Annotated in this window: 53 protein-coding genes (2 of these 53 only partly in view); 27 read left to right on the top strand and 26 right to left on the bottom strand. The window is 64.8% G+C overall.

The genetic code is table 11. From position 1 onward, the window contains the following. Positions 1-59, bottom strand: partial view of a Csu type fimbrial protein gene (locus AC1D1F_RS04210; RefSeq protein WP_477678593.1) — the beginning only. It extends 394 nt beyond the left edge of the window; only the first 59 of its 453 coding nucleotides appear in the window; it begins with the start codon at positions 57-59; its stop codon lies off the left edge, out of view. A 273-nt stretch (positions 60-332) separates the two neighbouring features. On the opposite strand from AC1D1F_RS04210, the gene htpG reads away from it, so the two are divergent. Continuing rightward, a complete protein-coding gene (gene htpG, locus AC1D1F_RS04215; protein ID WP_477696092.1) occupies positions 333-2213 on the top strand; it encodes a molecular chaperone HtpG in 1881 nt (626 codons plus the stop codon). Between the two features lie 57 nt (positions 2214-2270). Here htpG and AC1D1F_RS04220 read toward each other — a convergent pair whose 3' ends face one another. From AC1D1F_RS04220 to AC1D1F_RS04255, 8 genes are all read right to left on the bottom strand, one after another. Further along, a complete protein-coding gene (locus AC1D1F_RS04220; protein WP_477678798.1) occupies positions 2271-2984 on the bottom strand; it encodes a molybdate ABC transporter substrate-binding protein in 714 nt (237 codons plus the stop codon). Between the two features lie 10 nt (positions 2985-2994). Further along, positions 2995-3972: a tripartite tricarboxylate transporter substrate binding protein gene (locus AC1D1F_RS04225; RefSeq protein ID WP_477696091.1), complete on the bottom strand. Its 978-nt coding sequence runs from the start codon at positions 3970-3972 to the stop codon at positions 2995-2997. A gap of 24 nt (positions 3973-3996) precedes the next feature. Further along, complete coding sequence (locus tag AC1D1F_RS04230) at positions 3997-4974, bottom strand: tripartite tricarboxylate transporter substrate binding protein (RefSeq protein ID WP_477678796.1); 978 nt, start codon at positions 4972-4974, stop codon at positions 3997-3999. A 121-nt stretch (positions 4975-5095) separates the two neighbouring features. Next, on the bottom strand, positions 5096-6157 hold the full coding sequence (locus AC1D1F_RS04235; RefSeq protein ID WP_477678795.1) for a serine/threonine protein kinase: 1062 nt from the start codon (positions 6155-6157) through the stop codon (positions 5096-5098). Between the two features lie 75 nt (positions 6158-6232). Then, positions 6233-7342, bottom strand: a complete 1110-nt coding sequence (locus tag AC1D1F_RS04240) for a DUF2855 family protein (protein WP_477696090.1) — start codon at positions 7340-7342, stop codon at positions 6233-6235. An 86-nt stretch (positions 7343-7428) separates the two neighbouring features. Beyond that, the gene (locus AC1D1F_RS04245) at positions 7429-7845 is read right to left on the bottom strand and encodes an organic hydroperoxide resistance protein (RefSeq protein WP_007865659.1); all 417 of its coding nucleotides are present in this window, start codon (positions 7843-7845) and stop codon (positions 7429-7431) included. A gap of 63 nt (positions 7846-7908) precedes the next feature. Beyond that, positions 7909-8358: a MarR family winged helix-turn-helix transcriptional regulator gene (locus AC1D1F_RS04250; RefSeq protein ID WP_436156866.1), complete on the bottom strand. Its 450-nt coding sequence runs from the start codon at positions 8356-8358 to the stop codon at positions 7909-7911. 192 nt (positions 8359-8550) lie between these two features. Further along, positions 8551-8967 carry an RNA recognition motif domain-containing protein gene (locus AC1D1F_RS04255; RefSeq protein ID WP_477653769.1) on the bottom strand — a complete coding sequence of 139 codons (417 nt, stop codon included), beginning with the start codon at positions 8965-8967 and terminating at the stop codon, positions 8551-8553. A gap of 289 nt (positions 8968-9256) precedes the next feature. On the opposite strand from AC1D1F_RS04255, the gene AC1D1F_RS04260 reads away from it, so the two are divergent. Beyond that, the gene (locus tag AC1D1F_RS04260; RefSeq protein WP_477678563.1) at positions 9257-10189 is read left to right on the top strand and encodes a class I SAM-dependent methyltransferase; all 933 of its coding nucleotides are present in this window, start codon (positions 9257-9259) and stop codon (positions 10187-10189) included. Here AC1D1F_RS04260 and pcaQ read toward each other — a convergent pair. After that, positions 10186-11127, bottom strand: a complete 942-nt coding sequence (gene pcaQ / locus AC1D1F_RS04265; protein ID WP_477678564.1) for a pca operon transcription factor PcaQ — start codon at positions 11125-11127, stop codon at positions 10186-10188. The two genes, AC1D1F_RS04260 and pcaQ, sit on opposite strands and share 4 nt — an antisense overlap. A 164-nt stretch (positions 11128-11291) precedes the next feature. On the opposite strand from pcaQ, the gene pcaH reads away from it, so the two are divergent. From pcaH to AC1D1F_RS04280, 3 genes are all read left to right on the top strand, one after another. Next, complete coding sequence (pcaH, locus tag AC1D1F_RS04270; RefSeq protein WP_477696089.1) at positions 11292-12005, top strand: protocatechuate 3,4-dioxygenase subunit beta; 714 nt, start codon at positions 11292-11294, stop codon at positions 12003-12005. 19 nt (positions 12006-12024) lie between these two features. Further along, entirely contained in the window at positions 12025-12612 is a 588-nt protein-coding gene (gene pcaG, locus AC1D1F_RS04275) for a protocatechuate 3,4-dioxygenase subunit alpha (RefSeq protein WP_477678566.1), read from the top strand. Between the two features lie 90 nt (positions 12613-12702). After that, complete coding sequence (locus tag AC1D1F_RS04280) at positions 12703-13035, top strand: hypothetical protein (protein ID WP_477678567.1); 333 nt, start codon at positions 12703-12705, stop codon at positions 13033-13035. Between the two features lie 115 nt (positions 13036-13150). Here AC1D1F_RS04280 and AC1D1F_RS04285 read toward each other — a convergent pair whose 3' ends face one another. Beyond that, positions 13151-13966 carry a siderophore-interacting protein gene (locus AC1D1F_RS04285; RefSeq protein WP_477678568.1) on the bottom strand — a complete coding sequence of 272 codons (816 nt, stop codon included), beginning with the start codon at positions 13964-13966 and terminating at the stop codon, positions 13151-13153. 194 nt (positions 13967-14160) lie between these two features. On the opposite strand from AC1D1F_RS04285, the gene purT reads away from it, so the two are divergent. Then, the gene (gene purT, locus AC1D1F_RS04290; RefSeq protein ID WP_477678569.1) at positions 14161-15366 is read left to right on the top strand and encodes a formate-dependent phosphoribosylglycinamide formyltransferase; all 1206 of its coding nucleotides are present in this window, start codon (positions 14161-14163) and stop codon (positions 15364-15366) included. Positions 15367-15413: 47 nt separating this feature from the next. Then, on the top strand, positions 15414-16514 hold the full coding sequence (locus AC1D1F_RS04295; protein ID WP_477678570.1) for a mechanosensitive ion channel family protein: 1101 nt from the start codon (positions 15414-15416) through the stop codon (positions 16512-16514). A gap of 11 nt (positions 16515-16525) precedes the next feature. Here the strand turns inward: AC1D1F_RS04295 and ddpX are convergent, their stop codons facing one another. Continuing rightward, positions 16526-17098 carry a D-alanyl-D-alanine dipeptidase gene (gene ddpX / locus AC1D1F_RS04300; RefSeq protein WP_477678571.1) on the bottom strand — a complete coding sequence of 191 codons (573 nt, stop codon included), beginning with the start codon at positions 17096-17098 and terminating at the stop codon, positions 16526-16528. Positions 17099-17186: 88 nt separating this feature from the next. Between ddpX and AC1D1F_RS04305 the strand changes: the two genes are divergently transcribed. Further along, a complete protein-coding gene (locus tag AC1D1F_RS04305; RefSeq protein ID WP_477696088.1) occupies positions 17187-18332 on the top strand; it encodes a hypothetical protein in 1146 nt (381 codons plus the stop codon). Positions 18333-18346: 14 nt separating this feature from the next. Here the strand turns inward: AC1D1F_RS04305 and AC1D1F_RS04310 are convergent, their stop codons facing one another. Beyond that, positions 18347-19846: an AMP nucleosidase gene (locus tag AC1D1F_RS04310; RefSeq protein WP_477675207.1), complete on the bottom strand. Its 1500-nt coding sequence runs from the start codon at positions 19844-19846 to the stop codon at positions 18347-18349. An 89-nt stretch (positions 19847-19935) separates the two neighbouring features. Between AC1D1F_RS04310 and AC1D1F_RS04315 the strand changes: the two genes are divergently transcribed. Further along, on the top strand, positions 19936-21297 hold the full coding sequence (locus AC1D1F_RS04315; protein WP_477675208.1) for a S1 family peptidase: 1362 nt from the start codon (positions 19936-19938) through the stop codon (positions 21295-21297). Then, on the top strand, positions 21294-22295 hold the full coding sequence (locus tag AC1D1F_RS04320) for an FHA domain-containing protein (RefSeq protein ID WP_477675209.1): 1002 nt from the start codon (positions 21294-21296) through the stop codon (positions 22293-22295). The genes AC1D1F_RS04315 and AC1D1F_RS04320 overlap by 4 nt, the downstream gene beginning before the upstream one ends. Here the strand turns inward: AC1D1F_RS04320 and gorA are convergent. Both gorA and AC1D1F_RS04330 read right to left on the bottom strand, forming a co-directional pair. Further along, entirely contained in the window at positions 22292-23662 is a 1371-nt protein-coding gene (gorA, locus tag AC1D1F_RS04325) for a glutathione-disulfide reductase (RefSeq protein WP_477675210.1), read from the bottom strand. The genes AC1D1F_RS04320 and gorA overlap by 4 nt on opposite strands. Before the next feature lie 72 nt (positions 23663-23734). Continuing rightward, complete coding sequence (locus AC1D1F_RS04330) at positions 23735-24625, bottom strand: LysR family transcriptional regulator (RefSeq protein ID WP_477675211.1); 891 nt, start codon at positions 24623-24625, stop codon at positions 23735-23737. Positions 24626-24763: 138 nt separating this feature from the next. On the opposite strand from AC1D1F_RS04330, the gene AC1D1F_RS04335 reads away from it, so the two are divergent. Together AC1D1F_RS04335 and AC1D1F_RS04340 are read left to right on the top strand one after the other, a co-directional pair. Beyond that, complete coding sequence (locus AC1D1F_RS04335; protein ID WP_477696087.1) at positions 24764-25417, top strand: glutathione S-transferase family protein; 654 nt, start codon at positions 24764-24766, stop codon at positions 25415-25417. Next, entirely contained in the window at positions 25414-26394 is a 981-nt protein-coding gene (locus tag AC1D1F_RS04340) for a pyridoxamine 5'-phosphate oxidase family protein (protein ID WP_477675213.1), read from the top strand. Before AC1D1F_RS04335 ends, AC1D1F_RS04340 begins: the two co-directional genes overlap by 4 nt. On the opposite strand, the gene AC1D1F_RS04345 is transcribed toward AC1D1F_RS04340, so the two are convergent. After that, positions 26391-27314, bottom strand: a complete 924-nt coding sequence (locus AC1D1F_RS04345) for a LysR substrate-binding domain-containing protein (protein ID WP_477675214.1) — start codon at positions 27312-27314, stop codon at positions 26391-26393. The two genes, AC1D1F_RS04340 and AC1D1F_RS04345, sit on opposite strands and share 4 nt — an antisense overlap. Before the next feature lie 152 nt (positions 27315-27466). Between AC1D1F_RS04345 and AC1D1F_RS04350 the strand changes: the two genes are divergently transcribed. Together AC1D1F_RS04350 and AC1D1F_RS04355 are read left to right on the top strand one after the other, a co-directional pair. After that, positions 27467-27721 carry a DUF2917 domain-containing protein gene (locus tag AC1D1F_RS04350; protein ID WP_477675215.1) on the top strand — a complete coding sequence of 85 codons (255 nt, stop codon included), beginning with the start codon at positions 27467-27469 and terminating at the stop codon, positions 27719-27721. Beyond that, positions 27715-28500, top strand: coding sequence for a crotonase/enoyl-CoA hydratase family protein (locus AC1D1F_RS04355; protein WP_477675216.1), 786 nt, complete (start codon positions 27715-27717; stop codon positions 28498-28500). Before AC1D1F_RS04350 ends, AC1D1F_RS04355 begins: the two co-directional genes overlap by 7 nt. A gap of 326 nt (positions 28501-28826) precedes the next feature. Here AC1D1F_RS04355 and AC1D1F_RS04360 read toward each other — a convergent pair whose 3' ends face one another. Then, positions 28827-29747 (bottom strand): LysR family transcriptional regulator, encoded by a 921-nt coding sequence (locus AC1D1F_RS04360; RefSeq protein ID WP_477675217.1) that lies wholly within the window; start codon positions 29745-29747, stop codon positions 28827-28829. Positions 29748-29969: 222 nt separating this feature from the next. Between AC1D1F_RS04360 and AC1D1F_RS04365 the strand changes: the two genes are divergently transcribed. From AC1D1F_RS04365 to AC1D1F_RS04395, 7 genes are all read left to right on the top strand, one after another. Then, entirely contained in the window at positions 29970-30977 is a 1008-nt protein-coding gene (locus tag AC1D1F_RS04365; RefSeq protein WP_477675218.1) for a porin, read from the top strand. A gap of 43 nt (positions 30978-31020) precedes the next feature. Beyond that, on the top strand, positions 31021-31992 hold the full coding sequence (locus AC1D1F_RS04370) for a Bug family tripartite tricarboxylate transporter substrate binding protein (RefSeq protein WP_477675219.1): 972 nt from the start codon (positions 31021-31023) through the stop codon (positions 31990-31992). Between the two features lie 15 nt (positions 31993-32007). Continuing rightward, positions 32008-33966: a CocE/NonD family hydrolase gene (locus AC1D1F_RS04375; protein WP_477696085.1), complete on the top strand. Its 1959-nt coding sequence runs from the start codon at positions 32008-32010 to the stop codon at positions 33964-33966. Between the two features lie 23 nt (positions 33967-33989). Continuing rightward, positions 33990-35420 carry an ATP-dependent RNA helicase DbpA gene (gene dbpA / locus AC1D1F_RS04380; protein ID WP_477675221.1) on the top strand — a complete coding sequence of 477 codons (1431 nt, stop codon included), beginning with the start codon at positions 33990-33992 and terminating at the stop codon, positions 35418-35420. A 340-nt stretch (positions 35421-35760) separates the two neighbouring features. Beyond that, a complete protein-coding gene (locus AC1D1F_RS04385; RefSeq protein WP_477675222.1) occupies positions 35761-36570 on the top strand; it encodes a tetratricopeptide repeat protein in 810 nt (269 codons plus the stop codon). Further along, the gene (locus AC1D1F_RS04390; protein ID WP_477675223.1) at positions 36567-37349 is read left to right on the top strand and encodes a tetratricopeptide repeat protein; all 783 of its coding nucleotides are present in this window, start codon (positions 36567-36569) and stop codon (positions 37347-37349) included. The genes AC1D1F_RS04385 and AC1D1F_RS04390 overlap by 4 nt, the downstream gene beginning before the upstream one ends. Then, a complete protein-coding gene (locus AC1D1F_RS04395) occupies positions 37339-40089 on the top strand; it encodes a calcium-binding protein (protein WP_477675224.1) in 2751 nt (916 codons plus the stop codon). The genes AC1D1F_RS04390 and AC1D1F_RS04395 overlap by 11 nt, the downstream gene beginning before the upstream one ends. Before the next feature lie 36 nt (positions 40090-40125). Here the strand turns inward: AC1D1F_RS04395 and AC1D1F_RS04400 are convergent, their stop codons facing one another. Then, the gene (locus AC1D1F_RS04400; RefSeq protein WP_477675225.1) at positions 40126-40773 is read right to left on the bottom strand and encodes a cysteine hydrolase family protein; all 648 of its coding nucleotides are present in this window, start codon (positions 40771-40773) and stop codon (positions 40126-40128) included. Between the two features lie 112 nt (positions 40774-40885). Between AC1D1F_RS04400 and AC1D1F_RS04405 the strand changes: the two genes are divergently transcribed. Next, positions 40886-41905 (top strand): GlxA family transcriptional regulator, encoded by a 1020-nt coding sequence (locus tag AC1D1F_RS04405; protein ID WP_477675226.1) that lies wholly within the window; start codon positions 40886-40888, stop codon positions 41903-41905. A 320-nt stretch (positions 41906-42225) separates the two neighbouring features. Further along, positions 42226-43092, top strand: a complete 867-nt coding sequence (locus AC1D1F_RS04410) for a transglutaminase-like domain-containing protein (RefSeq protein WP_477696082.1) — start codon at positions 42226-42228, stop codon at positions 43090-43092. Positions 43093-43167: 75 nt separating this feature from the next. Here the strand turns inward: AC1D1F_RS04410 and AC1D1F_RS04415 are convergent, their stop codons facing one another. The 6 genes from AC1D1F_RS04415 to AC1D1F_RS04440 form a co-directional block, all read right to left on the bottom strand. Beyond that, positions 43168-44136: a branched-chain amino acid ABC transporter permease gene (locus AC1D1F_RS04415; RefSeq protein WP_477675228.1), complete on the bottom strand. Its 969-nt coding sequence runs from the start codon at positions 44134-44136 to the stop codon at positions 43168-43170. A 143-nt stretch (positions 44137-44279) separates the two neighbouring features. Then, a complete protein-coding gene (locus tag AC1D1F_RS04420; RefSeq protein WP_477675229.1) occupies positions 44280-45164 on the bottom strand; it encodes a branched-chain amino acid ABC transporter permease in 885 nt (294 codons plus the stop codon). Between the two features lie 165 nt (positions 45165-45329). After that, positions 45330-46523 carry an ABC transporter substrate-binding protein gene (locus AC1D1F_RS04425; protein ID WP_477653741.1) on the bottom strand — a complete coding sequence of 398 codons (1194 nt, stop codon included), beginning with the start codon at positions 46521-46523 and terminating at the stop codon, positions 45330-45332. A 96-nt stretch (positions 46524-46619) separates the two neighbouring features. Beyond that, entirely contained in the window at positions 46620-47324 is a 705-nt protein-coding gene (locus AC1D1F_RS04430; RefSeq protein ID WP_477696081.1) for an ABC transporter ATP-binding protein, read from the bottom strand. Further along, the gene (locus AC1D1F_RS04435; RefSeq protein WP_477677623.1) at positions 47324-48097 is read right to left on the bottom strand and encodes an ABC transporter ATP-binding protein; all 774 of its coding nucleotides are present in this window, start codon (positions 48095-48097) and stop codon (positions 47324-47326) included. The genes AC1D1F_RS04430 and AC1D1F_RS04435 overlap by 1 nt, the downstream gene beginning before the upstream one ends. Before the next feature lie 419 nt (positions 48098-48516). Beyond that, positions 48517-50898: a DUF6600 domain-containing protein gene (locus AC1D1F_RS04440; RefSeq protein ID WP_477696080.1), complete on the bottom strand. Its 2382-nt coding sequence runs from the start codon at positions 50896-50898 to the stop codon at positions 48517-48519. Positions 50899-51111: 213 nt separating this feature from the next. Between AC1D1F_RS04440 and AC1D1F_RS04445 the strand changes: the two genes are divergently transcribed. After that, positions 51112-52194 (top strand): DUF6352 family protein, encoded by a 1083-nt coding sequence (locus AC1D1F_RS04445; RefSeq protein WP_477696079.1) that lies wholly within the window; start codon positions 51112-51114, stop codon positions 52192-52194. A 19-nt stretch (positions 52195-52213) separates the two neighbouring features. On the opposite strand, the gene AC1D1F_RS04450 is transcribed toward AC1D1F_RS04445, so the two are convergent. Continuing rightward, positions 52214-52525: a cupin domain-containing protein gene (locus AC1D1F_RS04450; RefSeq protein ID WP_074575890.1), complete on the bottom strand. Its 312-nt coding sequence runs from the start codon at positions 52523-52525 to the stop codon at positions 52214-52216. A 155-nt stretch (positions 52526-52680) separates the two neighbouring features. Between AC1D1F_RS04450 and AC1D1F_RS04455 the strand changes: the two genes are divergently transcribed. Beyond that, on the top strand, positions 52681-53514 hold the full coding sequence (locus tag AC1D1F_RS04455; protein ID WP_477677620.1) for an aldo/keto reductase: 834 nt from the start codon (positions 52681-52683) through the stop codon (positions 53512-53514). 18 nt (positions 53515-53532) lie between these two features. Here AC1D1F_RS04455 and AC1D1F_RS04460 read toward each other — a convergent pair whose 3' ends face one another. Next, positions 53533-54261 (bottom strand): hypothetical protein, encoded by a 729-nt coding sequence (locus AC1D1F_RS04460; RefSeq protein WP_477677619.1) that lies wholly within the window; start codon positions 54259-54261, stop codon positions 53533-53535. A gap of 219 nt (positions 54262-54480) precedes the next feature. On the opposite strand from AC1D1F_RS04460, the gene AC1D1F_RS04465 reads away from it, so the two are divergent. Both AC1D1F_RS04465 and AC1D1F_RS04470 read left to right on the top strand, forming a co-directional pair. Further along, positions 54481-55443, top strand: a complete 963-nt coding sequence (locus tag AC1D1F_RS04465) for a Bug family tripartite tricarboxylate transporter substrate binding protein (RefSeq protein WP_477677618.1) — start codon at positions 54481-54483, stop codon at positions 55441-55443. A gap of 141 nt (positions 55444-55584) precedes the next feature. Next, a protein-coding gene (locus tag AC1D1F_RS04470) for a GntR family transcriptional regulator (protein WP_477677617.1) crosses the window boundary here: on the top strand, positions 55585-55832 show its 5' end (the start). Its footprint extends 502 nt past the window's final position; 248 of the gene's 750 nt are visible here — the first part of the coding sequence; it begins with the start codon at positions 55585-55587; the stop codon falls past the right edge of the window.

Here is a 55832-nt window from a genome sequence, read left to right on the forward strand (position 1 = left end):
GCTGGCAGGGTGGCAATGGCGGCAAGACCGAGGGCGATTACTAGAATGAGCTTTTTCATGACTGTTCTCCGGTTGGTTGAACGAATAACGGGGGACGAAATTTGAAGGTGAATGGACTGTAACTAGATATTTCTCAAACAGGTTGATTTGTATCTGTAACAGCGCCCGTAATGGGGAATTTGTCACGTCAGATCATTGAAATGATTGAGTTTTTTTCTAAATGAATCCAAAAGTCTTATATGTGACAAAGGTAAATACTGCCCATGAAAACCACATTTCCCTCCCGCTCATGACGAAATCGTAACAAATTAGTAACAACTATGCCCAAGACCATGCAAAAACAAACCCTCTCTTTCCAGGCGGAGGTGGCCCAGCTGCTCAAGCTGGTCACGCACTCCCTGTACTCGAACCCCGAGATCTTTTTGCGCGAGCTGATTTCCAATGCTTCGGATGCCTGCGACAAGCTGCGCTTCGAGGCGCTCAACGATGCTTCGCTGCTGGAGAACGACGCCGAGCTCAAGGTGCGCGTGAGCTTCGACAAGGCCGCCGGCACGCTGACCATTACGGACAACGGCATAGGCCTGTCGCAGCAGGAAGCCATCGACAACCTCGGCACCATCGCCAAGAGCGGCACGCGCGACTTCATGGCCAAGCTTTCGGGCGACCAGAAGAACGACGCGCAGCTGATAGGCCAGTTCGGCGTGGGTTTTTATTCGGGCTTTATCGTGGCCGACAAGATCACAGTGGAAAGCCGGCGCGCGGGCCTGCCGGCGGGCCAGGGCGTGCGTTGGACCAGCGACGGCACCGGCGAGTTCGAGGTTAGCGAGATCGAGCGCGCGGAGCGCGGCACCAGCATCATCCTGCACCTCAAGGAGGATTCGCTCGACTACCTCAATGCCTGGAAGCTCAAGGGCATCATCAACAAATACTCCGACCACATTTCCCTGCCCATCCTGATGCCCAAAGAGGAGTGGAAAGAGGGTGAAAACGACCAGCCCGGCGAGATGGTGACGACCGGCGAATGGGAGACCGTCAACCAGGCCGCGGCCCTGTGGACGCGCGCCAAAAAGGACATCACCCAGGACCAGTACGACGAGTTCTACCGCCAGATCAGCTACGACAGCGAGGCGCCGCTGGCCACCACGCACAACCGCGTGGAAGGATCGACCGAGTACACGCAGCTGCTGTTCATCCCGTCCAAGGCGCCCATGGACATGTTCAACCGCGACAAGGCCGCGGGTGTGAAGCTTTACGTCAAGCGGGTCTTCATCATGGACGACGCCCAAGCCCTGATGCCGACCTACCTGCGTTTCGTCAAGGGCGTGGTGGACTCGTCCGACCTGCCGCTCAACGTCTCGCGCGAGTTGCTGCAGGAAAGCCGCGCCGTCAAGGCCATCCGCGAAGGCTGCACCAAGCGCGTGCTGGGCATGATCGAAGACATGGCCGCCAACGATGCGGAGAAGTTCAAGGCCTTTTACGCCGAGTTCGGCGCCGTGCTCAAGGAAGGCCTGGGCGAGGACTTCGCCAACCGTGACCGCCTGGCCAAGCTGCTGCGCTTCGCCTCATCGACGACCGACACGGTCAGCGTGGGTTTTGCCGACTACAAGGCCCGCATGAAGGAGGGCCAGGACGCGATCTACTACATCACCGCCGACACCCTGGCCGCCGCGAAGAACAGTCCGCAGCTGGAAATCTTCCGCAAGAAAGGCATCGAAGTGCTGCTGATGGCCGACCGTGTCGACGAGTGGGCGCTCAACTACCTGCACGAGTTCGACGGTACGCCGTTGCAGTCGGTGGCCAAGGGCGCGGTAGACCTGGGCAAGCTGCAGGACGAGGACGAGAAAAAGGCTGCCGAAGAGGCGCAAACCCAGTTCAAGCCCATCCTGGACAAGCTCAAGGAAGCGCTCAAGGACAAGGCCAAGGACGTGCGCGCCACCACGCGCCTGGTCGATTCCCCCGCCTGCCTGGTAGTGCAGGACGGCGACATGTCGACCCAGCTGGCCCGCATGCTCAAGCAGGCCGGCCAGGCCGTGCCCGAATCCAAGCCCATCCTCGAAGTCAATGCCCAGCACCCCCTGGTCAAAAAGCTCGAGAGCAGCGAACACTTCGACGACCTGGCGCACATCCTGTTCGACCAGGCCCTGCTCGCCGAAGGCGGCATGCCGGGCGACCCTGCGGCCTACGTGCGGCGGGTCAACGCGCTGCTGGTGTAAGACCGGTCTTTACACAGGCCCCTGCAAAGCCCGCCTCGTGCGGGCTTTTTCGCGGCCTCAGGCTTCGAAGCCGCAGGCCAGCCGCGTCGCGGCGTTGCCGGGACTGGCCAGCATGGCGATGAGTTCAGCGGCGGCTTGCGCGTTTTGCGAAGCGGTGCATACCGCCGCCGTGTAGATGGTTGCCAGTTCAAATGCCTTGGGCAGGGCGGCCACCAGTTCCACGCCGGGGGTGAACAGGATTTCGGTGACCTGGGTGCAGCCGAGCAAGCCGGGCTCGTCACATTCCGCCATGGCTTTCATGGCGGCTGCGCCGTTGGGATAGGACCGTAGCCGGGCGGCGAGTTCGGCGTCCAGCCCCAGTTCCTTGAGCACCCGCATGAAGTGGATGCCGGCCGTGGCCTTCACCGGGTCGGGAAAGTAGATGCCGCGCGCGGCCTGCAGTGCGGCCTTGAGGGCGGCGGCGCTGCCGACGTCCACCGCCGGCTCGCCGGTCTTCACGGCCACGCCGGTTTTGACGGCGCCCAGCGGGCGCGCGCTAGCCGCCTGCACATGCCCGCTCTCTGCCAGTTGCGAGATCAGCGCCTGGCTCAGGATGATCACGTCGCAGGGCTCGCCTGCCAGCAAGCCGTCCTTCATCAGGCCCACGGCCCCGAAGGTGCCGGCGATGTCGAAGTGGTGTTGCGCGCGGAAACCGTCCTGCAACTGTGTCACCAGCCCTTGGGCCGCGCCACCGCTGAGAAGGTGCAGTACGGGGAAGGAGGAATGTGCCATCGTGCAGCCTTCAGTCCACCGTGATGTGGGCGGCCTTGATCACGCCCGCCCATTTGGCGATGTCCTCGCGGGTGTATTTGTCAAAGGCCTCGGGGCTCATCACCATGGGCGTGGCGCCCTGTTTTCCCCAGAGCTGCTTGATCTCCGGCTGGCCGGTGATTTTCGACACGGCCTCGTTGAGCTTGTCGACGACAGCCTTGGGCGTGCCGCGCGGCGCCATCAGGCCCAGCCAGATGGTGGCCTCGTAGCCGGGCACGCCGGCTTCATGCAGCGTCGGCACATCGGGCAGCACCTCGGAGCGCTGCTTGCCGGTAGTGGCCAGCGCTTTCACCTTGCCGGCCTTGACCTGTTCGGCCATGGTGGTGACGGCATCGAACATCACGTCGACCTGGCCGCCGATGACGTCGGTGCGTGCGCCGCTGCTGCCGCGGTAAGGGATGTGCACCAGGTACACGCCAGCCATGCTCTTAAAGAGTTCGCCGGCCATGTGGTAGGGCGTGCCCGGGCCGGACGATGCGTAGTTGAGCTTGCCGGGCCGCGCTTTCGCGTCGGCGATCAGCGCCTTCAGCGTCGAATCGGGCAGCGCCGGCGTGGCCACCAGCACCAGGTCGGAATAGTTGATGGGCGCCACCGCCACAAAGTCGCGCATCAGCTGGAAGGGCTTGTTGGCGATCAGCGTTTCATTGACCGTGTGCGCGTTCGACATCAGCAGCAGGGTATAGCCGTCGGGCGCGGATTTCGCCGCCGCGTCGGTGCCGATCACCGAGCCCGCGCCGGGCCGGTTGTCCACCACAAACGATTGCCCCAGCGCGTCCTGCAGGCGCTGCGCCATGAAGCGCGCATAGACGTCGGCCGGACCGCCCGCGGCAAAGGGCACGATGATGCGCACCGGCTTGGCCGGATAGCTTTGCGCCTGTGCCGGCGTGAACACGGCTGTGGAGGCCAGGCCGAGTGCGAGAAGAAGGCCGCGAAAGAATGGCTTGCTCATGGACGACTCCCAGGATGAAAGAAGCTATTCGACCTTGCCGATTCGTTTGACCACATCGGCCATGCGCTTCGCGTCAGCCTGCACATACTTCTCAAAATCAGGACTGTCCTGGTACAGCACCGGGCTGCCGGCGCCCAGGATCACCTCCTTGACTTTGGCGTCCTGCGCGGCGGCTCTGGCCGCGGCGCGCAGGCGCTGGGCGATGGGTTCAGGCGTGGCTGCGGGGATGAAGAGGCCCGACCATTGCGCGTATTCGGCATTGAAGCCGGCGTTCCTGAGGCTGGGGACTTCGGGCATGGAGGGCAGCACGTCGCTGCCCCAGTGCGCCAGCACGCGCAGCTTGCCGGCCTTGACCTGCTGCAGCACGGTGGCAGGGCCTGAGGACACGGCGTCTATCTGCCCGCCCAGCAGCGCCACCACCGCCGGGCCGGCGCCGGTGAAGGGGATGTGCGTGAGCTTGATGCCGGCGTTCTGCGCCAGGATTTCCATGGGCACGTGCATGGTGCCGTAATTGCCCGAAGAGCCGTAGTTGATGGCGCCGGGGCGCTTTTTGGCATCGTCGACAAACTGCTGAACCGTCTTCCAGGGCGCGTCGGCGCGCACCGCCAGCACGGTCGGGTCGGCGGTGTAGCGCGCGATGGGGCGCAGGTCGCTGAGCGCGAACATCGGGGCACGGCCCAGCAGCGCGTCGGCTTCGGGGATCACCGTGAGCGAGGAGAGCGCCATGACGACGGTGTAGCCGTCGGGTCTGGCTTTGGCCGTGTAGCCCATGCCGATGCCGCCGCCCGCGCCGGCCTTGTTTTCGATCACGACCGGCTGGCCGAGGTCGCGAGACATGGCTTCGGCCACCGGCCTGGCCACCAGGTCGGCCAGGCCGCCGGGTGGGAAGGGCACGATCATGGTGATGGGTTTGGCCGGCCAGGCGGATAGGGTGGATTGGGCGGCGCACCAGCCGTGGGATGCCAACAGCAGGGCGGCCAGCAGAAGCGGGCGAAGTTTCATGCGATGTCTCCAGACTGCCGCCGTCAAGGTGCGGGGCTGCTGGACATGCTAGCGATGAGCGGTGTTTCCCGACTCATCGCAATCCCTATGTGTACGTAGTACCTATCCGATTTATCCGGCTTTACACGACCAGCGGCGTTTCCTGCATGGCTTCGGTCTGCTCTTCCAGCATGTCGACCTGGCCTTTCCAGTAGTCGCTGGACCCGAACCAGGGGAAATTGATCGGGAAGATGGGGTCGTGCCAGCGTTGCGCCAGCCAGGCGCTGTAGTGCACCAGGCGCAGGGTGCGCAGCGGCTCGATCAGCGCGAGTTCGCGGCGGTCGAATTCGCGGAACTCCTCGTAGCCGTCCACCAGCGCGCCCAGCTGCCGGGTGGACTGGGCCCGGTCGCCGGAAACCAGCATCCACAGGTCCTGCACGGCCGGGCCGCTGCGGGCGTCGTCGAGGTCGACAAAATGCGGCCCCGCCAGCGGCAGGCCTTCGGGCGTCCACAAGATGTTGCCGGGGTGGCAGTCGCCGTGCAGGCGCAGGGTGCGCACGTCGCCCACGCTTTCAAACACGGTTTGCGCCACCAGCATGGCTTCGTCAAAGGCCTTGCGCCAGCGCGACTCCATGTCCAGCGGGATGTAGCCGTGGGCGTCGGGGCCGCCGCCCAGCAGGATGTCGCGCGGGGCAAAACCGAAAGTCTGCAGGTTGAGTGCCGGGCGGTGGGCAAAGGGTTTGGCGCTGCCCACGGTGTGGATGCGCGCGAGGAAGCGGCCTATCCATTCCAGCACCTCGAGGTTGTCGAGTTCGGGCCGGCGCCCGCCGCGGCTGGGCGAGACGCTGAAGCTGAAACCGCCGAAGTGGTGCAGCGTTGCGCCGTCCAGCACCAGCGGGCCGACGACGGGAATTTCGGCGGCCATCAGCTCGGCGGCGAAGGCGTGCTCTTCGATGATCTGCGTGTCGCTCCAGCGGTCCGGCCGGTAGAACTTGGCGACCACCACGTCGCCCGCCAGGTCGGCATCACCCACCGGGCTTTCCAGGTGCACCTGGTAGACCCGGTTTTCGTAGCTGGACAGCGCCATCAGGCGGCCGTCGCCCAGCAGCCCCACGCTGGCCAGCGCGTCGAGCACGCGGTCAGGGGTCAGCGTCTCGTACGCATGCAGCGCGGCGCTGGCGGGGGCTTGGCTTTTGTCGGTCATGACCTGATTGTCGGCGCAGATGCCGGCCCCAGCCAGCGGGCCTTGTAAACGCCTGTGCGGGTGGGGTCGCGCCGTTCAGGGTTGCAGGATGTGGCCGGTGCGCGGATCGCCCTTGCCGGTGAGCACCTCGCGGTAGACCGCCTCCAGCGATGCCTGGCCGGTATGCCGTTGGGGAAGAAGCCAGGGCGGCCGTGCGCCGGTCACTTGCCTCGTGAAGTCTTGCCAGGCTTGCGCCAGTTGGCGGCCGAAGGCTTCGCCGCCCCAATCGGCAACGCGTTTTTTGACCTGGGCCGGCGCGAAAAACAGCACCGGCCTGGGGCCCGGTAAATCCCGGCTGCCGCCCTTGGCCGCCAGTTCGTCGACATGGGTGCCGCCTATGGAGCAGTTGTAGCGGAGCTGGCCAAAGCGGCTGTGGATGCGCTGGCGCAGGCCGACGCTGCCCGCGAAGTCGACGTAAATACAGGGCGTGTCGGCGGCGATGCTGTCCAGCTCTTCATACGCCAGCACGCGGTGGTAGCAGCCCAGGCTTTCACAAAAGGCCTTGTTGCCGGGCGAAGTCAGGCCCACGACCTCCAGGCCTGGGCGCCTGGCGAGCTGGAAGGCCGTGCCGTACGCGGTCTTGCTCGATGCGCTGGACAGCAGCAGCGTGGTGCCCCCGCCGAAGAAATCGTTGTCGGCCAGGAAATCGTCGATCAGGAAGGAGGTGATGAACAGCGGGCGCAGCAGCGACTGCACGTCCTCGGTGGCCGCGTCGTAAAACGGGTCGGTGCTGCAGCGCATGTACTGGTTGTAGACCACCGGCAGCGCCTGCCGGTGCGCGGCGCCGTCAAAAAAGCCCGAGGGCGTGACGCGTGCGGGCTGCACCACCAGCTCGCTGCCCATGGGGTAGTAGCCGTAAAACTTCTCGCCCACGGCGACACCTTCGCATGACGATTCCGTCACCACGGCGAACCCCCAGACCGGGATGCAGCCCCAGCCCTCTTCGCCGGTCGGGAAAAACTGCCAGTAATTCATCGCCTCGCCAAAGGCCGCATAGGTGATGTTGTTGGCTGTGAGCGCGAAGGACTCCACGCGCAGCCGCGCCTGGCCGGACGCCAATGGCGCGGGCGCGATGGCTTGCCAGCGGGTTTGGGACAGGGCGTCTTTGCGGACCTGGAATGTGCTGGTGGTGACTGCGGTGTTCATGCACGACACCGTAAATGAAACGGCCCGCCGGTTCAACACAGGCGGGCCGCTTTGGCGACAGCAAGTTGCCTTGCCCGTCGGTTTGATTACTTCAGGGTAATCGTCACGTCGATGTTGCCGCGGGTCGCGTTGGAGTAAGGGCAAACCTGGTGAGCTGCGTCCACCAGAGCCTGGGCGGCGGCGCGATCCATGCCGGGCAGGGTCACGTCCAGGCGCACGGCGATGCCGTAGCCGTTGGGGATCTTGCCCAGGTCAACGCTGGAGTCGATCGACACGTCGGCGGGCACGTCGATCTTCTTCATGCCACCGACGGCCTTCATCGCGCCGATGAAGCAGGCTGCGTAGCCGGCCGCGAACAGTTGCTCGGGGTTGGTGCCCGTGCCCGAGGTGCCGGGCGAGCTCAGCGTGACGTCCAGGCGGCCGTCGTCGGTCTTGGATTTGCCGTCGCGTCCGCCCGTGGTGTGGGCGTGGGCGGTGTAGAGAACTTTTTCGAGCGTGGTCATGGTGGCTTCCTTTGGAGATACCCCGGTTCGGGGCGGGTTAAAAATCAGTGAGAGTGAAAGGGATCAGGCGGTGAGGCGCTTGCGGAACGACTGGACTTGCTGCGTCAGCGACACGAGTTCAGGGATCGAGCATTGCGTGGCGCTCAGGATGCAGCCCGGGATCTTCGCGGCCTTGGCCTTGAGCTTGCGGCCCTCGGCCGTCAGCGTGATGTGCACGCGGCGTTCGTCCTGCACGGCGCGCAGGCGCGAGACCAGGCCGGCGGTTTCCATGCGCTTGAGAAGGGGGGTCAGCGTGCCTGAATCCAGGTACAGCCGTTCGCCGAGTTCGGACACCGTGAGGCCGTCCTGCTCCCACAGCACCAGCATCGCGAGGTATTGCGGGTAGGTCAGGCCCAAGTCCTCGAGCAGCGGCTTGTAGAGCTTGGTCATGGCCAGCGAGGTGGAATACAGCGCGAAACACAGCTGGTTGTCCAGCTGCAGCATGGCGTCCACGGTGTCGGTTTTGTTTGGCATCGATGGAATTATAGCTCGCAATTAAATTGTGTGCAAGTTAATTTGTTGAGAGATGTTTCAATCACCTCAAGCGTGCCGGGGTGGGCCTGGGAGTCCTAGGCGTGGCCCCAAAAGAAAAAGGCTTCAAAACCGAAGTTTTGAAGCCTTTCGGGCTTTGCTCAGCGCAAGGCTGAGTCAGCTGGTTTGCAGGGCTTAGTAGCCGCCGCGGCCACCGCCGCCGCCACCACCGTAGCCGCCGCCACCGGAACGGCCACCACCGCCGCCGCCGTAGCCGCCACCGCCGGAGCGATCGCCGCCGCCGCCACCGCCGCCGTAGCCGCCACCACCGCCGCCGAAGCCGCCGGTACGGGGAGGACGTGCCTCCATCGGACGGGCTTCATTCACGGTGATGCTGCGGCCGCCGAGGGACTGGCCGTTCATGCCGGTGATTGCAGCTTGCGCTTCGGCATCGTTGCCCATTTCGACAAAGCCAAAGCCTTTGGAGCGACCGGTGTCGCGTTCCATCATGACTTTAGCGCTGGTGACAGCGCCGAATTGGCCAAAAGATTGTTGCAGATCTTCGTCGCGAACCGAGTAAGGCAGGTTGCCGACGTAAAGTTTGTTGCCCATGGAGGGACTCCTCAAAAACACATAAAAACAAAAAGCGATGGGGTCCCGAAAGCACAACAAACCAAAAAGTACCGCCGTAGCGCGCGAAACTGACCGATCACCAACTTGTACGGGTTTTTGCAACCCGAACTGGTGGATTATGCGCCTATAACAGCCTGCGCGCCTTTTTTCGTCGTTTTCTTGCTGTTTCTGCTTGGCTCTCCCTGTGGGGAGAGGGCGTCATGGCAGGTCAAAAGGCCTTTGCGCCGCCTGGGATAAGGCCGCGCAGCGCCCCACTAAACTCGGGGCCATGCAAACCTCCAGCACCGCGCGCGCCGCAAAACCACCCAAAAAAAGCGCCGCAAAACCCGCGCCCGCCGCCCAGGCCATTGAAGAGCTGCGCCCGGGGCAGTCGATCGAGCTGCTGAAAGAGCTGCACATCCTCACACGTGAGGGCAAGCTCAACCAGGACACCCGGCGCAAGCTCAAGCAGGTCTATCACCTCTACCAGTTCATAGAACCCCTGCTCAATGAAGTCGCGGCCCAGAAACCAGGCTTCACGCTGGCCGACCACGGCGCCGGCAAGTCCTACCTGGGATTTATCCTTTACGACCTGTTCTTCAACGTGGCGCACGCGGCCGAGCCCATGGCCGGCCATGTCTACGGGATTGAGACCCGCGCCGAACTCGTCGAAAAATCACGCAGCCTGGCCGCGCGCCTGGGCTTTGCGCGCATGTCTTTCCTGAACCTGACGGTGCAGGAGGCCACAGCTTCGGCCGAATTGCCGCCCGCGGTCGACATCGTCACCGCGCTGCACGCCTGCGACACCGCCACCGACGACGCGATTGCCTTCGGCCTGGCCAAAGGCGCGCGCCACATGGTGCTGGTGCCCTGTTGCCAGGCCGAGGTCGCCGGCGTGCTGAAAAAAAGCCGCGCGCTCTCGCTGGCCAAGACCCCGCTGGCCGAACTCTGGCGCCATCCGCTGCACACGCGCGAATTCGGCAGCCAGATCACCAACGTACTGCGCTGCCTGCAGCTCGAAGCCAACGGTTACCAGGTCACCGTGACCGAGCTGGTGGGCTGGGAGCATTCGATGAAGAACGAGCTGATCCTGGCCAGCCGCCCCACCCAGCCCCAGGCCGGCAAAACCCGCGCGGCGCAAGCGCGTTTGCGCGAGGTGCTGGACGAGCTGGGCCTGGGTGAGCTGACGGCGCGTTTCGCCGTCACGGCCGAAGCAGCCTAGAGGCCGCGGCGCTCCGCCGCCAGCAGCCGGATATTCGCGATCAGCGCCTGCTGCGCCGGCGTGGGCGCCATGTCGGCGCGCAAGGTCAGGCCCACCAATTCCTCAGTCCCCGACATGCTGACGGGCAGTTGCAGCAGTGCGCCGCTGTCCAGGTCCGGCCGCACCGCGCCCAGCGGCGAGACCCAGACCGCGTCGCTTTGCAGCGTGTAGCCGCGCGCGATCGACACCGACAGCGTCTCGATGGTGCGCACCGGCAAGGCCAGGCCGCGCGTGAGGAAAAAACCGTCCGCCGTGTGGCGAATCGCCGTGCCCTGCGTGGGCAAGATCGCCGTGAAGGCCTGAAGTCCGGCCAGCAGATCGCCTTTGGGGTCGCCTTGCGCCAGCAGCGGATGGCCGGGGCGCACCGCCAGCACCAGCGGGTCGGCATACAAATGCTCAAAACTCAGGCCCAGCATATGGGCCGGCTCGGCAAAACGGCCTATGACCAGGTCCAGCTCGCGTTGCCGCAGGCGGGCCAGCAGTTCAGGGTTGGCGCCGGTGTGTATGCGAAGGCTGGTGTGCACGTCCGCCCGGGCTTCGGCATCCTGCCGCAGCAGCAGTTGCGGCATCAGCCAGGGCGCGACCGTGGGCAGCACGCCGATCGCGACCACGGCATTGCCCTGGCGCCGCGTCTGCGCCACGCTGGCCACGGCTTCGCGCAGCGCACTCACACTAGCGCCGGCGTGGCGCAAAAAAGCCTCGCCCTCACGCGTGGGCACCGCGCCCCGGCGCCCGCGCTCGAACAGGCGCACGGCCAGCAGGTCTTCGAGTTCTTTCAGTGTCTTGGAGACGGCCGGCTGGGTGATTGCCAGCACGTCGGCCGCCTTTTGCAGGCTGCCGTGCTGCGCCACCGCCAGGAAGCACTGCAAATGCCGGTATTTGATGCGTTCATCGACCATCCAGCGATTTAACCACTGGCAAGCACTGCCGGCCAATTTGGTTATGGATAAGGCGAAAAAATGTCAATATACATAACTATTCGGCGCGTTTAAAGTGGTCCCAGCGCCGGAAATAGCCGCCGAAGGCATCCAGGCAGCCCATCTGACCCACGGAGACACCCACCATGAAACCCGACCTGAACACCAGCTTTCTTGCCCCACGCGACTGGACCAGCCATTCGCCCCATATCTACCCCGGCTACAAATCCACGCTGCTGCGCGGCCCCAAGCAGCCGCTGGTCCCGATCAAGCAGGCGCTGGCGCAGCTCAATGCGCCGGTCTACGGCATCGAGCAGTTCGGCCCGCTCGACAACGACCTCACCAAAAACGCCGTGATGAACGGCGACCCGCTGGGCGAACGCATCATCGTCACCGGCCGCGTGATGGACGAAGACGGGCGGCCCGTGCGCAACACCCTGGTTGAAGTCTGGCAGGCCAACGCGGCAGGCCGTTACGTGCACAAGGTCGACCAGCACGATGCGCCGCTGGACCCCAACTTCCTGGGCGCCGGCCGCTGCATGACCGACAACGAAGGCCGCTACAGCTTCAAGACCATCAAGCCCGGTGCCTACCCCTGGGGCAACCACCCCAACGCCTGGCGGCCGCAGCACATCCACTTTTCGCTGTTCGGCGATTACTTCGCCAGCCGCCTGGTCACGCAGATGTATTTTCCCGGCGACCCCTTGCTCAGCTACGACCCCATGTACATGGGCGCACCCGACAGCGTGCGCGAATTGATGGTGTCAAAGTTCAGCCTGGACGTGACCCAGCCCGATTACGCGCTCGGTTATGTGTTCGACATCGTGCTGCGCGGCCCCAAGGCCGCGCGTTTTGAATAAGCGGCAGGAAGACACCACCATGAGCCAGCTCAAACAAACCCCTTCGCAAACCGTCGGCCCCTTCTTCGCCTACGGCCTCACGCCCACGCAATACGGCTACGACCTCAAAAGCCTGTTCACGCCCGTGCTGGCCCAGCCGCACGCGCAAGGCGAACACATACGCATCACCGGCCAGGTCTTCGACGGCGCCGGCAACGCGGTGATGGACGCCATGGTCGAGATCGCCCAGCCCGACGGCAGCGGCCGGCCCATCGCGTCGGTGGCCGACGCCGAAGCGCGCGGCTTCACCGGCTTCGGCCGCTGCGGCACCGGCACCCTGCCGCAAAGCCACTACGAGTTTTTCACTGTCAAGCCGGGTGCCTTGGCCGGGCAGGCCCCCTTCATCAATGTCTGCGTGACCATGCGCGGCCTGCTGGTGCACACCTTTACGCGCATCTACTTTGAGGATGAAGCCGAAGCGAATGGCGAGGATGCGGTGCTGGCGAGTGTGCCGGCGGCACGGCGCGCTACTTTGGTGGCCAAACGCGAAATGACGGGGGCTGGGCCGCAGTACCGCTTTGACATCCATATGCAGGGTGACAAGGAAACGGTCTTTTTTGACCTGTGAGTGGAAACGGCGACAGGTTGAGGTAATGTCTGTCTGCAAGGGCATTCACCTCGACCAGGCCCTGTCAGTTTCAAACTCGAGTATCACCGCATGACGACGCCTCGCAAATCATCTTCCCTTGAGAAAATCGGCGGAACTGGCGTGATTGTTCTGCTCGCTGCATTTGCGCTCTATGGGGGTCTCACTGCCTTGTTGACGGGTGAGTTCTCAACGTTCGGGGCACGTGGCAATCCTTCCAAACTTCAACACTACAGCGGCCTGAAGGCTTACCTGTCCGGTTCTTTCCTCGTGGCGGTAGGGGCTACGTTGCTGCTAGTCCCCTGGATCGACATATTTCAGTCTCGCCTGCTTCGGGCAATCCTTGTTATGGACGGCGTCTTGTTTGTGTTGACAGTCGGCTCGTATGCCTGGTTCAGGGCCTAGCTAGCTCCGAAATCTTTCCGGTCAACGTCAGCGCAATCCAGAACCCCACCAATAAGCCAGTCGGAGATCACGCGCGTCCAACTGGTCGCGCGGAAAGAACACGCAGCTCAGAGGCTCAGGCATCCTCACCATAGTCATGGTCGGGATGGTTCACCGTACCTAATTTCCAGTAGCCACGCCCCACGATGCGGCTGCGCTCCACGCCGAGTTCTTCAATCAGCAACTGGCGTAAGCGACGCATGGCCGCGGCTTCGCAAGCCAAATAGATGCGCGCGTCGGCCGCGGGGGCACCGGCTTGGCGCAAGGCCGCTTCCAGTGCGCTGCCGGCCTGGGTGTTGTCGGCCCCGCGCGCCACCCAGCGGGCCTCCACTTTCGCAGCGCTGTTCAGCGGGCGCTCTTCGGCGGCATCGACCACTTCGACCAGCACCTGCGCCTGCGCACTCGCGGGCAAGGCGGCCAGGATGGTTTCAAAAGCGGGCAGGGCGCTGTCGTCGCCGATCAGCATGTGCACAGGCGCGTCCAGCGCGAGTTTGTAGCCAGGGCCTGGCCCCATCAAAAACAGCACCTGGCCGACCTGCGCCTGCGCGGCCCAGGTGGATGCGGGGCCGTCGCCGTGCAGCACAAAGTCGACGTCGACCTCGTGCAGGTCCGCGCGCACGGCAAGCGGCGTGTAAGTGCGCATGGACTTCGGCCTCGGTCCGTCGGGCAGCGGGCGATCCGGTTCTGTCTGGCCGGGCTCGGGAAATATCAGCTTCATATAAGAAGCCGGGTCGTTGACTTCAAAGCCTTCAAGCTCCGCGCCTTGCAAGGTGATGCGGCGCATCAGCGGGCTCAAGGTCTGCACGCGCGTGACCTGCACGCGGCGCGGCGGCCGGCGTTTGCGCGGCGGGGCTTCGGGGGAGGGGGTGACGGAAGCGGGTGTGGTGGACATGATGTCTTTCAAGGGCGGATGCGTCTAGTTGAGAATTATTATCATCTGATCGCAATGACCGGTGCTGCGCAAGGGCAAAGAGGCAAACGTCCTACCCAGGCGCGCAGGGCCGGTGCAGTAAAGTAAGCCCAGGCGGCGCCCTTCCGGCCTTGCGGCCGCCGTCCCCTCCTTCCCCCACTCTTACAACAGCGCTTATGACCATCTTCGGAACCCCTTTGTCTCCCCATGCCACCAAAGTCATGCTGCTCGGCTCCGGCGAGCTGGGCAAGGAGGTGCTGATCGCGCTGCAGCGCCTGGGTGTGGAGACCATCGCCACCGACCGCTACGAGAACGCACCGGGCCAGCAGGTGGCGCACCATGCGCGCACCATCACCATGAGCGACCCGGCCCAGCTCAAGGCCCTGATTGAAAAAGAAAAGCCCGACCTGGTCGTGCCCGAGATCGAGGCCATCGCTACCGCCATGCTCGAAGAACTCGAAGCCGCCGGCACGGTGCGCGTGATCCCCACGGCCCGTGCCGCGCGCCTGACCATGGATCGCGAGGGCATACGCCGCCTGGCCGCCGAAACCCTGGGCCTGCCCACCAGCCCCTATGTGTTCTGCGATTCGCTGGAGGAATTGCAGGCCGCGATTGATTCGACCACGGGATACCCCTGCATCGTCAAGCCGGTGATGAGCTCCTCGGGCAAGGGCCAGAGCAAGATCGCCGGGCCGGCCGACGTGAAGAAAGCCTGGGACTACGCCATGGCCGGCGGCCGCGTGAGCCACGGCCGCGTGATCGTCGAGGGTTTTATCGACTTCGACTACGAGATCACCCAGCTCACAGTGCGCGCCATGGGCGCCGACGGCAAGATTGAAACCCATTTCTGCGAGCCGATTGGCCATGTCCAGGTCAGCGGCGACTATGTCGAAAGCTGGCAGCCGCACCCCATGCGACCGGCCGCGCTGCAAAAAAGCCGCGACATCTGCAAAGCCGTGACCGACAACCTGGGCGGCCAGGGCCTGTTCGGCGTCGAACTGTTCGTCAAGGGTGAGGATGTCTGGTTCAGCGAAGTGAGCCCGCGTCCGCACGACACCGGCATGGTCACCATGTGCACCCAGTGGCAGAACGAATTTGAGCTGCATGCCCGTGCCATTCTGGGTCTGCCGGTCAACACCGCGCTCAAGAGCCCGGGCGCCAGCGCCGTGATCTACGGCGGTGTCGATGCCGAGGGCATTGTGTTCGACGGCGTGGCCGAGGCGCTGCGTGTGCCCAACTCCGACATCCGCCTCTTCGGCAAGCCCGAGAGTTTTGTGAAACGCCGCATGGGCGTGGCGCTGGTTTTTGATGCCGACGTCGAAACCGCGCGCATCAACGCCAAAACCGCCGCCGCCCTGGTGCGGCCGCGCAAGGCCGGCTGAGAAGCTGTTATCGGGAAGCCTGCAGCCATGCCTGGAGCCGTTCACTGATGAATGTCGGCGATCTTCATCTCCTGGAGGACACCGCCTGGCGCGTGCTGTTCTCGGCGGTGGTGGCCGTGGTGCTGGCCCTGGTGGTGCACCGCGTCGGCGCGGCGGTGATTTGGCGCATCACGCGCAACCTGCCGATTTCCAGCGCGGTGGCGCGCCGCAGCTGGCGGCCCACGCGCTTTGTGCTGCCGCTGATCGCGCTGCAGGGTGTCTGGCAGGCCGCGCCTGACGCGCTGCCGCTGATTTCACAAGTGCGCCACGGCAACATCCTGCTGCTGCTGGCCACCGTCACCTGGCTGGCGCTGCGCGCCGTCGACGGCGTGGCGCAAGGCGTCATAGGCCAGCATTCGGTCGAGGTGGAAGACAATCTCAACGCGCGCCGCATCCACACCCAGACGCGGCTGCTCGCGCGCATCGTCGGCTTCATGGTGCTGGTCACGGGCCTGTCGATGATGTTGATGACCTTCCCCGGCGCGCGCCAACTGGGCGCCAGTCTGCTGGCCTCGGCCGGCGTGATCGGCATCGTGGCCGGTATCGCGGCCCGCCCGGTGTTCAGCAACCTGATCGCCGGCCTGCAGCTCGCGCTGGCCCAGCCCCTGCGCATCGACGACGTGCTCATCGTGCAGGGCGAGTGGGGCCGCGTCGAGGAAATCACCGGCACTTACGTGGTGCTCAAGATCTGGGACGAGCGCCGCATGATCATCCCGCTGCAGTGGTTTATCGAAAACCCCTTCCAGAACTGGACACGCAACAGCGCGCAGATCATAGGCACAGTGTTCGTCTGGGTGGACTACCGCATGCCGCTGGAGCCGCTGCGCCAGGCCGCGCGCCGCGCCTGCGAAGCGGCGCCCGAATGGGACAAGCGCCTGTGCCTCTTGCAGGTGGTGGAGGCTGGCGAGCGCAGCATGCAACTGCGCCTGCTGCTCACCTCGGGCAACTCCGGCCTCAACTGGGACCTGCGCTGCAAGGTACGCGAGGCGCTGGTGGATTTCATGCAGCGCGAGTACCCGCAGTTCCTGCCGACGATGCGGGCCGAGATCGCAAAGGGGGATGAGAGCTCCCAGGCTGATAAGCCCACGGGACCGCCATCGCAAGCCTAGGCTTGCGGGCTTCAGGCGGCGGCGTCCAGGCAACCGGCAAACACCGCGCTGCTGACCAGCTCGAACTCTTTCGCTTCCGGCAACTGGTAGTGCCACCATTCCATGGGGTGGTGCACAAACCCGGCTTCCAGCATGATGGTCAGCAGCTTCATGCGGTTGAGCTGTACCGCGGCCGGCAGGTCGGCGTAGAAGTGGTGCGAGGCCGGCGTCATGGTGTCGACCGGCGTGCCCATGTCGAGCTCATTGCCGCCGGCATCCAGCAAGGTCAGGTCCACCGCCACGCCGCGCGTGTGGTTGGAGCCCTTGGCCGGGTCGGCCACATAACCCGGCACCGGCAGCACCGCCCAAAGCGCTTCCTGCGCCTCGTGCGGGCGGAAGGCGTCAAAAATCTTGAGCTTGTAGCCGAAGCCGCGCGCCGCCGCCACCGCGCGGCGCAGGCAGGCTTCGGCCTCGGGGTGCAGAAAGCAGAAGGTGTGGCCGTAGATCACCTGGCCGGTGAAGTTGTCGGGCCGCGCATACATCATGTCGATGACGACGTCGTGCGTGGCTTCCCTGATCTGGACGAGGGGCTGGCTAGGGTTCATATCTCTTGAAGCGATTGGATGGCTACTTATACTGTTTCCGTCGAAAGGCTGGTCATTAAAACAATATCCAATGTATCAGGGGGAATTCATGGAATCAGCAGCGCTCACAGCAAAATTCTGGAAGGTGACTCGAATCAGCAAGGCCTTCCTGAGCATTCTGATCGCCATGGCCGCCTCCCTTGCCTGTGCCGACCCGTGTGCGGAAAAAATCAACATCCGGATATGGGCCGAAAAGTACAGGGAGGGATTGACGGCACGGAACCAGACTCTCTCGGAAATTCGCACTTGTATTGCAACAACACCGCAGAGTGAAATCGCATTCGATACCCTGGCGATTCAGGGTATCAGGGCAGCGTCTTCATTTACGGAAACCTCGATGGAGCAGCGGGAGAGTTTCCTGCGTTTTAATGCTGACCTGCTATGGATTTTGGCTGAGGCCGGCTTCGCGAGCTCACAGCACAACCTTGCCGCCCTGCATAACGCGCGTCCGGGGAGTCTTGACCAAACAGCGATACGGCAAGATTTGAAAATATTCATTTACTGGACACGCCAGGCTGCCGCTCAAGGGGAACCCCGTGCGATGTTCAATCTCGCGGCACGGCTCGCGCGAGGCATTCCCGAGCTTGGCGTCGCGCAAGACCAGGCCATGGCCTACAAGCTTTTCACGCAGGTCGAGAAAATCAGTTCCGCAACTGGAGATGTAATGGGCTTGGCCGCCCCTGCCCTGCAGGAGAAACAGAAATTGCTGGCTGCGCTGGGCAATGGGCAGGCCGTATTGCTGGACCGCGAATCCCTGGACCTGGCGGCATTAAAGCCCAAGGGGCCTCTTGAAGGAAGCTCCTGGAATCACGAGGCCAACGTACGAGAGACCGTCATGCGCTTTTACAAAATGCGGATGGCGCAGGGCGAAGAAGCGGCCTGGGCCTGGCAGCAAAAGTGTTACGCGAACATCCTTGGCCTCAGACGCGACTCTATTGAACATGAGGCGTGCGTGGCATTCGACATCGCCGGCACGCAGCTGGCAGTCGCATTAAGTCAAGGGGCGGGACAGGCGGCTCAAAAGCCAATTGCCACGCAATACGAGAAAAACGTATTCGTTTTGCGTGTTGCCAATGCCTTCATGCAGACGGGCATGACTTCGGGTAAAGCGGTTGAGCGGGTGCTGGAGGTCAGCGCACTGGTGGCCAAAGCCACAGCTGAAGTAAGCGATATTGTCGGCAAAGACAAAAAGTAAAAGACCGCCTCGGCTTACTGGAAAGCCACTTCCGAGAAGCTGCGCAGCTTGCGGCTGTGCAGCTGCGTGATGCCTTCGGCACGCAGCAGCTCGATGGCGCGTATGCCGATGCGCAGGTGCTGGTCCACGCGTTCGCGGTAGAAGTGGTTGGCCATGCCCGGCAGCTTGATCTCGCCGTGCAGCGGCTTGTCGCTCACGCACAGCAGGGTGCCATAGGGAACGCGAAAACGGAAACCGTTGGCGGCAATCGTCGCGCTTTCCATGTCCAGCGCCACCGCGCGGCTCTGGCTGAAGCGGCGCTGCGGCTGGTTGCCTGGCAGCAGTTCCCAGTTGCGGTTGTCGGTGGAGGCCACGGTGCCGGTGCGCATGATGCGCTTGAGGTCGGGGCCGACCGCATGGGTTACGTCGGCCACGGCTTTTTCGAGCGCGACCTGTATTTCTGCCAGCGCCGGGATAGGCACCCACAGCGGCAACTCTTCGTCCAGCACGTGGTCTTCGCGCACATAGCCGTGGGCCAGCACGTAGTCGCCCAGCTGCTGGCTGTTGCGCAGGCCCGCGCAGTGGCCCAGCATGATCCAGGCGTGCGGGCGCAGCACGGCGATGTGGTCGGTGATGTTCTTGGCGTTGGCCGGGCCCACGCCGATGTTGACCATGGTGATGCCGCTGTGGTCGGCGCGCAGCAGGTGGTAGCCCGGCATCTGCGGCAGGCGCGGCGGCGGCACGCCGAGCTCGTCGCCCTCGGCGGCGGGCAGGCCGGTGCGCCGGGTCACCACATTGCCGGGCTCGACGAAGGCGATGTACTCGCTGTCCGGGTCGGCCATGGCTTCATGGCCCAGGCGCACGAACTCGTCGATATAGAACTGGTAGTTGGTGAACAGCACGAAGTTCTGGAACCAGTGCGGCGAGGTGCCCGTGTAGTGGCGAAGGCGCTGCAGCGAATAGTCGACGCGCGCCGCGGTGAACAGCGCCAGCGGCTGCGGCTCGCCGGGCAGGGGCTCGTAAGTGCCGTTGGCGATGCCGTCGTCCATCGCGGCCAGGTCGGGCAAGTCGAACACGTCGCGCATCAGCATGCGGCGCGCCGCCGTCATATTGCCTTCGATGTGGTCGTTCTCCGCGAATGAAAAGTGGATCGGTATCGGCTGCGTGCTGGTGCCGACTTCGAGTTCCACGTCGTGGTTCTGCATCAGCAGGCGAAATTGCTCGAGGTAGTAGTTGCCGTAGAGGTCGGGGCGGGTCAGCGTGGTCTCAAAGCGCCCGGGTCCGGCGACAAAACCGAAGCTCAGCTGCGAGATGTCGGGCGTTTCCAGTATGGCGCGTGCCACGGTGTCGGTGTGGATGCGCACAAAGGGGTAGCAGGCGCGCACGTGGCCGGGCAGGGTTTCGCCGGCCACATAACGCTGCATGGCGCTCCGCAGGTGGGCGATCTGCTGGTCGTAAATCGCGCGGACCTGGGCCAGCGCGGCGGCCGGGTCGCTGTAGCGGGTGGGGGCGATAAAAGGGGGAAGGTAGGGCATGAAGAGGGGGCCTGTCTTTCTACGTATGGCCCCATTGTGCGGCAACTCCCCGGCACTTGCTGTTCATCTCCAGACCCTAGAATGCGTCGATGAACCATTCCAAGCCTTCGAGGCAACTGCGGGCCCTATTGGGCGCCTTTCTGGGGGCTCTGTGCCTTCAGGCGGCCTACGCCCAGGCCCCCGCGCCGGCACGCGGCGCACCGGGCGCCGCCCCTGCCGCGGCGCCGGCCCAGATCTCCCGCGATGCCCAGCGCGCCTATGAAACCACCCGCGACAAGTTGGTGCAGATACGCACCCTGCTGCGCAACTCCAACACCCAGGCCAGCGTGGGCTCGGGCTTTTTTGTCTCGGCCAACGGCCTCATCATCACCAACTTCCACGTGGCCAGCCAGCTCGCGCTGGAGCCCGAGCGCTACCGCGGCGTCTACGTGCCGGTGGACGGCAAGGAGGCCGAAGTCGAACTGCTGGCCTTCGACGTACGCAACGACCTGGCCCTGCTGCGCGTGAAGGCGCCCGCCACGGGCATGCCGCAGCTGGCCTTTCGCGGCGCCGCCAGGCCGCTGGCGCGCGGCGAACGCATCTATTCGCTGGGCAACCCGCTGGACATCGGCTTTGCCGTGACCGAGGGCACCTACAACGGCCTGGTGCAGCGCAGCTTTTACCCGCGCATCTTTTTCGGCGGCGCGCTCAATCCCGGCATGAGCGGCGGCCCGGCGCTCGACGATGCGGGCCAGGTGGTCGGCATCAACGTCTCCAAGCGGCTGGACGGCGACCTGCTGAGCTTTTTGATCCCCGCCGAATTCGCCCAGGCCTTGCTGGCCAGGTCCGCCACGGCCCAGCCCATCACCAAGCCCGCGCATGCCGAAGTCGCGCGCCAGCTCGGCGAACACCAGGCCCTGCTGACGCAGCGCTTCACCGCCGCGCCCCTGACCGCGCAAAAGCACGGCGGCTACAGCGTGCCCGTGCCCGATGACGCGCTGGCCCGTTGCTGGGGCCGCGGGCGCGAGCCCGACTTCAAGGCCTTCGACCTGGAACGCACCGACTGCCAGATCGACAGCCATGTGTTCGCCGGCGACTTCAACACCGGCTACATACGCCTGCGCTACGAGGCCTACAACGCGCCCAAGCTCGGACCCCTGCGTTTCTCCGCGATGTATTCCCAGAGCTTCGCCAATGAATACTTCGCCACACGCGGCTCGCGCAAGGCCACGCCCGCCGAATGTTCGGAACGCTTTGTCGACACCGGCGGCATGCCCATGCGCGCCGTGGTCTGCATGAGCGCCTACCGCAAGCTGCCGGGCCTCTACGACGTGTCGGTGCTGACCATGTCGGTCAACCAGTCCACGCGCGGCGTGCAGGGCCGCATGGACGCGCAGGGGGTGAGTTTCGAGAACGGCCTCAAGCTGGTCTCGCACTACCTCGCCGGTTTCAAGTGGGAGGCCGCCAAATGAGCGCCACCCCCATCCTGGGCCTGCTGCAGGCCACCGACCGCAACGGCGCCACGGTTGCACGGCTCGAGGTGCGGCACTGGCCCGTCACCGTGGGACGCGCGCTCACGGCTGACCTGGTCCTGGACGACAGCCACGTGGCCGGCGAACACCTGCGCATCAGCCGCACGCCCGAGGGCGGCGTCAGCGTGCAGGTGCTGGACAGCATCAACGGCGTGGCCCTGGGCCGCGCCCGCCATGGCCGCGATGCGCAATTCAACTGGCCTGACGGCGAGGCGCTGGCCTTGGGCCGCCTCAAGCTGGGCCTGCGCCTGGCCGAAGCACCCGTGCCGGCCGAAGAACTGTTGCCGCACTTCCCCTGGCGCACCACCGGCTGGACCTTGCTCGCCCTGGCCGGCATGCTGGCCCTGGTGCTGGGCCAGTCCTGGCTCACGCTGACCGAGCCCTCGCAGCTTGCGCGGCAACTGCCCGGCCTGCTGGGCGCGGTGGCCCTGGGCTTCACCGTCTGGGCCGGGCTGTGGGCGCTGGCCACCAAGCTGTTCACCGGCCACCTGCAGTTCTGGCGCCATGTGCGCATCGCCTGCTTCAGTTCGCTGGCGGTGCAGGCGGTGTCCACGCTGGCCGGCCTGCTGGCCTTTATGTTCTCGCTCGAAAGCCTGGCGCGCTATGAGGGGCTGCTGGTGCTGCTGGGCGGCGCGGCCGCCGTCTACCTGCACCTCACGGTCATCGTCCCGCAGCGCCGCCGCGGCCTGGCCGGGCTGGTGGCCGGCATCGCCGTGCTGGGCATGGTCGCGATGCTGGGCACCAACTGGCTGCAGAACAAGCGCCTGTCGAACAAGCTTTACCTGTCCACCATTTACCCGCCCTCATTGCGCATGGCGCCCGCGGTGCCGGTGCCGCAGTTTCTGGAGGAGGCTGGTTCCATCCGCAAACGGCTGGATGAACGCTTGAAAGACCGGGAGCCTGATTCAGACACTCCCGAAGACCCGGACGCTGATTAGGGTTTTACGGGTTCCCGCATCGTCACGAATTCCTCGGCGACGGTCGGGTGAATCCCAATCGTGCTGTCAAAAATCGCCTTGGTCGCCCCGGCCTTCATGGCCACGGCAAAGCCCTGGACGATTTCGCCGGCATCCGGCCCCACCATGTGCAGGCCCACCACACGGTCGGTGGCGTCCTCGACCAGCAGCTTCATCAGTGTGCGTTCGGTGCTGCCGCTCAGTGTGTGCTTGAGGGCCTTGAAGTCGGCGCGGAACACCGTGACCTTGCCGAACTTCGCGCGCGCATCGGCTTCTGAATAACCGACCGTGCCGATGTTGGGGTGGGTGAAGACGGCCGTCGGCACAAACTCATAACTCATGTTGCGCCGCTTCTTGCCGGCTACCGGGCCGAAGAGCTGGTCCACCACCACCATGGCCTCGCCCAGCGCGACGGGCGTCAACTGCATGCGCGCCGTCACGTCGCCGAGCGCGTAGATGGACGGCACCGAGCTCTGGTAGTGCTCATTGACCTGGATGGCGCCGACGGCGTTCACCGCCACGCCTACGGTTTCCAGTCCGATGCCGTTGGCATTGGGCACACGGCCCGTGGCGTAAAGCACCGCGTCCACTTCGAGGCCTGCACCGCCGCCCTTGAACGCGATTTGCAGGCCGGTGTCGGTCTTGGTGATGGAATCCACTTCGGTGCCCAGCTGCAGCTTGACGCCGGTCTTGCTCATTTCGGCGGCGATAAAGCGGCGCACGTCGTCGTCGAAACCCGTGAGCAGCATGTCGCGGCGGTGCACCTGCGTGACCTCGGAGCCCAGGCCGTTGAAGATGGAAGCGAACTCGCAGGCGATATAGCCGCCGCCCACCACCATCAGGCGCTTCGGGAAAGGATTCAGGTCGAACATGTGGTCGGAGGTCAGCACATGCTCGCGGCCCGGCAAGGCGGGCACGGTGGCCGTGCCGCCGGTGGAGACCAGGATGTGTTTGGCGGTGAATTTCTGGTCGTCGACTTCGACGGTGTGTTCATCGAGCAGCCGGGCCCAGCCCTTGATGATCTTCACGCCCGCGCTTTCGAGCAGCTGCACGTAGATGCCGTTGAGCCGCTCGATCTCGCGCGCGCGGTTGGCTTTCAGGATGTCCCAATTGAAGACCGGCGCCTCGCCGGTCCAGCCGAAGCCGCGCGACTCTTCAAAGCTGTCGCCGTAGTGGGCGGCGTAGCTGTAGAGTTTTTTCGGGATGCAGCCCACGTTGACGCAGGTGCCGCCCATGGCCGCGAACTCGGCAAGGCCCACGCGCGCGCCGCGCTGGGCCGACATGCGCGCGGCGCGCACACCGCCGCTGCCGCCGCCGATCACAAAGAGGTCAAAGTCAAAAGTCCGCATGCGCTGTGTTCCTTGTTCTGCTGTCTGCTATTCGCTATTCACTGTTTGTGATCGGGTGCTGGACGCCGGCCCTCAAGACTGGAATTCCCGGAGCTCTTTTTTCATCCACTCAATGAACACCCGCGTGCGCATGGGCAGCAGCCGGGCGTGCGGGTAAACAATGTTGATGGGCCGGGGCGGCGGCTCGAAATCCTCCAGCACGGTGCGCAATTGTTTGCTCTTTAAAAACGGCGCCACCTGGTAGGACAAAAACGAACCGAATCCCGCACCTGCCGCGCAGGCCGCCACGGCCGGTGCGATCTGGTTGAACTCCAGATTACCACTGACGGCAAGCCGAAGCGGCCGGCCCTGGTCTATGAACGGGCCCCATGTGGGGGAATGGTCCGTCAGTCGCACACAGTTGGCCTTGAGCAGGTCCTTCGGGTGTTTAGGCACGCCGTGGCGGCGAACCCAGGCCGGACTGGCCACCACCAGGCGGCGGATGGTGCCCACCTTCTGCGCCACCAGGCTGGAGTCCTCAGGCTCGCCTATGCGTATGCCCACGTCTATGCCTTCCTCGAGCAGATTCACCACCCGGTCCAGCAGCACCATGGAGCAACGCATCTTCTCGTGCTGCCGCACAAAACGCGTGACGGCCGGCGCCACATGCATCTGGCCGAACAGCATGGGCGCGGTAATCGTCAGGTGGCCCGCGGGTTCGGCCGCGTCGGCGCTCAGCGCCGCCTCGGCATCGGCCAGCGCCGCCAGCAACTGCCGGCAGCTCTCCAGGTGGCGACGCCCCTCCTCGGTCAGCGAGATGCGGCGCGTCGTGCGGTTGAAGAGGCGCACGCCCAGCTGCGCCTCAAAACCGGCCAGCGTGCGCACCATGGCCGGCAGCGACGACTCCATGACCTGGGCCGCGGCCGTGAGGCTGCCTTGTTCGGCAATGTGAATAAAGGCCTGCATGGCCCGGAGTTTGTCCATGGCGACATGCTAACCCTGTTGCAGGGATTCATCCAGTTAATGGATTAGTTAAATGCCGTTTAAGCCATTTATTCAGGATAGCGGTTCAAACAGAATCCATCCCGAGAGCCAGATTCTTCAACTTTCCGAAAGCCCACCATGAGCACACCCGCCGCCAAAGCCCAGCCCGCACAGCCGATACGCCTGTACCGCGTCGCCATCTCCGGCCATTCGCACCGGGTGGAGCTGTTCCTCTCGCTGCTGGGCCTGCCCTTTGAGCGCATCGAGATCGACCTGGCTACCAAGGACCACAAGACGCCGGCCTTCCTGGCCATGAACGCCTTCGGCCAGGTGCCGGTGATCCAGGACGGCGAGGTCACGCTGGCCGACTCCAACGCCATCCTGGTCTACCTCAATGCGCGCTACGCCCCGGATGCCGAGCAATGGCTGCCGCGCGACCCGCTGGCCGCCGCGGCGGTGCAGCGCTGGTTGTCGGTGGCGGCCGGTCAGCTTGCCCACGGCCCGGCCGCCGCGCGCGTGATCCAGCTGTTCAATCGGCCGGAAAGCCCGGAAGCCATTGAGCGCGCGCATGCCCTGTTCGCGGTGATGGAGCAGCAACTGGGCCAGTCGGCCTTCCTTGCGGGCAGCACGCCCACGCTGGCCGACATCGCCAACTACAGCTATTCGGCCCATGCGCCCGAGGGCAAGGTCTCGCTGGAAGCCTACCCGCGCATACGCGCCTGGCTGGCCCGCATCGAGGCCTTGCCGCGCTTTGTGCCCATGGTCAGGACACCGATAGGGCTGGCCGCATGAGCGCCGCCACCTTCCATGAAGGCGAGCGTGCGGCGCAAGCGCGCGTAGGGGCGGCCGTGCGCGCGCGCATGGCGGAAATCGGCCCGCGCGTGATCCGCGACTTCATGCCCGACCAGCACCGCGAGTTTTTTGAGCAGCTGCCTTTTGTGGTCGCCGGCACGGTGGACGCGAGTGGCCAGCCCTGGGCCTCGGTGCTGGCCCAGCCGCCGGGGTTTATCCAGTCGCCCGATGCGCGCCACCTGCTGCTGCGCGCTCAGCCGCTCGCAGGCGACCCCCTGCAAGGCACGCTGGTCGACGGCGCCGCGATAGGCCTGCTGGGCATAGAGCCGCACACGCGACGGCGCAACCGCATGAACGGCATCGTGCGCGGCCTCAATGCCTCGGGCTTCGCGGTGGAACTGAGCCAGAGTTTCGGCAACTGCCCCAAGTACATCCAGGCGCGTGAGCCTGTCTATGTGGAGCGTCCCGTGCCCGCAACCGGGCCAGTGCTGCACGAGTCGCCGCAGCTGAGCGACGCGGCGCGCCGCATGATTGAGCAGGCCGACACGTTGTTCATCGCCACCGCCTATGCGGGCAATGGCAAGGACAATAGTGAGCAAGCCGGCCGCGCCGGCGGCGTCGACGTTTCGCACCGCGGCGGCAAGCCCGGCTTTGTGCGCGTGGAGGCCGACGGCACACTGACCGTGCCCGACTTCGTCGGCAACTACTTCTTCAACACCCTGGGCAACCTGGTGGTCAACCCGCGCGCCGGCCTGTTGTTCATTGACTTCGACACCGGCGATTTGTTGTACCTGGCCGTCACGGCCGACATCATCTGGGACGGCCCCGAGGTGGACTCCTTCGCCGGGGCGCAGCGCCTGATGCGCTTCAAGGTGCAAGCTATGCGGCTGGTGGAATCCTCTTTGCCGCTGCGCTGGGGTGAGGCGGAGCTGTCCCCGGTGCTGGAAGCCACGGGTGATTGGACCGGGCGCCCTTAGCCTATGGCCTCAAGCGCAAGTTCTCGCTCCAGCCAGGCACGGAATTTCTGCACCGCAGGCCTGTCCGTGCTGTGGGCCGAGGTCACGATACGGTAGGCCAGGCCATCCACCGTCTGGCCCGGCAAAACAACGGTGAGCTGGCCGCTGCGCAGCTGCGGCAGCATCAGCGGCGTGCGGCCTATGGCGATGCCGGCGCCCTGCACGGCGGCGGTCAGCACGTGTTCGTATTGCGAGAAATACAGGCAGGGCTGCTGCGCCGACTGCTTCAGGCCCAGGCGTTCGTACCAGTCCGGCCATGACATCCAGGGAAAGCGCGTGGCAGGGTCGTAGTACACCAGCAGCGGCGTGTGCAGGATGTCGGCCGCCGAATGGATGCGCGCCGCAACGGCAGGCGCGGCCACCAGCAGGGCCTGCTCCTGCAGCAGGGGCGGCGGGCCCTCGTCGCCCGGCTGCACCTGATAGAGCCGCACGGCCAGGTCCATGCCTTCGCGCTCCAGGTTGACCCGGTCTTCCGAGGCGTCGACGCGCACGTCGATGGCGGGCTCCAGCAACTGGAATTTTGCAAGCTTGGGCGCCAGCCACAGCGCGGCGAAGGAGGGCGTGGTGGTGACCGCCACCGAGACCCTGTCCACCGCCAGCAGGCGGTCCACGGCCGAGGCCAGTTGCGCCAGCGCCGCGCGAGCCGCCTCGTACAGCTCACGGCCCTGCGGTGTCAGGCTCAGGCCCTTGCCGCCGCGCAGGAACAGCGCCGCGCCCAGCGCGTCTTCCAGGCCCTTGACCTGCTTGCTCACCGCCGACTGCGTGATGCACAGCTCCTCGGCCGCCGCGGTAAAGCTCAGGTGCCGCGCCGCCGATTCGAAACCGCGTATCGCGTCCAGCGACATGGCGCGCAGCGCGTGGGAGGAAGAAGGGCTCAGCATGGCATGAACAACATGAGTGGCATGAACGGTGGGAATACCCCGGATGACAAACCATCCGGCCGCGCGGGCCGGGACCAGGGAAGAATCAAACCACACTTTTGAAAGGCGTGGCCATGAAGATCCCACAAACCCCACAGACCCTGAGAACTCCCTTGACGCTCGGGTCCATCCCCCAGCCCCTGCGCCTGCCGCGCGGCCAGGTCCTGGCCTGCGCCGGCGGCTGCCTCTGGATCACCAGCGATGCGCTGGCCGGGCTCCGCGACAGCGACATCGTGCTGGAGAACGGCCAGTCCTTCGTCACGCCGCAAGCCGCCACCTATTTTGTCGGCGCTCCGCGCGGTAGCGGCGTGCTGTCATTTGTTTCGTCCGACGCTACTGCCCGAAATCCCCTGGAGACTACATGCTGATAGAAAGCGAGCGCCGCGGCCAACACGCGGTGCTCATCCTGAACCGCCCCGAGAAACTGAACGCGCTCAGTTACGAGCTGATAGACGAACTGATGGACAAGCTCAATGCCCTGGAGCGTGACGACAGCGTGCGCTGCCTGGTGCTGACCGGCCAGGGCGACAAGGCTTTCAGCGCCGGTGCCGACATCGCGGGCTTTGCCCCCGACATTGCAAGCTCGCCCGAGGCGGCGTACCGCAACTTCGTGATGCGCGGCCAGGCCATGACCCGGCGCGTCGAGAACTACCCCAAACCCATCATCGCGGCCGTCAATGGCATCGCTTTCGGCGGCGGCTGCGAAACCATGGAGGCCTGCAGCATCGCCATCGCAGCCGAACACGCGAGCTTTGCCAAGCCCGAGATCCGCCTCGGCTTTCCACCGCCCTTCGGCGGCACGCAGCGCCTGCCGCGCCACATAGGCCGCAAGCGCGCCAACGAAATGATCCTGACCGGCGACGCCATCAGCGCCGAGGAAGCCCTGCTGATAGGCCTGGTCAACCACGTGGTGCCGGCCCATGAGCTGCTGCCCACCTGCCTGCGCATGGCCGACCGCATCGCCGAAAATTCCGCCGTGGCCGTGGCGGCCTCGTTGCGCGCGGTGACGCGCGGGCTCAATGTCTCCATCGACGAGGGCCTGGCCATGGAAGCCGCGCAGTTCATGATCGCGGCGGCTTCGCAGGATGCGCGCGAGGGCACGGCTGCATTTGTGGAGAAGCGGCCGGCGGTGTTCAAGCACCGCTGAAACGGCTTTGCGCCGGCAGGCGCGGCGGCTTGCGCGGTTTGCGCTTCGGGGCGCCTTGCCTAGGGCCTGTTAACGCTATTTATGCAAGATGCGTTGCGAGTCAAAAAGGCCTTGAGCAAGGCGCAAAACGCAGGCGGGGTGGACCCCGCCAAGGCTTTGCAACGCCGCGCAAGGCCTTTTTGATCGCAACCCGGAGGGAATGGGGTTAAAACGGCGCCACTCCGCGTTGCGCTCCTAGCCCAGACGCCCGGTCTGGGCGTCGTCGCGCGCCTTGATTGGCGCCGTTTTAACCCCATTCGCATTTGCATAAATAGCGTTAACAGGCCCTAGATCCGGCGTGTGCAGTCTTCCGGCCGCACGGAAGCCATGATGGCATCGATCAGATGCTGCGAGAAGGCCTCGCCCAGCGCCGACAGCGGCGACTTCTCCAGCGAGGCGATACCCAGCTGGTAGGCGATGCGGGGGCGAAACGGGCGGCTGCTGAAATTCATGTCGCGGCAATAGCTGGCCAGCAGCGCGTTGACGATGGACACGCCCAGGCCCTGTGCCACGAAAGCGCAGGCCACGCCCACGGAGTGCACTTCAGCCCCAATGCGCGGCATCACGCGAGCCTGCCGGAACGCCATGTCGATCTCGTGGCGGATCAGCCGCTGGCGCCCCAGCAGCACCAGCGACACATCGGCCAGGTCCAGCACGCCAACGGTTTCCAGTTTCTCCAGGGGGTGGCCCCGGGGCATGATGCACACGGCCTCCGCTTCGAGGCAGGCTTTCGCCTCAAGGCCCGCAATCTCCACCGGCAACCTGACCAGCCCCATATCGGCCTCACGGCTCAGCACGGCGCGTTCCGCATCCGAATACGAGCCGGACAGCACCTCAAGCACCGTGCCCGGATGCTGCCGCACAAAGCTGTCCACCACGGACGGCATGAGTTGCTGGGACAAGGTGCCGGGCACCGCGACTTTGAGCAACTGGCGGTTGAACCCGCCCAGGCGCAGCTGTTCGGTGTGGCGGCGAAAGCACTGTGCGGCGTCGACCAGCCCCTGGGTGTCCTGGAGCAGGGCCTGGGCTTCGCGCGTGGGAAGCAACCGCCCCTTTTCACGCACGAAAAGGCGCAAGCCCAGGTCTTCTTCAAACTGCGCCAGCAGCCGGCTGACCGCCGACTGCGACAAGTCCAGCCGCTGCGCCGCGCCCGTGGTCGAGCCTGAGGCCATGACTGCCTGGAAAACTTCGAGTTGTCTGAAATTCATGGCATGGGGCCCGATGGGAGATGCATGTCGCCGGCCGTCTGTTCGTGCTGTCCGGGCCATGCTATTGCACCGGCGGGCGTACCGCCACTTCTTCGCGAATCGCATAGCCCCATGCGGATTCATCATACCGTTGCGGGTCCCGAACCCGCGCACCAGAATCCCGTCGCAGCAGACCTCTGCCACCTCTGCAACATATCCATCTAACGACGGGAGATTTTTTTCATGAACCTTCATGCGTGCGCGATCCTTCTCGGCGGCCTGCTGCTCGCCGCGGCCGCTGTGCCGGCGGCCGGCCAGAACCTCATCTACGGGCAGGTACGCCTGACCCTCAACAGCACCAAGGCCGCTCCCGCGGGAGAAGTGACGGAAATGCGCGACAACGCATCGCGCCTGGGTATCCGGGGCGCCGAAGACCTGGGCGGCGGCATGGCGGCCTTGTTCGGGATGGAGATGGGGATCGATGCGGATACCGGGGCCGCTACTGTTCCGGCCTACCGCAACAGCTATGTCGGGCTGCGCGGGGACTGGGGCGCCATGGCGCTGGGACGCCTGGATTCCGCCAACCCCACCGGCTCGCCCCTGTATTCGCAGGTGACCGCCATCACCAGTTTTGCCGCCAACGATGCCGGCGCCACCGCCATCGGCACCTCGATGCTGAATGCGCGCAACCGCACCTCCAATGCCGTGGGTTACGCCAGCCCCAACTACTCGGGCTTTGACATCCGCGCCCGCTACTACCTGCGCGGCGTGGTGGCCACACCCGATGTCGAGGACGGTTCCAAATCGCTGGACCTGGGGCTCAACTATGCCGACGGGCCGCTGAAGGCCGGGATCGGATTCGGGAAAGACACGCGCCCGGCGGGCTTGCTGGCCAATGAGTTTTCCGGCAAATGGCAAGCCGGCGCGCGTTATGCCTTTGGCGCCATCGAACCCTATGTGCTGGCCGGGCAGGACAAATACCAGAACACCGCGCTCACGCGCCGCTACGTGAACTTCTGGATAGCGGGCGCCAAGTACAGCCAGGGCGCTCATGCGCTGGTGCTGAACCTGCTGCGGCGGGATGTGCAGGCTTCACCGTCCGGCGTTCGCAGGCGCCATCAGCTGGCCTATACCTACGCCCTGTCCAAGCGGACCGAACTGCAGGCCTTCCTTGATCGGGACGGAGTCGATTCAAGCAAGGCCGGCGCGGCCATCCGTTCCGTGGGTGCCGGTATCCGCCACGATTTCTGATGTCCCTACGTCCACTACGTCCCTTCTCCCGGAGAATACTTTCATGCGCAGACGCCTCTTCCTGTTGACCGCTGCTTTGTTTAGCCTGGCCGGCCTGGCCGTAGCCGGTACCGCCCAGGCCGCGGGCTATCCCGAAAAGCCGGTGCGCATCATCATCCCGTTTCCACCGGGGGCCGCGGCGGACAACGCCATGCGCGTGGTCGCGCGCAAGCTCTCGGAGTACTGGGGCCAGCCCGTCATCGTCGACAACCGCCCGGGCGTTCCGGGCATGCAGGCCGCGGCGGCGGCGCCCGCGGACGGCTACACCCTGCTGCTGGGTGCAGGTTCCGGCATCGTGACCACCCCGCTTTTGAACAGCAAACTGCCCTACAACCCGGCCCGGGATTTTGTTCCCGTGGGCAAGGTCCTGACCAACACTCCGGTGCTGACCACCCATCCCTCGGTCGGCGTGAAATCCGTCAAGGAGCTCATCGCCTTGGCAAAAAGCAGGCCGGGGCAGCTCAACTACAGCTCCAGCGGCACCGGTGGCCCGAACCATCTGGCCATGGAGATGTTCCTGGCCATGACGGGGACCGAGATGGTCCACGTGCCTTACAAGGGAGCCGCGCCTTCCGTCAATGAACTGGTGGGCGGGCACGTCCAGCTGGGCATCAACGCGATACCCAGCGTGGCCCACCAGATCAGCGCCGGCAAGCTCACGGCCCTGGCCGTGGCCAGCCCCAGGCGTTCCGCGTTGCTGCCGCAACTTCCCACCATGGCCGAAGCGGGCGTGCCGGGTTTTGAGTACGACATCTGGTACGGCCTGTTTGCGCCGGCCCGCACCCCGGCCGCGCGGGTGGACAAGGCCAGCGCGGACTTGCAGCGGGCGCTGCGCGACCCCGAAGTGGCCAGGCAACTGGTGGCGCAGGGCAGCGAGCCGGCACCCGGCAGCGCGCAGGATCTGGCCCGCTACATCCGGGAAGACACAGCGCGCTGGACCCAACTGATCGCCGAGCGCAAGCTCAAGATCGACTGACCGGGGACGCGCGATATGAACTATTTGACGCAAGGGCCGCAAGCGGCGCCCGCCGCTTCGGCGCCACCTGCCGCACCGCTCCCTGAGGTGGCAAGCCAGCGCGATGTCATGGTGGTGATGCGCGATGGCATACACCTGGCCACGGATGTGTACCTTCCGGCTCGCGATGGCCGGGCCCTGCCGGGCCCGTTCCCGGTGCTGGTGGAGCGCACGCCCTACGGCAAAACCAACGAAACCGTCCGCGAGCGCACGGCGCGCGATCCACGTCCCGTCTCCCGCGCCGAGGTCGCGGCCCGGTTCGCGCGCAGCGGCTATGCGGTGGTCTTGCAGGACTGCCGGGGGCGCTTTGCATCCGAAGGCGTCTTCACCAAATACCTGGGAGAAGCCAACGACGGCCATGACACGCTGGCGTGGGTGGCCGCGCAGCCCTGGTGCAACGGCCGCATCGGCACACTGGGCTTGTCTTATGCGGCGCACACACAAACCGCGCTGGTGAGCCGGCGCCCGCCCGGCCTCGCGGCGATGTTCCTGGAGGCCGGCGGCTTTGCCAATGCCTACCGCGGCGGCATTCGCCACGGCGGCGCGTTTGAACTCAAACAGGCGACCTGGGCCTATACCAATGCCCAGCGGACCGGCCCCGCGCAGCGCGATGCCGTCATCCGGGCGGCGCTGGCCGCCGAGGACATCGCCGCCTGGTTCGCCGCCATGCCCTGGAAGCGCGGGCATTCGCCGCTGAAATGGGTGCCCGAATACGAGAACTACCTGTTCGAGCAATGGGAGCACGGCAACTTCGATGCCTATTGGCGCCAGCCGGAGCTTTATGCCGCCGGGCACTACGACAGCTTTGACGGCATCCCCACCCTGCTGATGTGCGGCTGGTGGGACCCTTATGCCCAGACCACCACCGACAACTACCTCGGCATTTCGCGCCGGAAGAAGGGCATGGCGCGCCTGGTGCTGGGGCCGTGGACCCACGGCGAGCGCAGCGTCACTTTCGCCGGGGACGTCGATTTCGGCCCGCAGGCCACGCTCGATGGAACGCTGGCAGAGGACCACCTGGCTTTTCGCCTCGCCTGGTTTGACCGTTGGCTCAAGGGCGACGTCAAAGGCGATGCCGCGCAGGGAACCGGCCACGCCGCGGACGATCCGGCGGTGCGCTATTTCCGCATGGGTGGCGGCTCGGGGCGCCGCACCGAAAGCGGTCGGCTCGACCATGGCGGCCGCTGGTGCACGGCCGGCGATTGGCCAATTCCCGGCACCGAGTTCCGGCCCTACTACCTGCGGGCCGACGGCACGCTGCAAACGCAAATCCAGGCCCGGGAAGCCCCGGAGGCCGTGCTGGAATTTGACTTTGATCCGGCGCATCCGGTGCCGACCATCGGCGGATCCATCACCTCGGGCGAGCCCTTGATGACAGCCGGTACCTATGACCAGCGCACGCATCAAGGAATTTTCGGCGCCCGGCCTCCTTATCTGCCGCTTGCCGCGCGGCCGGACATCCTGGTGTTTGAAACGCCTGTGCTCGAGGGCGATATCGAAGTCACGGGCCCGGTCGTCATCAAGCTGTGGATTTCCTCGAGTGCACCCGATACCGACTTCACCGCCAAGCTGATCGACGTGCATCCGCCCAATGCCGACTACCCGCAGGGCTACGCCATGAACCTCACCGACGGCATCCTTCGCTGCCGCTACCGGCGCTCCTGGGAAAACCCGGAACTGCTGGCGCCCGGCGAAATTGCCGAGATCACCATCGAGCCCATGCCCACCTCCAACCTCTTCAAGAAGGGGCATCGCATCCGCCTGGACATCTCCAGCAGCAACTTCCCGCGCTTCGATGTGAACCCCAACACCGGCGAGCCCGAAGGCCGTTCGCAGCGCCGGCAGGCGGCCGTCAACCGGGTGCATCTGTCGGCGGACAGGCCCTCGCTGCTGCTATTGCCCATCGTGCCGGCATCGGGCGAAAAAGGGCCTTGAACCCATGCGCCGATAATCGGTGTATGACTACCCCTTCCAAGACGCCCGCATCCGGCACAGCTAGCACTGACTTCAATACCCTGCCGTTGACCCCCGCCACGCTGGCTAACCTGCAGCAGCTCGGCTACCTGAACATGACGCCCATCCAGGCCGCCAGCCTGCCGGTGGCGCTGCTGGGCAAAGACCTGATCGCCCAGGCCAAGACCGGCAGCGGCAAGACGGCCGCCTTTGCGATCCCGCTGCTGGCCAACCTCAATGCCCGCCGCTTCGCGGTGCAGGCCATGGTGCTGTGCCCCACACGCGAACTGGCCGACCAGGTCGCGACCGAGATCCGCCGCCTCGCGCGGGCCGAAGAGAACACCAAAGTCGTGGTGCTGTGCGGCGGTGTGCCGCTGCGCAACCAGACCGCCAGCCTGGAAAACGGCGCGCACATCGTGGTCGGGACACCCGGCCGCATCATGGACCACCTGGCGCGCGGCAACCTCACGCTTGAAGCGCTCAACACATTGGTGCTGGACGAAGCCGACCGCATGCTGGACATGGGCTTTTTCGAAGACATCGTCACCGTCGCCAAGCAGTGCCCCAAAGAGCGGCAAACCCTGCTGTTCTCGGCCACCTACCCCGAAGGCATCGCCAAGCTCAGCCAGCAGTTCATGAAGGCGCCGCAAACCATCACGGTCCAGGCGCAGCATGAAAAAACCAAGATACAGCAGCGCTGGTACCAGGTGCCCGACAGCGACCATGACGAAGCCCGCCTGGGCGCTGTCGCGCAGGTGCTGCGGCACTTCCGCCCGGCCAGCACCCTGGCCTTCTGCAACACCAAGTCGCAGTGCCGCGCACTGGTGGCGTATCTGAAAGACCAGGGTTTCAGCGCACTGGCCCTGTTCGGTGAACTCGAGCAGCGCGAGCGCGACCAGGTGCTGGTGCAGTTTGCCAACCGTAGCTGCTCCGTGCTGGTGGCCACCGACGTGGCCGCGCGCGGCCTGGACATCGCGCAACTCGCAATGGTCATCAACGTCGACGTCACGCCCGACGCCGAGGTGCACATCCACCGCATAGGCCGCACCGGCCGTGCCGACGAAGAGGGCTGGGCCATCAGCCTGGCCAGCATGGACGAGATGGGCTACGTCGGGAAAATCGAAGTGCTGCAGAAAGCCGAGTCCGAGTGGCACAAACTGACGGAACTGACGCCCGCCAGCAATGAGCCCCTGCTGCCACCCATGGTCACCCTGCAGATCGTCGGCGGCCGCAAGGAGAAAATCCGCGCCGGCGACGTGCTGGGCGCACTGACCGGCGAGGCTGGCTTCACGCGCGAGCAGGTCGGCAAGATCAACGTCAACGAGTTCTCCACCTATGTCGCGGTGGATCGCCGCATTGCGAACGAAGCGCTGCAAAAACTTTCGGCCGGCCGCGTCAAAGGCAAGAGTGTGAAGGTGCGGCTGCTGGAAGACTGAGGCGCCCGGGGCGTCCAATGCCCCGCGTGACGCGCTCCCTGATGATTTTGACGCCGCCAAGCAAGCGCGCATCTGGCGCGAAGTTTCGCTTCGCCTGAGTTTCATTCGCGAAAAAAGCACTGTGAGGGACGTCAGCGCCCTCCGCGTTCAATCCCATTTTTTCTATCTGTTTGCGCAACCTGCGCAGGCGGATTCGTGGGCGTTGGCTCTGTGTCCACACGGGGATTTGTGTCCATTCGCTCTATGAGAGATGCGTATGCACGCATGTTTAAACGCTATTGGCTTGTTCCAAAGCTTCTCTTTACAGTCCAGCGATCAAAGCAAAACAAAGGACGAGGGAGTGGATTATTTCGATCAGGTTGATGAGTTGCCGGATTTGCGGGAAGGCCTCCACGAGGATGCACACGCCGGTCAAACCACGGACCCGAAAAAATCTTCTCCCGCCGAAGCACCGGGCCAGCGGCTCCTCAAATGGTTGACCTGGGGCACGATCGCGGTCTTGCTGGTTTATGGACTCGTGTTGACCACAGCCCATGTGCTGGCCCGAATTGTGGGTATGCCCAAGGCACAAATTGTGTTGGCGCAGTGGTACTCAGACGAGTATTGGTGGCACCCGACGGACAAAGCTTACGCAAAAGAACTTCTTCGCGAGGCCGTTGTCGCCGGTGACGGCAATGCTCAGTACCTCCTGGCGCGTTCCTACGAGATCGAAAAAAACTATGCGCAAGCCTTTCCCTTGTACCAAGACCTGGCTTTGAAGGGATGGCCTGGCGCCCAAACGCGGCTGGGGGTGATGTATGTGGAAGGGCGCAGCGTCAGCCAGAACACCGATGTAGCCATTCAATGGCTGAAAATGGCCGCGGCACAAGGGGATGCGAATGCGCACCTTTTCCTTGGCGCGATCTATTTGAGGGACCTGCCCAACTTGCCCCGGAACGATGTCCTGGGCGCGCAATGGATGCAGTCATCGGCCTACCTGGGCAATGCCCAAGCCCAGGACACCTTGGCAGGCTTGTATGCGATAGGGAGAGGGGTTCCCAAAAACCTCGACATGGCGATGTATTGGGCGGACAAGAGCCTGGACGCAGGTCATGCGCCAGCGAGGGTCACGATCCAGTTCATTCAATCCCTCAAAGGGAGTAAAAAATGAATCCAGTACTGGGCCAAAACGAATCTGTCAAAGCCATCCACCCCATCGTGGAGTCATTTCTTCGTGTCGGCCAAAGGCTTATCTGGTTGTTGAAGTGGTGTGTGATCGTACTTGTTCTGGCATTCGGATTTATTTTGGCGGCAGTACACGTACTGGGCCGAACAACGAAAAGTCCGCCCACGCAAATTCTGTTGGCACAGCTGTACACGAATGACATCTGGTGGCACCCCACGGATAAAGCTTACGCAAAAGTTCTTCTTCGCGAGGCCATGGCCGCCGGCGAGGTCAAGGCCCAGTACCGCCTCGCACGCGACTACGAAAACGAGAAGAACTACACCGAAGCTTTTCCATTGCACCAGGACCTGGCTTTGAAGGGCTTCACGGACTCCCAAACGCGGCTGGGTATGTTGTACCTGAACGGGGAGGGGGTCAGCCAAAACACTGATGAAGCCATTCGATGGTTCAAACGCGCCGCGGCACAGGGGGACTCAACTGCTCACCTCATGCTGGGTGTGGTCTATTTCGGGGCACTTCCCAACACGCCCAAAGACATTGCCCAGTCCGCGCAGTGGTTCGAGTCATCGGCCTTCCTGGGAAATGGGCGGGCACGCGACCGCCTGGCTCGTCTGTACGCAACGGGAACAGGCGTTCCTGAAGACTTGAACTTGGCGATGCGTTGGGCGAATAGCAGCCTGGACACCGGTTATGAGCCTGCTCGAAAAACCATTCAGTTAATTCAAACCATCCGAACGGAAAAAGGAGAAAAAAATGGACATTAGCCCAGGACAAAAAAAGGCTGGCGGTGAACTCGTTCAAGATGTGCGAGAAATTAATCAGGAAGCCCAAAATAACAACCAAGGCGGTGTTGTCAGTAGATCTATCGAAGCCATCAAACATCTTGGAAAACTACTCAAAGCCCCGTTCTTTTTTTCTGCACCCCCATCTGAAGTTGCTGAGATTGCAAAACAGATAAGTGGAAAATCCAGTAGAGAGCTGGAAGTCATCCTGACTGATCCAGGCAATTGCCAGGTCTTGGGGATACCGTGTCCTCCACCTAAACCCACCAATCGTGGGTCCGACCCCGTAGTCTCAGCCGTGCAAACTCAATTCGGCACCGCCGAACAAACCTACAGTCCTCTGATCCTCGACCTCGATAGCCTCAACGGTGTGGAGACCCTCAGCAAAACCGCTGGCATCCACTTCGACCACGACGGCAACAAGTTTGCCGAACAGACCGGCTGGGTCGGCAAGAACGACGGCCTGCTCGTCTGGGATAAAAACGGAAACGGCCAGCTCGACAACGGCGCCGAACTGTTTGGCAACAATACAGTTCTGAAGAACGGCAGCAAGGCCGATAACGGTTTTACCGCGCTGGCCGACCTGGATTCCAACAAGGACGGCAAGGTGGATGCCAACGACGCGGCCTCCCGCCAGCTGCGTGTTTTCAAGGACGCCAACAGCAACGGCGTGGTCGATGCGGGTGAGCTGCTCACACTGGCCCAAGCCGGCGTCAAGAGCCTGAACACCGGCTACACCACGCAATCCGTGACAGACGCCAACGGCAACCAGCATCTGCAGGCCGGCAGCTTCACCACCACGGCCGGGCAGAACCGCGCCATGGACGATGTCTGGTTTGCCGTGGACACCGCGCGCACCATCGATACCGACCTGGTGGCGGTCAACAGCACGATTGCCGCCTTGCCAGACATCGACGGTTTTGGCAACGTGCACAGCCTGCACCAGGCCATGGCGCGCGACGCCAGCGGCAAGCTGCAGGGGCTGGTACAGAGCTTTCAGAACACATCCGATGAGACGGCGCGCATTAGCCTGTTTGACCAGATCCTGTGGGCCTGGACAGGTGCCGCTGAGCATGAGTGGAATAGCCGCGGCGATTACATCGACGCACGCAAGCTCTACTCCGTTGAGGCATTTATAGGGCGTGGATTTTTGCAATATGGAATCTACGCCGATCCCGCTCCCTACGCGGCGGAGCAGCTGATGCGAACCTATGCGCTGCTGAGCGAGTCCCTGTACGGTCAACTCATGGACCAAACCCTGTACAAGCCCCTGCATGAAAGCATTGGCTTGCGGTGTGATGTGGTCATCGACTCGCTGAAGCTGGTAGACGTCAAGGCTGCTGACGTCGTGCTGAGCCGGGACACCGCGAACCTGTATGTGACCATCGGGACGGAGAAGATCACGATCAAGGACCATTTCGCGGTGGGCTACTCAGCCGCGCCTATCGAGCAAGTCCTGTTTGTCGATGGCGGAAAGTGGCAAAAGACCGATCTGGATGCCGCGTGCTACCGGGGTGGCGATGGTGCCGATACGATTTATGGCACGGCCTCCGCGGAGACTTTCCTGGGCGGTAAAGGCGCCGACACCTTGTATGGCGGCTTCGGCGGGGACGCGTATACCTGGGCCAGGGGCGATGGCAATGACATGATCAATGATATCGGCGCAGCCACCGACATCGACACATTAAAGCTGCTGGACGTCAAGGCCGCTAACGCCGTGCTCAGCCGGGACAATGCCAACCTGTTTGTAACCATTGGGGTTGAGAAGATCACCGTCAAAGATCATTTCGCGGCGGGCTATTCGGCCGCACCTATTGAGCAGATACTGTTTGCGGATGGCGGAAAGTGGCAAAAGGCCGATCTCGATGCCGCAGCCTATCGAGGCGGCGACGGCGCTGATACGATTTATGGAACTGCCTCCGCAGAAACTTTCCTGGGCGGCAAAGGCGCTGACACCTTGTATGGCGGCTTTGGCGGGGACACCTACATTTGGCTGAAGGGTGATGGCAACGACACGATCAATGACATAGGTGCAGCCACGGACATCGATACATTGAAGCTGTTGGACGTCAAGGCTGCTGACGCTTTGCTCAGTCGCGACAATGCAAACCTGTACGTGACCATTGGCGCAGAGAGGATCACCATCAAGGACCACTTTGCCGTGAGCTACGCGGCCGCGCTCATCGAACAGATCCAGTTTGCCGATGGCGTGAACTGGCAGAAGGCAGCCCTTGATGCCGCGCCGTACCGGGGCACTGCGGGCAAGGACACGATTTACGGCACGGCCCAAGCCGAAACCTTCATAGGCGGTGCGGAGGCCGACATCTTGGTGGGCGGTGCGGGCGGCGATGTCTACCAGCTGGCTCGGGGCGACGGCGCCGACACCATCCGGGAATACGACGCCACGGCCGGCAACATCGACGTGCTGCAGTTCATGGCCGGCATCAGCGCCAGCCAGCTGTGGCTCCGGAAAACCGGCAACGACCTGGAAGCGAGTGTGATCGGCACCGGTGACAAGGCCATCGTGCAGGACTGGTACCTGGGCAACCCCTACCACGTCGAGCAGATCAAGAGCGGCGACGGCAAGCTGCTGCAGGACACCCAGGTCGACAAGCTGGTGCAGGCCATGGCCGGCTTTACGCCGCCGGCCTTGGGACAGACCAGCCTGACAGCTGCGCAGCAGGCGGCGCTGGCGCCTGTACTGGCCGCGAACTGGCATTGAGCCGCCCGTCTCGGGGAAGCTCTCCCCGCGCCTGATTCAGCGCGCGGCCAGCGCCGCGCGGTTTGACACCAGGATATTGCCTTTCTCCAGCCGCCCCCCGGCCTGGATGACATCTATCCACGCATCGGTAGACCCCGCGGCGGCAAAGCGCGAGTGGAACACCACGCTGAACACGCGGTGGATTTCCTCGGCGCTGGCGCTGCCGGCTTCGTTGGCGTAGGGCAGGGCGCCGGTGGCGTCGGTCAGAAACTCGACGTGCAGGCCGCGGTGCGTGGCTTCAAAAATCGTCGAGGCGTCACAGTTGTGCGTCATGTAGCCGATCACGGTCAGCGTGTCTATGCCGTGCTGTTCCAGCCAGGATGCGAAGTCGGTGCCGGTGTAGACGCTGGGCCAGGCTTTTTCAATGTAGTGGTCGCGCGGGCGGCTGGCCACGGTGTCATGCAGCGCCCAGGTGGCGGAGCCTTTGGCGAACACCGGTGCGGCGGCGGATTCGCTGTGCTGCACCACGACGATGGGGATGCCGGCCGCGCGGGCGGCGTCCATGGCGCGGCCTATGTTGGGCAGGGTTTGGGCCACGGGCGGGTATTCGATTAGCAGGCCGCCGTTGAAGTATTCCATTTGCACGTCGATCACGACGAGGGCGCGGCGCGGGGCTTTGGGGATTGTGGTGTTGCTGGTGGTCATGAAAAGCTTTCTGTGCTTGAAGCGGTGGTGGTTGTTGGTGACGGATGAATTGTTGGCTTGAATGCGTTTGCAAGACAGTGGCCCAAATGACAATGCACGATAGAATCGGGCCATGTCACCCAGACCCCTGCATCCAGCCCGAAAAGCCGCCGCCAGGCCCGAAAAACTCACCGTGCGCCAGGACGGCAGCGTGGCCGTGGTTGCGTTTGACGGCATCAGCCCGTTTCATCTGTCGGTGCCGTGCATGGTGTTCGGCAACGACTTCTCGGCGACGGACCAGCCGCGCTTCAAGCTCGTGGTGTGCGCCGAAAAACCCGGCACGCTGCGCACCACCTCGGGCTTCGGCATCCAGGTGGACAAAGGCCTGGGCGCGCTCGCCAAGGCGCAGACCATCGTGGTGCCGTCCTGGCGCGACGCGATGGAGCGTCCGCCTGAAGCCCTGCTCAAGGCCTTGCAGGCCGCGCACAGGCGCGGCGCGCGCATCGTGGGCCTGTGCCTGGGCGCGTTTGTGCTGGCCGAGGCCGGCCTGCTCGACGGCCGGCCGGCGACCACACACTGGGCGCTGGTGCCGGCCTTTGCCGCGCGCTACCCCAAAGTGCGGCTGCAGCCCGACGTGCTGTATGTGGACGACGGCGACGTGCTGACCTCGGCCGGCACGGCGGCCGGCATCGATTGCTGCCTGCATGTGCTGCGCCTGGACTATGGCGCCGAGGTGGCGAACCGTGTGGCGCGCCGCATGGTGGTGGCGCCGCAGCGCCAGGGCGGGCAGGCGCAGTATGTCGAGCAGCCCCTGCCGGCCACGGGCGCCGACCACCGGCTGTCGGCCATCCTGGCCTGGGTGCAGAAAAACCTGGGCCAGCCGCACAGCCTGGACGCCCTGGCGGCGCGCGCGCTGATGAGCCGGCGCACCTTCACGCGGCATTTCCGGCAGGTCACGGGCACCACGGTGGGCCAGTGGCTCACCAGCCAGCGCCTGGGCCTGGCGCAGCGCCAGCTGGAGTCAACCGACCGCTCCATGGAACAGATCGCGCTTGATGCGGGCTTCGGCTCGGCGGTGTCGCTGCGCCAGCATTTCGCGGCGACGCTGGGCACCTCCCCCTCGGCGTACCGGCGCGAGTTCCGCGGCACCTAGAGCCGCTCAAAAACCCCTCCTGGCGTTGTTGCAGCCGCTTTGCCGTGCTGGTGCACTGTCTGCGGCGTCGCGCCTAGCCGGGACCGCTTCGCTGGGTTTTGTGAGCGGCTCTAAGAAAAAACTTGCGACCGCAAGCTTTGTAGGCCTCGGCGACGCGAGGCTGTCGGCTTGGAAAGCCAGGGCTTCCCGGCGAATTTCGCCAAGCGTGGATACGGCCCTTTTTTGCGCGCCTAATGGGTGGCGACGGCGAACGACTCCGCTCGCCGCGCACATACCGGCTCCTTGTCTTTGGAGCCAAACCCCAAGACAGAAGGCATCCCATGGTCAGGCTTGAATTTTCCACCGTGCTGGGCTACGAGGTGATGGCGCCCGGCGCCGACTTCATCTTCAACATCCAGGCCGCGTACACGCCGCGGCAATGGGTGGTGAACGAGTCGCTGGGCCTGAGCCAGCCTGTGGCCACCAGTAGCTATACCGACCCGGCCACGCAAAGCCGGTTTCTGCGCCTGCATGCCGAGCCGGGCACGTTCACGCTGAGCTATACGGCGGTCGTGGACCTGGTTCACTACGAGGCGCAGCCGGGCTCGCTGCCCGAACTGAGCCCGCTGGCACTGCCCGGCGAGGTGCTGCCTTATCTTTATCCCAGCCGCTATTGCCAGTCGGACCGGTTGATGACGCTGGCCAACAGCCAGTTCGGCCATCTGCCGCTCGGTTATGGCCGCGCGCGGGCGATTTGCGACTGGGTGCAGCGGCACGTGAGTTTCCAGGGCAACACCAGCAACAGCACGACGTCGGCCATCGACACCCTGATAGAACGGGTGGGCGTGTGCCGCGATTTTGCGCACCTGATGATCGCCTTGTGCCGCGCGGCCAGCCTGCCGGCGCGCATGGCCAGTGGCATGGACTTTGGCGCCGACCCCGCGTTGGGCCCGCCGGATTTTCACGCCTACGTCGAGGTCTACCTGGGCGATCGCTGGTACATCTTCGACCCTTCGGGCACGGCGATTCCCATGGGCTTTGTGCGCTTCGCCACGGGACGGGACGCGGCCGACATTGCGTTTGCCACGATTTTTGGCAGCGTGCAGGCGGCGCAGCCGCAGATCCACATCGAGGCCGTGCCCAACGGGCAGGGGCAGCTGGTACTGCCGCAGCATGTGAACTACGCGTTGTCGACGGACGGGCCTTGATCGTCTGGACTTTTGGGGCGTCCAAAAAAAAGCGCGCAGGTTCTGCGCGTTTTTTTTGTGGGCGTTTGCGGCCGCTCAGGCTTGCTGCGATGCCGCCTTGGCGGCGTTGCGGCGGCGCTCCAGGAAGGCCTGCAACTCACCGATCACGCCCTTGCGGAAGGCCAGCACGCACAGCACAAAGATCGCACCGATGATGACGGTGACCCAGGAGCCGACCTTGTCGGCCAGCAGGTTTTGCAGCGCGATCACGATGCCGGATCCCATGACCGGGCCGAAGAAGGTGCCGACGCCGCCCAGCAGCGTCATCAGGATGACCTCACCGGACATGGACCAGTGCACGTCGGACAGCGTGGCAAAACCCATGACCAGCGTCTTCATCGAACCGGCAAGGCCCGCCAGCGAGGCCGACAGCACAAAGGCCAGCAGCTTGTAGCGGTCCACGTTGTAGCCCAGCGAGATGGCGCGGGGCTCGTTCTCGCGGATCATCTTGAGCACCTGGCCGAAAGGCGAATGCACGATGCGCGAGATGAACAGGAAGCAGGCCACAAAAATCGCCACCACCACGTAATACAGGTAGATGTCGGATTCGAGCGGGAGCAGGCCGAACAGCTTGCCGCGCGGCACGCCCTGCAGGCCGTCCTCGCCGCCGGTAAATTTCGCCTGCAGGCAGACGAAGTAAACCATCTGCGCGATGGCCAGCGTGATCATGGCGAAGTAAATGCCCTGACGGCGAATCGCCACCAGGCCGACCAGCAGGCCTATCAGGCCGGCCGCCACCGCGCCGGCCAGCAGGGCCAGCTCGGGTGTCCAGTTTTGCGACTTGATGAACCAGCCGGTGACATAGGCCGCCGAGCCGAAGAAGGCCGCGTGGCCGAAAGACAGCAGGCCGGTGAAGCCCAGCAGCAGGTTGAAGGCGCAGGCAAACAGCGCGAAGCACAGCAGCTTCATCACAAACACCGGGTAGAGGCCGAGCAACGGGGCCACCAGTGCCAGGGCCAGCAGCGCGACGTAGGTGATGCGGGTCAATTTTTTTGCGTTGTTCATTCAGATATCCATCGAGCCAAGCGGCAGGCACGGACTTCCAGTGCCAGCAGGGGCCGCGGAACCGGCTTTGCCGGGCCGCAGGCGCAGCGCCCCCTCGGGGGGCAGCGCATTACACGAAGTGAAAAGCGTGGGGGCCAACATCTCTAGACCTCTTTTCCGAAGAGGCCGGCGGGCCGGAACATCAGAACAATCACCATGATGACGAACACAACAATATTGGAGGCTTCAGGGTAAAACACGCGGGTCAGGCCTTCGACGATGCCCAGGCCCAGGCCGGTGATGACCGAGCCGAGGATGGAGCCCATGCCGCCGATCACCACGACGGCGAACACCACGATGATCAGGTTGGAGCCCATGAGCGGGTTGACCTGGATGATGGGCGCGGCCAGCACGCCGGCCAGCGCCGCCAGCGCGGCGCCGGCGCCGTAGGTCAGCATGACCATCATGGGGACGTTGACGCCGAAGGCCTGCACCAGCGGCGCGTTTTCAGTGCCTGCCCGCAGGTAGGCGCCCAGCCGGGTGCGCTCGATCAGGAACCAGGTCCCCAGGCAAACCACCAGCGACACCACCACCACCCAGGCGCGGTAAATCGGCAGGCGCATGAAGCCGAGGTCCATGGAGCCTGCCAGCAGGTCGGGTACGTTGTAGTTCTGGCCCGAGACGCCGTAAATTTCACGGAAAACGCCTTCCAGCACCAGCGCCAGGCCGAAGGTCAGCAGCAGGCCGTAGAGCGGGTCCAGCTTGTACAGGTGTTTGAGGAAAAGCCGCTCGATGATGACGCCGAGGATGCCGACCGTCAGCGGCGCCAGCACCAGCGCGAACCAGTAATTCATGCCGAACATGTCCAGCATGATCCAGGCGGCGAAGGCGCCCAGCATGTAGAGCGCGCCGTGCGCGAAGTTGACGATGCCCAGCAGGCCGAAAATCACCGCGAGCCCCAGGCTCAGCATGGCGTAGAAAGCGCCATTGACCAGGCCCAGCATCAGCTGGCCCATAAACGCTTGCAGGGGAATACCGAAAATTTCCATGGGAACCTGTCAGGACACCGATACCGTTAGTTGTGGCGGGAATGGGAGGGTGCTTAAAGATGCAGCCGGCCATCCCTGCGGATGGCCGGCTGGATCAAACCCCTCGTTCTTCTCCGTTTTTTTTGCCGTCAGTTCAAGGCTTGCGCCATTGCTCCATTTATTCCATTACTTCTTCACAGCCGCGCATTTGGACTCGGCCACCGTGGTGAAGGCCTGGTCGCCGGGCACCTTGGCGATGGTCTTGTAGTAGTCCCATGGCGTGCTGGAATCCTTGGCGCTCTTGACTTCATAGAGGTACATGTCGTGGATCATGCGGCCGTCGGCGCGGATCTGGCCCTTGTTGTAGAAGTCGTCGATCTTCATGCCCTTGAGCGTGCTCATGACCTTGTCGGTGTCGGTGGTGCCGGCGGCCTGCACGGCCTTCAGGTAGCTCATGGTGGCGGAGTAGTCGGCCGCCTGCAGGCTGGAAGGCATGCGCTTGTACTTGTCGAAGAAGCGCTTGGCGAACTTGCGCGAGGCGTCGTCCTGGTTCCAGTACCAGCTGTCAGCCAGCTGCAGGCCTTCGGTGTTGGCCAGGCCCAGGGAGTGCACGTCGTTGATGAACACCAGCAGGCCGGCGACCTTCATGGTCTTGCCAATGCCGAATTCCTTGGCGGCCTTCATGGCGTTGGTGAAGTCGCCGCCGGCGTTGGCCAAGGCCAGGATCTGCGCCTTGGACGATTGCGCCTGCAGCAGGAAGGACGAGAAGTCGGACGCGTTCAGCGGGTGGCGTACGGCGCCGGCCACGGTGCCGCCATTGGCCTTGACCACGGTGGAGGCATCGCCTTCGAGCGAGTAGCCGAAGGCGTAGTCGGCGGTCAGGAAGTACCAGCTCTTGTTGCCGGCCTTGACCAGCGCGGAGCCGGCCACCTTGGCCAGCGACACCGTGTCGTAGGCGTAGTGCACGGTGTAGGGCGAGCAGTCCTCATTCGTCAGGCGGGCGGAGCCGGCGCCGATGGCGATGAAGGGTTTTTTCTTTTCGGTGGTGACTTTGGACATGGCCAGCGCCGTGCCGGAGTTGGTGCCGCCTATCAGCATCTGCAGGCCGTCCTTGTCGATCCACTCGCGTGCCTTGGACGACGCGACGTCGGCCTTGTTCTGGTGGTCGGCGCTCAGCACCTCGATGGGGCGGTTCAGGACCTTGCCGCCGAAATCCTGCACGGCCCACCTCAGCATTTCCGCGCCGGCGGGGCCGTCGATGTCGGCGTACAGGCTGGACATGTCGGTGATGATGCCGATCTTGATCGGGCCGGTGTTCTGCGCGAAGGCGGCGCCGGTGAGGCCGAGGGCGAGTGCGGCAACAAGTGCTTTGAGTTTCATGATGTCTCCTGTTATTGAGGGGGTGAAAGGTGTGGGGATAAGGGAATGAAGGGGTGGGGAAATCGGATGGACTGAAAAGAAGGCGGCACTCCGGCGTCAGACGCCGAGGTATTCCTGCAGCATGCCCATGTTGCCGGCGAGTTCGTTCTGCGCGAACTGCTTGACGATGCGGCCGTGCTCCATGACGTAGAAGCGGTCGGCCAGCGGCGCGGCGAAACGGAAGTTCTGCTCCACCAGCACGATGGTGTAGCCCTTGGCTTTGAGCGTAAGGATCATCTCGGCGAGCTTCTGCACAATGACGGGCGCCAGGCCCTCGGAGATTTCATCGAGCAGCAAGAGGCGCGCGCCCGTGCGCAAAATGCGCGCAACGGCCAGCATCTGTTGCTCGCCGCCCGACAGGCGCGTGCCGGGGCTGCCGGCGCGTTCCTTGAGGTTGGGGAACATCGCGTAGATCTCGTCCAGGCTCATGCCGCCCGGGCCTATGGTGGGCGGCAGCATCAGGTTTTCTTCGGCCGTGAGGCTGGCGAAAATGCCGCGCTCTTCGGGGCAGTAGCCCACGCCCAGCCGGGCCACCTTGTGCGGCGCCAGCTTGATGGCTTCTTCGCCGTTGATCTTGATCGAGCCCTTGCGCGCACCCGTCATGCCGACGATGGCGCGCATGGTGGTGGTGCGGCCGGCGCCGTTGCGGCCCAGCAGCGTCACCACTTCGCCTTCGTTGACCGTGAGGTTCACGCCATGCAGGATGTGCGACTCGCCGTACCAGGCGTGCAGGTCTTCGATTTTGAGGAGCTCTTTGGACATCAGTGTGCCCCTTGCAACTCGGTGTTGGCGGTGCCCATATAGGCTTCGATCACCAGCGGGTTCTTCGCCACTTCGGCATACGGGCCGTCGGCGATGATGGCGCCGCGCTGCAGCACGGTGATGCGGTCGGCGATCGAGGACACCACGTTCATGTTGTGCTCGACCATCAGGATGGTGCGGCCGGCCGAGACTTTTTTGATCAGTTGCGTCACTCGGTCCACGTCCTCGTGGCCCATGCCCTGGGTGGGCTCGTCCAGCAGCATCAGCTCGGGTTCCAGCGCCAGCGTGGTGGCGAGTTCCAGCGCGCGCTTGCGGCCGTAAGGAAGGTTCACGGTCAGCTCGTCGGCGAAGGCGCTGAGGTCAACCTCGGCCAGCAGTTCGCGGGCGCGGCCGTGCAGGTGAAACAGGCTGTCTTCGGGCTTCCAGAAGTGGAAGGAGGTGCCCAGGTTGCGCTGCAGCGCCGCGCGCACGTTTTCCAGTACCGTCATGTGCGGGAACACGGCCGAGATCTGGAAGGAGCGCACGATGCCGCGACGCGCCGTCTGCGCGGGCTGCTCGAAGGTGATGTCGTTGCCGTTGTAGACGATGCTGCCCCGCGTCGGCGTCAGGAACTTGGTGAGCAGGTTGAAGAAGGTGGTCTTGCCCGCGCCGTTGGGCCCGATCAGTGCGTGGATATGCCCGCGCTGGACCTTGAGGTCCACGTTGTTGACGGCCACGAATCCCTTGAATTCCTTGGTCAGCCCTCGTGTTTCGAGAATGAACTCCACTGACAAATTAGTCTCCGGCGGGTGGGGGTTGAAATCACGGGGGCGCGAAGGCCGACGCGGCAGGTATGCAGCCGCGGGCATAGGCCCGTGAAACACAGTTGGTCATCCTAGCCACCAGCCCCTGGAGGCGATACCGGGCAGACCCTTAGGTAGTTTTGCGTCATGGGCAACCCTGAGGCCGCCCGCAAAACGCCCTCATGGCGTCGTTGCGCCGCCTTGCCGTGCCTGGTGCACTGTCTGCGGCTGCGCGCCTAGCCCTGAGGGCGTTGTGCGAGCGGCCTCCGCGCTTCTTGCTGGCAGCGGACCGCCCTCGCTTCGCGGGCGGGGTGCGGCGGCGCGCCTAGCCAGACGGGCTTTTGCGAGCGCCCTCCGCGCCCATTGCTTGCGAGGGAGCCGCCCTCGCTGCGCGGGCGGGATGCGGGTGCTTATTGCTCGCGGTTGCGGCCTGGGCCGCCTTCGCCGCGCTGGCCGCGCGGGTTGGCGGCGTCGGCCTGGCGGACCGGCTTGTCGGGGGTGGCGTCGCGTTGTGACTGTTGCTGCTGTTGCTGTTGACGGCGTTGTTGCTGTTGCTGCTCCTGGGCCTGACGCTGCTGTTCTTGCTGCGCACGCTGTTGCTGCTCCTGCTGCGCACGTTGTTGCTGTTGTTGCAAATGCTGCTGCTGTTGTTGCAACTGTTGTTGGTGCTGTTGTTGCTGTTGCTGCCTTTGCGCGGCTTGCTGCTGGCGGGCGTTTTCCTGGTCGCGCTGGGCCTGCTCGCGCAGGGCGCGCTGGCCTATGGGTTCTTCACCGGAACGGCGCTGCTGTTCCAGCTGGGGGCCTTGCAGCTTTTCCCGTTGTTCCTGCTGCTGGCGCTGCTGTTCGCGCTGGGCTTGCTGCTGGCTGCGACGGGCCTGTTCGGCGGCGTGGCGGTCGGCGTTGGCGCGGGCATCGGCGTTGGCATTGGCGGTCTGGGCGCGTTCCTGCGCCTCCTGGCGGGCCCGCGCGTCGCGCTGGGCCTGTTCGCGCAGGGCGCGCTGGCCTATGGCCTCTTCGCCCTGGCGGCGTTGCTGTTCCAGTTGCGGTGCTTGCAGCTGTTCCTGCCGCTCCTTTTGCTGGCGCTGCTGTTCGCGTTGCGCGCGCTGGCTGGCTTCGAGGGCGCTGCGGTCTGGTGCAGGCGCGGGCCGTGCAGCCGGCACTGCGCCGACAGGCGCGGTGGGGGAGGCGGGGGCAGCGGCTTGTGGCCGGGCATCGTGGTCCCTGCCGGCAACAGGTCCGGCGCGGCGGTCGTCGCGGTTGTTGTCATCGCGCCGGCCATCGCGGCCGTCCCTGTGGTCGCCACGCCTGTCGTCGCGGCTGCTGACCACCGGCCGCGCGGCCACGGCGGGCGGCGGCAAAGCGGCGGCGGCCACGGGGCGTTGCCGCTCGCGAAGCTCCGACGGATTCGGGCGCTGCGGCAGGGCGCCGCGGTCGGCCACGAGTTGCGCGCGGCCCAGGTCGGCGCTGCTCAGGCGGTGGGGGTTGCCGTGCACCGGCCGGCCGCGCTCGAAGTCCTCGCGGCTGACGGCCGTGACGGCGGCGGGCTGGCGCTGGTAGCGGTAAACATTGGTGACGTTGACGGTGTTGTTGACCACGATGTTGTTGTTCACCCGGGTGACATAGCGCGGGCTCACGCGGTAGGCCGGGCGGAAGGCCTCGCCGGGCGCTAGCGGGAACCAGCCCACGCCGGGGCGCGCCGCGCCGCCGACGGAGATATTCCAGCTCACGCCGCCGCTGCTGCCGCCGACAAAGGCGACCAGTGCGGGCGCGTAGACCGGGCGCGGCGCCAGCCGTCCCGGCACCCAGGCCCAGCGCGGGCCTATCTGTGCCCAGCGGCCGTAGTGGAAGGGCGCAAAACCCCAGGGCGCGTCGTCGACCCAGGTCCAACCCCAGGGCGAGACCCAGGCCCAGTGGCCCATGCGGTAGGGTGCCCAGTTGGCCGGCACGGCGCGCGGTATCCAGACGGCACCGTAGGCCGGGTCCTGGCTCCAGTTGCCGTAGCTGTCGAGCTGCTGGTAACCGACGGTTTCGCGCGGGACATAACGCGCCGAGACTGACTGGTTCTCCAGCCGGTCACGGTTGGCGGCCCACAGGTCGAAGTCGTCCTGCCGCGCGGCGCCGGGCCCCGCCGGCACCAGCTGCGTTCCGCCGAAATTGGCCTGCTGTCCGCCGGCCAGGTTCACCGAGGCCGAGCCATCACCGTAAATCACGCCGCCGCCCGACTGCGCAATCACGCGCGTGGTGTTGCCGGCCGGGTCCACATCAAGGCGGTAGTCGCCGGGCTGCGACACCACAAAAGCCAGGTTGGGCGTGTCGACTTCCAGGCGTTGGCCCTCGAACAGCTGGCGCACGCGCAGCCTGAGCGTGCCCTGGGCCAGGCGCAGCTGGGTGGTGTTGTCGTCCAGCGCGAGCAGGTCCAGGCTGGTCTGCTTGTTCATGCGCACGGCGGTGGAGCCGGCATAGAGTTCGGCGCGCGCCTGCGGGCCTGTCCACAGCCTGTCGCCGGCGGTCAGCGGCCGGTTCAGCGTGGCGGGTGTCCAGGCATCGGCCGCATCGCCCGGCGCAAAACTCACGGCGCCTTCGGCCAGGTTGAGCCGGGCCACGCTGCTCGGCGGGTCCGGCGCCTCACCCTGCGGCGCGGGCTGCTGCGCCCAGACGACGGGCTGCAGCAGTGCCAGCACAAAGGCCACGGCCAGCAGCACGAAGTACCAGTAAAGGTCGGAAAGCCGGAAAGCCCGCAAGGCATCATGGGCGGTGTCGTGGGATGAATGATGGGTGTCGGTGCTGGTCATGTTGCCGCTCTCTTCCTGTCGTTGCGGGCCATCGTTGATGGGGCCGTGTGGAGGCTTGTGGCCCTGTGTAGACCACCATACCCATGACAACGCGCCGAACGATGGATGGACTGCTAACAAGCGGTAAAGATTGCGCCATTCAAGGGCGCGATGAAACAGGATGTAATGCCGGCGTCGTCAAACACCCTGGGTCGATGTGAGACGATGTCGCCCATGCAAAACTTCTGGCCTTCCAGCGGCTTCGAACAACTCCAGCCCACGGCGCGCGGCTGGCTTCAGCCCACCGACGATTACCTGCGGCTGTTCCTGGCGCGGCCCGAGCTGGCGCTGGTGCCCGAGTCCTGCGAGGCCGAGCGCGCCCTGCATGCCGCGCTGGCGGCTTCGCCCTCCAGGCCGGTGGCGCCCGGCGAATTGCAGGCGCTGCAGGACGCGGACGCGCGTGACAACTACGCCTTGTTTTTGCGCTTTCGCGACGGCCTGCTGGCCGCAGGCACGCTGGAGGCCTATTACCTGGGCCTGTTTCCGCGCGACGGCACGGGCCGCATCGACATACCGCCGCTCTTCATTGATTTGATCGTGCAGGCGATCCTGCGCAACTTGCTGGCCGATTCCACCGATGCCTACGAAGTGCGCGCGGCCGAGATGCTTTTTCGCCCCCAGCGCATCAGCACTGAAGGGGGCAGGGTGCTCAGCGGCGACCTGGCGGTCATCGACATGTTCCATGAAACCGGCGGCGTGGGCGACTTCGGCCGCTTCCTGGCCGAGGCCGGGGCGCCTGTGCCCGCCGTCGAGTTGCAGGTGCTCAATGACGGCAATGCGGCAGCGTACTGGCAAGAAACCGAAGGGACCGGCTGCCACCGTTTTTTGCTGGACCTCACGCACGAGGTAAACAATGAACTGGGCCACGGCCTGGTGCTGACGCTGGTGCGCGCGCGTTCGGGCCTCAAGGCGCTGGCCGGCGTGCTGCAAAAATGGGTAGCGCATTTCCTCGGCATCGCCGTTACCATCCGCCCCGTGCAAAAGGTCGACGACGAGGCCTGGCGCTGGCACCTGGGGCTGGACGCAGGAGCGACGGCCCTGCTCAATGATTTGTATGAAGGCCGCGAGGTGGAACCGGCGCGCCTGCAGCGGCTGGTCAGCCTGTTCCGGCTGGACTTTGCCGACCCGCGCGAGATGCGCGCCGACGTGGCGGGCAAGCCGGTGTACCTGGGGCTGATGATGGACGCCGGCGGCGTGCTCAGGCTCAAGCCGCAAAACCTGCTGGTCAACCTGCCGCTGCCGCCCGCGGCTTCGTAGAAGCAGAAGCCCGAGTGCTTCAGTCGCTGCCCTCCACTTCCACCACCAGCACGCGGGCTTCGCCCACCGGCGAGGCGACGTGCTCGGTGCCCGCGCTCGCGAAAAAGATGTCGCCGGTTTCCAGCATCACCGAGCATTGGCCGCAGTTGTCGCGGTAGCGCATCTCGACGCGGCCGTCGAGCACGGCAAACACTTCTTCGCCCTCGTTGATGTGCCACTTGTAGGGTTTGTCGGTCCAGTGCAGCCGGGTCGTGATGCCCTGCATATTCGCCACCGTCATCGCGCCCCAGGCGCGTGTCGCGGTGAAATCCTTGCTTCGGATGATCTTCATATCGTTCTCCATCGGGTGAGCGCGTGGCGCAATGAAAGCCACGCCATGCTACGTCGCGGGGCCGCATGAACCATGAATTCTTCGGCCTGCATTGATTCCATAAGCGCATCACTGGAATGCCCCGCCCCGAGCTCCGCGGCGCTAAGATGATTTGCATGAAAACCGTATTGCTGCCCGACGGCGAAGCCGTTCCCGCCCTGGGCATGGGCACCTGGAACATCGGCGATGCGCGACCTCGCCGCGCCGACGAACTCGCGACCTTGCGGCTGGGCCTGGACCTGGGCTGCACGCTGGTCGACACCGCGGAAATGTATGGCGAGGGCCTGTCCGAGGAGCTGGTCGGCGAGGCGCTGCAGGGCCGGCGCGACGAGGCTTTTATCGTGAGCAAGGTGTATCCGCACAATGCCTCGAAGGCCGGCATGGTGGCGGCCTGCGAGCGCAGCCTGCGACGGCTGCGCACCGACCGCATAGACCTTTACCTGCTGCACTGGCGCGGCTCGGTGCCGCTGGCCGAAACCCTGCAGGCTTTCGTGGCGCTGCAGAAGGCCGGCAAGATACGGCATTACGGCGTCAGCAACCTGGACCTGGCCGACATGCGGGAGCTGTGGGACTTGCCCGGCGGGCAGGACGTGCAAACCAACCAGCTGCTGTACAACCTCACGCGGCGCGGCATCGAGTGGGACCTGCTGCCCTGGCTGCGCGAGCGGCGCGTGCCCGTCATGGCCTATTCGCCGATAGAGCAGGCGCGCCTGCTGCGCCATGCGGGCCTGGCCCGCTTCTCCCAACGCCACGGCATGCTGCCGGCCCAGGCCGCGCTGGCCTGGCTGCTGGCGCAGGAGGGCGTGATCGCGATTCCCAAAACCAGCCATCCCGACCGCCTGCGCGAGAACGTCGCGGCCGCCGGCATTCAACTCAGCCCTGAACAACTGGCCGAGCTGGACACGCTGTTCCAGCCGCCTTCCAGGGCCGCTCCGCTGGAGATGATCTAGGCGTATCGACCGCCCGCGTCAACGCGTCAGCCACATCCCCGCCGCCAGCAAGGCGGCCTGGACGGCCATGGCGATGTAGAGCGGCTTGCGGGAAGGCGTGGCGGCGTCTTGCAGCGTCTCGCCGATACGCTGCGTGAGCAGTGCGCGCAAGGCCGGATCAGGTGCACCGGGCGCGGGTGCGGCGGCAGTTTCCGCGGCGCGGCCCTGCTGCCATTGCGCCATCAGGTCGGCCAGCGGCAGGCGGTTCAGCACAAAATTGACCATGCCGCGCACGGCGCGGCCCTGGCCCAGCACGGGCGCCAGCTGCTGGACTATGGCATCGGCCGACAGCACGTCGGCCACGCGCTCCAGCGCGCTTTTGGTCCGCGGCATGGCTTCGATGCGTCCGGCAATCGCATCCGTCAGGCGCTGCGACATGGCTTCCCCATGGTTCATGACGACCTGCTGCACGGCCCGGCTGCGGCCGCGCGCCACACCCAGCATCAGGTAGATCGGCACAAAGGCCAGCAGCAGAAAACCGACCAGCAGGGGCGGTGAGAACAGCAGGGCGAGGATGGCGCCGGCGCCGCCCGCGTGCGCCGCGGCGGGCATGCCGGGGCCGGACAACCGGCTCAGGTAAAAGAAAAACACGCCGCCGCCCAGCAGGAAAGCCAGCAAAAAACCCATGGCGACGGAACCGGCAAATGCCACACCGGCTTTGGCGCCGGTGCGCACCATGGATGGCGCGGCGGAAGAAGTTGATGACATGCAAGGCCTCCCTGTTTTGTGGAAGGCCGATCATAGGGGGGCCGGGCTGGGGCCATCGCCGATCGAGACGCCCGCCCCCGCGGATCACGCTAGGGCCGCGCGGCGCCGCCATGTTGTATAGACAGGGCGGCGATAAAATCGAGGCTCAAAAACCGGCTGCATGCGGGGTGTTTTTTCATTCGCCTTATGCTTGGCAGACCCCATCAGGAGACTTTCCCCATGCTTCGCAAGATTCTGTCCTTCATCGCCCTCGCGTTCGTGCTTTGCGCCGCGCAGGCCCAGACCTATCCGGCCAAACCGATACGCCTGATCGTTCCCTTCCCGCCCGGCGGCGGCACCGACATCCTGTCGCGCCTGGTGGCCAACAAGCTGACCGAGGTCAGCAAGTGGACGGTGATCCCCGACAACCGCGGCGGCGCCGGCGGCACCATCGGCATCGCCGAAGCCGTGCGCGCCGCGCCCACCGGCTACGACATGGTCATGGGCCAGAAGGACAACCTGGTCGTCGCGCCCTGGCTGTATAAAAACCTGAGCTACGACCCGACCAAAGACCTGGTGGCCGTGGCCCACGTGGCCTACACGCCGGTGGTCATCGTCACGGGCGTGCAGTCGCGCTTCAAGACCCTGGCCGACGTGGTGGCCGCCGCCAAGGCCGCGCCCGACAGCATCACCTACGGTTCGCCCGGCAACGGCACGACCATCCACCTGGCCGGCGAGATCTTCAACAGCGCCGCCAACATCAAGCTGCGCCACGTGCCCTACAAGGGCTCCAACCCGGCCATGATGGATGTGCTGGCCGGCAACGTGGATCTCATGGTGTCCTCGCTGCCCTCGGCCATCGCCCAGATCAAGTCGGGCAAGCTGCGCCCGCTGGCCGTCACCTCGGCCCGCCGCAGCACCTCGCTGCCCGAGGTACCCACCGTGGCCGAACTGGGCTACAAGGACTTTGACGTCAGCACCTGGTACGGCCTGTTCATGCCGGCCGGCACTTCCAAAGACATCGTCGCCACCGTCAATGCCGAGGTCAACAAGCTGCTGGCCACGGCCGAGATGAAGGCCGCCATCCACGCCCAGGGCGCCGAAGTGCAGAACATGACGCCCGAACAGTTCTCCAGCCTGCTCAAGACCGACTATGTGAAGTGGAAGGGCATCGTGCAGGCTTCCGGCGCGACCATCGAATAAGCCGGTTCACGCTTTCCCGCAAAAGGCGGCGCCCAGATGGGCGCCGCCTTTTTTTATGGGCCGCAGCGCTCCGTGTAAACCCTAGGAAACAAAAGTCGGGATGCATGACATGATCTAGTCATCTATAGGACTAGATCAATCATGGCCATTCCAGCAAGCCCTTCGCTGACCGTGGTGCCCGCCGAACCGGGCCAAAGCCGTTACGCTGCCCTGGCCGCCGCCTTGCGCGCACGCGTAGTGGCGGGCGAATGGCCGCCGGGCAGCGCCTTGCCGGCCGAGCAGACCCTGGCCGCCGAGCACGGCGTGGCCTTGGGCACGCTGCGCCGCGCGCTGGAACTGCTGGCCGACCAGGGATTGATCGAACGCATCCACGGCCGCGGCACCTTTGT

It is taken from the genome of Polaromonas sp. P1_H6, assembly GCF_056405195.1.

Bases quoted from the DNA above. Each gene is read 5' to 3' on its own strand.
- AC1D1F_RS04455 (WP_477677620.1), top strand. From the start codon at position 52,681: ATGAAAACCGTATTGCTGCCCGACGGCGAAGCCGTTCCCGCCCTGGGC.
- AC1D1F_RS04410 (WP_477696082.1), top strand. From the start codon at position 42,226: ATGGTCAGGCTTGAATTTTCCACCGTGCTGGGCTACGAGGTGATGGCG.
- pcaG (WP_477678566.1), top strand. From the start codon at position 12,025: ATGAGCCAGCTCAAACAAACCCCTTCGCAAACCGTCGGCCCCTTCTTC.
- AC1D1F_RS04240 (WP_477696090.1), bottom strand. From the start codon at position 7,342: ATGAACACCGCAGTCACCACCAGCACATTCCAGGTCCGCAAAGACGCC.
- AC1D1F_RS04285 (WP_477678568.1), bottom strand. From the start codon at position 13,966: ATGTCCACCACACCCGCTTCCGTCACCCCCTCCCCCGAAGCCCCGCCG.
- AC1D1F_RS04465 (WP_477677618.1), top strand. From the start codon at position 54,481: ATGCTTCGCAAGATTCTGTCCTTCATCGCCCTCGCGTTCGTGCTTTGC.
- pcaH (WP_477696089.1), top strand. From the start codon at position 11,292: ATGAAACCCGACCTGAACACCAGCTTTCTTGCCCCACGCGACTGGACC.
- AC1D1F_RS04450 (WP_074575890.1), bottom strand. From the start codon at position 52,525: ATGAAGATCATCCGAAGCAAGGATTTCACCGCGACACGCGCCTGGGGC.
- AC1D1F_RS04395 (WP_477675224.1), top strand. From the start codon at position 37,339: ATGGACATTAGCCCAGGACAAAAAAAGGCTGGCGGTGAACTCGTTCAA.
- AC1D1F_RS04405 (WP_477675226.1), top strand. From the start codon at position 40,886: ATGTCACCCAGACCCCTGCATCCAGCCCGAAAAGCCGCCGCCAGGCCC.
- AC1D1F_RS04440 (WP_477696080.1), bottom strand. From the start codon at position 50,898: ATGACCAGCACCGACACCCATCATTCATCCCACGACACCGCCCATGAT.
- AC1D1F_RS04390 (WP_477675223.1), top strand. From the start codon at position 36,567: ATGAATCCAGTACTGGGCCAAAACGAATCTGTCAAAGCCATCCACCCC.
- AC1D1F_RS04320 (WP_477675209.1), top strand. From the start codon at position 21,294: ATGAGCGCCACCCCCATCCTGGGCCTGCTGCAGGCCACCGACCGCAAC.
- AC1D1F_RS04225 (WP_477696091.1), bottom strand. From the start codon at position 3,972: ATGAGCAAGCCATTCTTTCGCGGCCTTCTTCTCGCACTCGGCCTGGCC.
- AC1D1F_RS04280 (WP_477678567.1), top strand. From the start codon at position 12,703: ATGACGACGCCTCGCAAATCATCTTCCCTTGAGAAAATCGGCGGAACT.
- AC1D1F_RS04420 (WP_477675229.1), bottom strand. From the start codon at position 45,164: ATGGAAATTTTCGGTATTCCCCTGCAAGCGTTTATGGGCCAGCTGATG.
- AC1D1F_RS04330 (WP_477675211.1), bottom strand. From the start codon at position 24,625: ATGGACAAACTCCGGGCCATGCAGGCCTTTATTCACATTGCCGAACAA.
- htpG (WP_477696092.1), top strand. From the start codon at position 333: ATGCAAAAACAAACCCTCTCTTTCCAGGCGGAGGTGGCCCAGCTGCTC.
- AC1D1F_RS04310 (WP_477675207.1), bottom strand. From the start codon at position 19,846: ATGCCCTACCTTCCCCCTTTTATCGCCCCCACCCGCTACAGCGACCCG.
- AC1D1F_RS04460 (WP_477677619.1), bottom strand. From the start codon at position 54,261: ATGTCATCAACTTCTTCCGCCGCGCCATCCATGGTGCGCACCGGCGCC.
- pcaQ (WP_477678564.1), bottom strand. From the start codon at position 11,127: ATGGTCGATGAACGCATCAAATACCGGCATTTGCAGTGCTTCCTGGCG.
- AC1D1F_RS04315 (WP_477675208.1), top strand. From the start codon at position 19,936: ATGAACCATTCCAAGCCTTCGAGGCAACTGCGGGCCCTATTGGGCGCC.
- AC1D1F_RS04365 (WP_477675218.1), top strand. From the start codon at position 29,970: ATGAACCTTCATGCGTGCGCGATCCTTCTCGGCGGCCTGCTGCTCGCC.
- ddpX (WP_477678571.1), bottom strand. From the start codon at position 17,098: ATGAACCCTAGCCAGCCCCTCGTCCAGATCAGGGAAGCCACGCACGAC.
- AC1D1F_RS04295 (WP_477678570.1), top strand. From the start codon at position 15,414: ATGAATGTCGGCGATCTTCATCTCCTGGAGGACACCGCCTGGCGCGTG.
- AC1D1F_RS04335 (WP_477696087.1), top strand. From the start codon at position 24,764: ATGAGCACACCCGCCGCCAAAGCCCAGCCCGCACAGCCGATACGCCTG.
- AC1D1F_RS04425 (WP_477653741.1), bottom strand. From the start codon at position 46,523: ATGAAACTCAAAGCACTTGTTGCCGCACTCGCCCTCGGCCTCACCGGC.
- AC1D1F_RS04370 (WP_477675219.1), top strand. From the start codon at position 31,021: ATGCGCAGACGCCTCTTCCTGTTGACCGCTGCTTTGTTTAGCCTGGCC.
- AC1D1F_RS04415 (WP_477675228.1), bottom strand. From the start codon at position 44,136: ATGAACAACGCAAAAAAATTGACCCGCATCACCTACGTCGCGCTGCTG.
- AC1D1F_RS04430 (WP_477696081.1), bottom strand. From the start codon at position 47,324: ATGTCCAAAGAGCTCCTCAAAATCGAAGACCTGCACGCCTGGTACGGC.
- AC1D1F_RS04255 (WP_477653769.1), bottom strand. From the start codon at position 8,967: ATGGGCAACAAACTTTACGTCGGCAACCTGCCTTACTCGGTTCGCGAC.
- AC1D1F_RS04260 (WP_477678563.1), top strand. From the start codon at position 9,257: ATGCAAACCTCCAGCACCGCGCGCGCCGCAAAACCACCCAAAAAAAGC.
- AC1D1F_RS04250 (WP_436156866.1), bottom strand. From the start codon at position 8,358: ATGCCAAACAAAACCGACACCGTGGACGCCATGCTGCAGCTGGACAAC.
- AC1D1F_RS04375 (WP_477696085.1), top strand. From the start codon at position 32,008: ATGAACTATTTGACGCAAGGGCCGCAAGCGGCGCCCGCCGCTTCGGCG.
- AC1D1F_RS04230 (WP_477678796.1), bottom strand. From the start codon at position 4,974: ATGAAACTTCGCCCGCTTCTGCTGGCCGCCCTGCTGTTGGCATCCCAC.
- AC1D1F_RS04220 (WP_477678798.1), bottom strand. From the start codon at position 2,984: ATGGCACATTCCTCCTTCCCCGTACTGCACCTTCTCAGCGGTGGCGCG.
- AC1D1F_RS04345 (WP_477675214.1), bottom strand. From the start codon at position 27,314: ATGCTGAGCCCTTCTTCCTCCCACGCGCTGCGCGCCATGTCGCTGGAC.
- AC1D1F_RS04305 (WP_477696088.1), top strand. From the start codon at position 17,187: ATGGAATCAGCAGCGCTCACAGCAAAATTCTGGAAGGTGACTCGAATC.
- dbpA (WP_477675221.1), top strand. From the start codon at position 33,990: ATGACTACCCCTTCCAAGACGCCCGCATCCGGCACAGCTAGCACTGAC.
- AC1D1F_RS04340 (WP_477675213.1), top strand. From the start codon at position 25,414: ATGAGCGCCGCCACCTTCCATGAAGGCGAGCGTGCGGCGCAAGCGCGC.
- AC1D1F_RS04400 (WP_477675225.1), bottom strand. From the start codon at position 40,773: ATGACCACCAGCAACACCACAATCCCCAAAGCCCCGCGCCGCGCCCTC.
- AC1D1F_RS04445 (WP_477696079.1), top strand. From the start codon at position 51,112: ATGCAAAACTTCTGGCCTTCCAGCGGCTTCGAACAACTCCAGCCCACG.
- AC1D1F_RS04355 (WP_477675216.1), top strand. From the start codon at position 27,715: ATGCTGATAGAAAGCGAGCGCCGCGGCCAACACGCGGTGCTCATCCTG.
- gorA (WP_477675210.1), bottom strand. From the start codon at position 23,662: ATGCGGACTTTTGACTTTGACCTCTTTGTGATCGGCGGCGGCAGCGGC.
- purT (WP_477678569.1), top strand. From the start codon at position 14,161: ATGACCATCTTCGGAACCCCTTTGTCTCCCCATGCCACCAAAGTCATG.
- AC1D1F_RS04235 (WP_477678795.1), bottom strand. From the start codon at position 6,157: ATGACCGACAAAAGCCAAGCCCCCGCCAGCGCCGCGCTGCATGCGTAC.
- AC1D1F_RS04245 (WP_007865659.1), bottom strand. From the start codon at position 7,845: ATGACCACGCTCGAAAAAGTTCTCTACACCGCCCACGCCCACACCACG.
- AC1D1F_RS04360 (WP_477675217.1), bottom strand. From the start codon at position 29,747: ATGAATTTCAGACAACTCGAAGTTTTCCAGGCAGTCATGGCCTCAGGC.